This window comes from Buttiauxella cochleicola (genome assembly GCF_021282405.1).
Lineage (GTDB): Bacteria > Pseudomonadota > Gammaproteobacteria > Enterobacterales > Enterobacteriaceae > Buttiauxella > Buttiauxella massiliensis.
This window is the reverse complement of sequence record NZ_JAJSOU010000020.1, coordinates 1-57,671: the sequence shown is the minus strand read 5'-3', so window position 1 is coordinate 57,671 and position 57,671 is coordinate 1. Positions and strand designations below refer to the sequence as shown.

The window sequence follows — 57,671 nt, the reverse complement described above, 5'->3', positions numbered from 1 at the left end:
CTGTTCTGCTTCACAACCGTCAGAGAGCGTGTTCGCCCGGCTGTACCCAGCAATGACGATCTCAAAGCAGACCTGAAAGATGTCTGGAAAAACGACCAGTGGGTGCGCATTCTTCTGCTGACACTGTGCAACGTCTGCCCTGGGTTCATCCGTATGGCGGCAACCATGTACTACGTCACCTGGGTGATGGGCCAAAGCACCAGCTTCGCGACATTATTTATTAGCCTCGGCGTAGTCGGCATGATGGGCGGCAGTATGCTGGCTAAAGTGTTAACCGACCGTATCTGCAAACTGAAAGTGTTCTTCTGGACCAACATTGTATTGGCCATTTTCTCCAGCGGTTTCTACTTCCTCGACCCGCACGCCACGACACTGATTGTCGTGATGTATTTCCTGCTGAACATTCTTCACCAGATCCCGTCGCCGCTGCACTGGTCACTGATGGCTGACGTTGACGATTACGGCGAGTGGAAAACAGGTAAACGCATCACCGGCATCAGCTTCTCCGGTAACTTGTTCTTTCTGAAGCTGGGGCTTGCGATTGCAGGCGCAATGGTTGGTTTCCTGCTTTCCTGGTACGGCTACGATGCCGGTGCCAAACAGCAAAGCCCTGAGTCAATTAACGGTATTGTGATGCTGTTTACCATCATCCCTGGCGTTGGCTACCTGATTACCGCAGGCGTTGTGCGCTTGTTGAAAGTTGACCGTGAATTAATGCAGCGCATTCAGGCAGACCTTGAAAAGCGCCGCATCAACTATCGCGAACTGAATGAATATCACGACAGCAAACCTGTTGAAGCCAAACTGTAAGGAAAGCCCTATGAATCAGGAGCAATGGCCTAATCCATTTATTGAGCAGCGCGCCGATCCTTTTATTTTGCTGCATGAAGATTGCTACTACTTTATTGCGTCAGTACCAGAGTACGACAGGCTGGAGATCCGCCGCGCGGACACAATAAGCGAGCTGCCAGAAGCGAAACCTACCGTAGTATGGCGCAAACCCAATCATGGCCCAATGAGCGAGCTTATCTGGGCACCAGAGCTGCATCATATCGACGGTAAGTGGTACATCTATTTCGCTGCCACCCACACACAGGCACTGGATCAGTTAAATATGTTCCAGCACCGCATGTTTGCACTGGAGTGTGCGGATGCAGACCCGCTCACCGGGAAATGGGTTGAAAAAGGCCAGGTAAAAACGCAATTCGACAGCTTCTGTCTTGATGCGACAACCTTCAGTCATCAGGGCAAGCAGTGGTATTTATGGGCGCAGAAGGATCCTGATATTGCAGGTAACTCCAATATCTATCTTGCCGAGCTGGAAACACCCTGGGCCATCAAAGGCACACCGGTGATGTTAAGCAAGCCGGAGCTGGACTGGGAATGCAGAGGTTTTCTGGTTAACGAAGGGCCAGCGGTCGTGGTTCACGGCGATAAGCTGTTTGTCAGCTATTCCGCCAGCGCCACCGATGAAAACTACTGCATCGGCTTGTTGTGGATCGACCTGAATGCTGACCCAACTAACCCTGCTAACTGGCATAAATCGCCACAGCCTGTGTTTGCCACCAGCTACGAGAACAAGCAGTTTGGGCCGGGCCACAACAGTTTTACCAAAACTACAGATGGGAAAGATGTGCTGGTTTATCACGCGCGCAATTACACCGAAATTGAAGGCGATCCGCTGTATGACCCGAATCGCCATACGCGCCTGAAAACGCTCGAATGGGATGAAAACGGTATGCCGGTGTTCGGCATACCGTCTGCAGATAATCGCTAATACTCAGGCGAGCCTATTCCACCAGGCGTTATTGTTGCAGATAGTTTGGACCTGGACTGCGCGGAAAAACCGGAGCGTACACGTAGTACGTGAGGATTTTGAGCACAGCCCAGGTTCAAACTAGCAAATAAAATAGCCTGATGGATTAGGCTTAAACCAGAGTGCCGTAAATCGTCAACAACGCGACAACGACTAAAACAACTAATGATGTTTTCTTCGCCATCGAAACCGCCGCCTTCGGCGTTTTGATTTTATCGAGATGTGGCTCTCGGGCTAGCGAATACTGAGCCAGCCTGGTCAATACCTGATACTGCGAGGTATGGCGATCGGCTAACGACGCAAACCACGCAGGAAGCGCCCTTTCTCCATGTCCCAGTAGTGCATATGCCACACCAAACAGACGCACAGGCACCCAGTCCAGCACATGTAAAATGGTATCAATACCGGAATGCAAACGCTCTTGCGGAGAATGATGGCGCGCAAGCCACGTCTGCCACGCACGCAAAAAAGCGTAACCCGCTAGTGTTACCGGCCCCCAAACACCGCCGACGATAAACCAGAAAAGCGGTGCGAGATAAAAACGAAAGTTAATCCACAACAGCGCATTTTGCAGCTCTTTCAGATACTCACGCTCGTCACAATCGGGTGGAACACCGTGAATCAGCGTCAGTTCACTCGCCATCGCATCTCGCGCGTGACTATCGCCATGGCTCACTGCCTGCAAATACGCATGGTAATGCAGTCGAACCTGCCCTGCGCCAATACACAACACGCCGAGTGCAATCCAGAAAATGAGCAGCGGTACGTTGAAGAACAAACCTTGCAACGCGCGAATACAGAGGAAAACCACCAACATACATAGGGCGGTCATCAGAATGGTACGTAATAACGAAAAGTTTTTTACTCGCCGGAAAAGCACTTCAAGGCGGTGATCTAGCTGCCAGTGTTCGCCCAGCTTAAATAACCGTTCCCAAATCATCACCAGCAGTAATGTAAACAGCGTCATTCCATCTCCTTATTCGGCGTTACCTCTACCGAGTGGCGAAAACGCGACCAGTCGAATGCAGGACCTGGGTCGGTTTTACGCTCCGGTGCAATATCGCAATGTCCCGTCATATGGTCAGCAATTGCCGGATAAACGTTCACCAGCACATCTGTAATCGCAGCAAGCTGTTGATATTGCTCGTCAGTATAGGGCAGTGTATCTGTCCCCTCCAACTCAATACCAATCGAAAAATCGTTACAGCGTTCACGCCCCTGATACAAAGAAACCCCTGCGTGCCAGGCGCGTTTATCAAAAGCTACATATTGAACGATTTCGCCATCACGACGAATAAGACAATGTGCTGAAACTCGTAAATGTGCGATACCCGCGAAGTACGGATGAGCTTGCGAATCAAGTGTTCCGGTAAACAACGCATCAATCCACGGCCCACCAAATTCGCCTGGCGGTAAACTGATGTTATGCACCACCAACAAGGAAGGTGTTTCATTCTCTGGTCGGCAATCGAAATGTGGGGATGGGACATGTTTAACACCCACCAGCCAGCCGTCTTTTAGCTGCATCCACGGTCTCCTTAGAGTGGTACTTGAGGTCGCATCAATGTAGCATGTTTCGACATTAACTAAGCCATTTCGGAGTTTTATCATGCCTCCTCGCCGTTATAACCCAGACCGCCGACGTGACGAGCTTCTCGACCGTATTAACCTTGATATTCCAGAAGCTGTTTCTCAGGCTTTGCGTGAAGATCTTGGTGGTGACGTCAACCCCAATAACGATATCACTGCGCAGCTCCTGGATGCCGATCACCGTTCACATGCCGTAATCATCACCCGTGAAGATGGCGTGTTCTGTGGTAAACGTTGGGTCGAAGAGGTTTTCATCCAGCTTGGTGGAGATGTCAAAGTGACCTGGCATGTTGAAGATGGCGATCTCGTTGCCGCTGACCAGCCACTTTTCGAATTAACTGGATTATCACGCGTGCTATTAACAGGTGAGCGTACCGCGCTTAACTTTGTGCAAACTCTGTCTGGAGTTGCAAGCGAAGTGCGCACCTATGTTGATTTGCTGGCAGGCACAAACACCCAATTGCTAGATACCCGTAAAACTCTGCCGGGTCTACGTACCGCGTTGAAATACGCAGTACTGTGTGGCGGTGGTAGCAACCACCGTTTAGGTCTGTCCGACGCATTTTTGATTAAAGAGAACCACATCATCTCCTCAGGTTCCATTCGCCAGGCGATAGAAAAAGCCTTCTGGTTCCATCCGGATGTACCTGTTGAGGTTGAAGTCGAGTCTCTTGATGAACTGGAACAGGCACTGCATGCCGGGGCTGACATTGTCATGCTCGATAACTTCAACGTTGAAGATATGCGTAAAGCTGTCGCTATCACCAATGGTAAAGCACGTCTGGAAGTTTCAGGAAATGTAACCAAAGAAACTATCCGTGAATTTGCTGAAACAGGTGTCGATTTTATCTCTGTTGGCGCACTGACTAAACATGTCCGCGCGCTCGATCTCTCCATGCGTTTCCGCTAATTTCTGCCAGGCAGATGAGCTAAAACTCATCTGCCTATTTCTTCCCGTTACGGTATCGCTCGCATTTTTATTGCCGTCTCTGCAAATACCTAAAATATTTTGGAAGACAACATCCTGATGTTTACACTCGCACTCGCCTGAAGAATTTAAACGACGCAAAGTGCCGCTATCTCAAACAGGAGCGGCATATGAACAAACAACAAGGATTCACACTTATTGAGCTGATGGTAGTCATCGGTATTATTGCGATTCTTAGCGCCATCGGTATTCCCACCTATCAAAACTACCTGCGTAAAGCGGCTCTGACCGACGTGTTGCAAACCTTCCTGCCCTACCGTACCGCCATTGAACTTTGCGCGATTGAAAGGGGCGGAGTTAGCGAATGTGACGCGGGGAGTAATAGTATCCCTTCACCGAAAACCACCCGCTATGTAAGCAGCATGAGCATCGAACAAGGTGCTGTTACGCTTGCGGGGCAAGAAAGTCTCAACGGGCTGACCATTTCCCTGTCTCCACGCTGGAGTGATGTAGAAGGAATCGAAGGTTGGTCACGAACCTGTAGCGCTACCAGTAATAATTCTCTTCAACAAACCTGCGAAGAAGTCTTCCGTTTTGATAATAAACAAGCGGGAAATTAAACCATGGCAAATCAGCAGATTCTCGCACTGTGTAACCAATATCAGGCGATATTGCTTTCTGAAGCTCCATTGCTGCATATCGCTATTGCACCAAACCCTCCCGTACAGTTTTTTGAAGCATTGCGTTTTATCTGTGATAAGCCTGCCAATGTTGAATACTGGCCAGTTGAGCAGTTGGAAAAAGCAAGGCACTCACGGCCGTCTGTTAGCGCAGAGGAACCTCTTGAGAATACGGCTCCAGTGGTTCAACTGTTGCAAGATACACTCCACAAAGCCCTGCAACTCAGGGCATCAGACATTCACTTCGAACCGGTAGAGCAAGGGTATCAAATTCGTTTTCGCGTTGATGGCGTGCTGCAACTGCAACCCCTGCTGCCAGCGCATCTGGCTGCACCGCTAACCGCACGACTTAAGGTATTGGGAAATCTGGATATAGCAGAACGCCGCCTTCCTCAGGATGGGCAAATGGAGATCGAAATTGAACATCGCAAATGTTCATTTCGCATAGCGACCCTGCCGGTGTATCACGGTGAAAAAGTTGTCTTACGTTTGATGGCACAAACAGAGCAAACCTTTGAACTATCAGAGTTAGGCATGTCACCAGAGGATAGCTCTCGCTTTCAAAGCGCTTTAGCCAATCCGCAGGGCATGATTCTCGTCACTGGCCCCACTGGGAGTGGGAAAACAATCACGCTTTACAGTGCATTAAAGATACTCAACCAAGTCTCAACCAATCTATGTAGCGTTGAAGACCCAATAGAAATCCCTATGCAAGGTCTTAATCAAACGCAAATTAACACTAAAGCGGGGCTTAATTTTCAAAGTGTTTTACGCGCATTACTACGCCAGGATCCGGATATCATCATGGTGGGCGAAATTCGAGATGGCGATACAGCAGAAATAGCCATTAAAGCCGCGCAAACAGGGCATCTGGTACTTTCAACACTGCATACTAATTCCACGACTGAGACTGTCGTTCGTCTCGAACAAATGGGAGTCGAGCGATGGATGTTAGCATCTGCACTGAATATGGTCGTTGCACAGCGCCTGGTACGTAAACTCTGCCCACACTGTAAAGAACAACTCCCCGAAGACATCATCCTACCCACATCGCTTTGGGCAACTGCTTTGCCTCGTTGGCAAGCAACTGGCTGTGAACGCTGTTATGGAGGGTTCTACGGACGAAGTGCATTATTTGAAATTTTGCTTATCGATACAGCACTTCAATCAGCAATTATTGCCGGCATGCCTGCCTATGAAATCGAAACGCTGGCAAGACAACAAGGCATGATGACGCTATTTGAAAGTGGCTGCCAGGCTGTTGAACAAGGGCTAACCACTCTCGAAGAACTATATCGGGTGCTTGGTGTTCCTCATGACTAAGTTTGTACTCTGGCACTGGAAAGCAGTCGATCAACACGGGCAAATTCAACAAGGGGATGTGCTTGCGGATGATGCGGAATCTGTCAGCGAACAGTTAATCACTTCGGACCTCCAGCTTTTACAATTGCGGAAAATATCGCACACCCGCCGAGGTTGCTGGCATATTAAGCAAAAAATACAGGTATTCCGCCAGTTGGCGACGTTGCTTCAGGCGGGAATATCCTTGTCTGACGGACTAATACTTATTGCGCAGCAACACCCTTTTGGTGAATGGCGGGCATTACTTAAGGACATCGGGCATCGCGTTTCTAATGGCATCTCTTTTTCTGCCGCCTTACAACAATGGCCTGGGATTTTCCCGCCGTTGTTCATCGCTCTGATTCATATTGGTGAGCTAACCGGAAAGCTAGACGAGTGCTGCCAAAAGCTGGCAGCTCAACAAGAAAAACTGTACCAGCTGCGTAAAAAGGTCATGAAAGCCCTGCGTTATCCACTGTTTATCGTAGCGATAGCACTACTGGTGACTATCGGGATGATGAGTTTTGTACTGCCTGAATTTGCCAATATTTATCGTTCATTTAATGCCCCCTTACCCGCTATTACAGTGGCGGTAATGGCAGTATCAAACTGGGTAACAACACAGGGAGCATGGTGGCTGTTAGCCACTCTTATACTCACGGCCTTTGGCTATTATTTGCGAACAAAGAAACCTCACTGGCAAGAGTACGAACAACGTCTGATGCTGCAAACCCCACTGCTCGCTCCGCTATGGCGTGGGCAAATCCTTAGCCAAATCTATACCACGCTATCCCTTTCCCAGCAGGCAGGAATTCCCTTGCTACAAGGGCTTAAAGCTGTAGAAACCACTTTGCCGCAACTACTGTGGAAGAAGGTTATTGTGCAAATAAACCACCAAGTGACTCAAGGAATCCCCCTGTGGCAAACACTCTCACAAAGCGAGCGCTTCACACCATTGTGTTGCCAATTGATACGAATAGGAGAAGAGTCAGGCGCCCTGGATTTAATGCTCGAGAAGCTAGCGAGTTGGCATCATAACCATACCGAGGAACTGGCAGACAATCTTGCCGCCGCTCTGGAGCCAGTAATGATGTTAGTTGTGGGGATTATCATTGGGACGCTGGTCATCGCGATGTATCTGCCTATTTTTCAGTTAGGCGATGCAATGAGTGCGGGATGACGGCGTAGCGAAAATGCCACGCCGTATGTCGCTGATAGCTTAGAGGCTATTGAAAACGCGGTTTTCCTGCTCATTCACACGAATGAACGTAGTACGCTTGGTCAACTCTTTCAGGCGAGAAGCACCAACGTAAGTACATGCAGAGCGCAGGCCACCCATAATATCGCGGGCAGTATTTTCAACAGGGCCACGCAATGGCAACTTAACGGTTTTGCCTTCTGCTGCACGGTACTGTGCAACCCCACCAACATGGCGGGTCATCGCAGATTCGGAGCTCATACCGTAGAACAGCATGAATTTCTCGCCGTTTTCTTCAACGATTGTGCCACCACTTTCGTCATGACCAGCCAGCATACCGCCCAGCATCACGAAATCTGCACCACCGCCAAATGCTTTAGCAACATCGCCCGGCATAGTACAACCGCCGTCACTGACAATCTGGCCACCGAGGCCATGAGCAGCATCAGCACATTCAATAACAGCAGAAAGTTGCGGGTAACCAACACCTGTTTTCACACGAGTAGTACATACAGAACCAGGGCCGATACCGACTTTAACGATGTCCGCACCGGAAAGGATAAGCTCTTCGCACATTTCGCCAGTAACAACGTTACCTGCACAGATAACTTTATCCGGCCATGCTTCACGCGCTTTAGAAACGAACTGAGTGAAGTGTTCGGAGTAGCCATTAGCCACATCGATACAGATAAATTTCAGCGCTGGGTTCAAAGAAAGAATCTGTTTGGTCTTCTGGAAATCAGCGTCGGATGTACCGGTTGAAACCATCACGAACTTCAGGATGTCGTCTGAAGCAGACTTAACGAAGTTGCTCCACTCTTCAACAGAGTAGTGCTTATGCACGGCGGTGAGGATATCAAACGAGGCCAATGCTTGAGCCATGCCGAATGTACCAACGGTGTCCATGTTAGCAGCAATGATCGGAACACCTGACCATGCAATACCGGAGTGTTTGAAAGTGAACTGGCGCTCGAGCTCTACATCAGAGCGGCTTTTCAGTGTGGAACGTTTCGGGCGGATAAGAACGTCTTTAAAACCTAACTTCAAATCTTCTTCAATACGCATGTTGCAGATTCCTGGGTCGAATGGCGAAGGACGCGTGAACGCAATCAGCAATCTATATCCTGAATAATTCAAGTTGCAGAAAGGCGCAAGGGAGCAAATCCCCGGGAGCTTACTTGAGTAAGTAACTGGGGTTTGTGAGTGCGGCCAACACATCTGCGGCTTGAAGTATGGCGGGTATAACTACCAATTCCAGTGACGCTATCATACGCACTATTAATGCAGCCGCAAGACTGCGAAAACAGTCTTTTTTACGCTACAATCGTTAAAATTTACCTTAGAAATATAAAATCGCTTCAGGGTCCGACTCTTATGGTTTATACGGTTGCATTAACGGGTGGCATTGGCAGTGGTAAGAGTACTATCGCCGATAACTTTTCCCGCTTAGGTATTACCGTTGTTGATGCTGATGTGATTGCGCGTCAGGTCGTAGAGCCAGGTCAGCCCGCTCTTCGCATTATTTCTGACCATTTTGGTGATGAGATCCTCCTTCCGGATGGCACTCTCAACCGTCGAGCTCTTCGCGCAAAGATCTTTTCTTCAGCTGAACAGAAAAAATGGCTCAACGCGCTGCTACACCCACTTATCCATCAGCGAACCCAAGATGAAATCAACCAGGCTCTTTCACCCTACGTTTTGTGGGTTGTTCCGTTGTTAATTGAGAATAACCTACAACAAAAGGCCGATCGTGTTCTGGTTGTTGATGTCTCGCCAGAAGTGCAAATCGCACGTACTATTGCGCGCGATAAAGTTAGTCGCGAACATGTGCTGCAAATCCTTGCAGCACAGGCGACACGCGAGGCACGCTTAAGCGCCGCCGATGATGTAATTAATAATGATGGTGGCACTGCACAAGTGGCCGCACATGTTGACCGTCTGCACCGCCAGTATCTGGAACTGGCAGCCCAGGCCGCACAGCAGGATAACGAATAATGAGCACCCAGATTCTTTTTGAGCACCCACTTAATGAAAAAATGCGTACCTGGTTGCGTATCGAGTTCTTAATCCAACAACTCGAAAGTTCATTACCAGTAGACGAAACGGCCAAAGCACTTCATTTTTTCCGCAATATCGGTGACCTGCTTGATGTCTTTGAGCGCGGTGAGATTCGCACAGATATTCTTAAAGAACTGGAACGCCAGCAGCGTAAGTTATTGAACTGGTCTGAAGTTCCGGGTGTAGATATGCAGCGAATTGATTCACTGCGTAGCCAACTCAAAGAACGCGGCGGTGTTTTAATGGCAGCTCCTCGCCTGGGGCAGGCATTACGTGAAGACCGTTTGATTGCCCTGGTTCGCCAGCGTCTGAGTATTCCTGGCGGGTGCTGTAGCTTTGATTTGCCAACATTGCACATCTGGCTGTATTCACCTCAAGATCAACGCGATGCACAAATTAATAGCTGGCTTGCGACGTTGCAGCCATTAAAGCAATCGCTGGATCTGGTACTCGATATTATTCGTAATTCTGCACCCTTCCGTAAACAAACCAGCCTGAATGGTTTTTATCAGGATAACGGGGATGATGCCGATTTACTGCGTTTACAGCTGGACCTTTCGTCGCAACTTTATCCGCAGGTTTCTGGTCATAAGAGCCGTTTTGCGATCCGTTTCTTACCGCTGGATAGCGAAAATGGGCTCATCCCTGAACGTCTCGATTTTGAGCTGGCGTGCTGTTAAGGAGCTAATATGACTGAAGCAATAAAAGTGAATTGCCCGGGCTGCGGTAAAGTTGTCATCTGGGATGAAACCAGCCCATATCGTCCATTTTGCTGCAAACGCTGCCAGTTGATTGACCTAGGTGAATGGGCCGCCGAGGAAAAACGAATTCCTAGCAGCGGCGATTTATCAGAAAGCGACGACTGGAGTGAAGAAGATCTGCGTTAACCTTGCTGTAATTTGCTAATTACCGGTTCATTAGCTGGTGGAAAATCTGACGCCACCAGCGCATTTTGCGCAATCCATTGACCCGGTTGCCCTTCTTTTCCCCACGGCTCGCCTTCCCAGTTTTCCACCATGAAAAACCACAGTGTGATATGCCTGTCCGGGAACTGGTAAGCCAGTTTATCAAACAGTGTGAAATTGGTGGCTGTAATACCTGTTTCTTCCTGAAGTTCACGGACTAATGCTTGTTCAGGCGTTTCATCGGCTTCAATCTTCCCACCGGGAAACTCAAGCTTGTTGGCCATATGTGCATCAACCGCTCTTTGAGTAATGAAAATTTCACCCGTTTTATTGCGGATGATACCGACGGCGATTTGTAGTTGTTTCATTTTTGTACAGGCACTCCATAGAAAAAAGGCGCAGCAAGCTGCGCCTTTATCGACAATTACGTGTTTAGCTTAAACGGCCATGACACTGTTTGAATTTCTTACCAGAACCGCATGGGCACGGATCATTACGACCCACTTTGCGCTCACCGGTTTCTGCTGCCAGTGATTCTGCAGCCAGTGTGTCGTCATCCTGGTGGCTCAGCTGTTGCATCTGTGCCAGGCGCTCAGCTTCTTCACGGCGCTGCTGTTCCATTGCCTCAACTTCTTCTGGCATACGAACCTGCACTTTGCTCAGCGTGCTGATCACTTCATATTTCAGCGCTTCAAGCATGGAAGCAAACATCGCAAAGGATTCACGCTTATATTCTTGCTTAGGATCTTTTTGCGCATAGCCACGCAAGTGGATACCCTGGCGCAGGTAATCCATCGCTGCAAGGTGCTCTTTCCACAGTGAATCCAGAGTCTGCAACATGACGCCTTTTTCGAAGTGACGCATCATTTCAATGCCAACCACTTCTTCTTTACGTTGATACACTTCAATAGCGTTTTGCAAGATACGCTCACGCAGTGTTTCTTCATGCAGCTCCGGCTCTTTATCCAGCCACTCTTTAATTGGCAGCTCGAGATCAAAGTCGTTTTTCAGGCGCTCTTCCAGACCTTCAACATCCCACATTTCTTCCAGTGATTGCGGTGGAATGTGTGCGTCGATAGTCACTTTAAAGACGTCTTCGCGGATGCTGTTGATGGTTTCGCTAACGTCGCTCACATCCAGCAATTCGTTACGCTGGCTGTAGATCGCGCGACGCTGATCGTTGGCCACATCATCATATTCCAGAAGCTGTTTACGGATATCGAAGTTACGGCTTTCAACTTTACGCTGGGCGTTAGCAATTGCCTTAGTAACCCATGGGTGTTCAATCGCTTCGCCCGGTTTCATACCGAGTTTACGCATCATGCCTGAAACACGATCCGATGCGAAAATACGCATCAGTGAATCTTCCATGGACAGGTAGAAACGAGATGAACCCGCATCACCCTGGCGACCGGAACGGCCACGGAGCTGGTTATCGATACGGCGAGATTCGTGACGCTCAGTACCAATGATGTGCAAACCACCCGATGCCAGAACTGCATCATGACGAATCTGCCACTCAGCTTTAATCTGCGCGATTTGTTCAGGAGTTGGGTCTTCAAGCTCAGCAACTTCTGCTTGCCAGCTACCACCCAACACGATATCCGTACCACGGCCTGCCATGTTGGTTGCGATGGTCACGGCGGCTGGATAACCGGCCTGAGCAACAATACCCGCTTCGTTAGCGTGGAACTTGGCGTTCAGAACGTTGTGTTTGATTCCAGCTTTGGTCAATTCAGCAGAAACCACTTCGGATTTCTCGATTGAAATAGTACCGACCAGCACAGGCTGACCGTTGGTAGTACGCTCTTTAATATCTTCAATGATTGCCACAATCTTGTCTGCTTCAGTCATATAGACCAAATCAGGCATGTCTTTACGAATCATTGGGCGGTTAGTTGGCACAACGATGGTATCGAGCTTGTAGATAGAGCTGAATTCGAACGCTTCGGTATCCGCAGTACCCGTCATACCCGCCAGTTTTTCATACAGACGGAAGTAGTTCTGGAAGGTAATGGATGCCAACGTCTGGTTTTCGTTCTGAATGTCCACGCCTTCTTTGGCTTCAACAGCCTGGTGCAGGCCATCAGACCAGCGGCGACCTTGCATGGTACGACCGGTGTGTTCATCAACGATGATAACTTCGCCATCTTTAACGATGTAGTCAACGTCACGGGTGAACAGCACATGCGCACGCAGTGCAGCAGTCACGTGGTGCATTAGCATAATGTTAGTTGGGGAGTACAAAGACTCGCCTTCTTCCATAATGCCTTCCTGAACCAGCAACTCTTCAACCAGTACCAGACCACGTTCAGTAATGTTTACCTGACGAGATTTTTCGTCCACCGAGAAGTGGCCTTCGCCCTGGAAAGTATCAGAATCTTCTTTTTCCTGACGGATCAGGCTCGGGATGATTTTGTTTACTTTACGGTACATCTCGGAGCTGTCTTCAGCTGGACCAGAGATGATAAGCGGCGTACGCGCTTCATCGATAAGAATTGAGTCAACCTCATCCACCAATGCATAGTGCAGTTTGCGCTGAACGCGTTCTTCAGGGCTGAATGCCATGTTGTCGCGCAGGTAGTCAAAGCCGTATTCGTTGTTGGTGCCGTAAGTGATGTCTGCTGCATAAGCTTCACGCTTTGCTGGTGCAGGCATGTTTGGCAAGTTGATGCCAACGCTCAAGCCCAGGTATTCGAACAGCGGACGGTTGTTTTCAGCATCACGCTGAGCCAGATAGTCGTTCACGGTAACAACGTGAACACCACGGCCACTTAAGGCGTTCAGGTATGCAGGCAGAGTAGCCGTCAGTGTTTTACCTTCACCAGTACGCATCTCTGCGATACAACGTTCGTTCAGAACCATACCGCCGAGCAACTGCACGTCGAAGTGGCGCATGCCGAATACACGTTTACTCGCCTCGCGAACAACAGCAAAAGCTTCTGGGATCAGATTCTCCAGCACTTCACCTTTCTCAAGGCGCGCACGGAATTCGCCCGTTTTTGCTTTTAATTCATCATCGGAAAGTTTTTCAATTTCCGGTTCCATGCTGTTAATCAGGGTGACAACTTTACGCATACGACGCAGGGTGCGGTCGTTACGGCTACCGAAAACTTTAGTTAATAATTTGATTAGCATAATTAATTCTCAAACGCCTACCGTCAGGGCAGAGCTAAAAATAACGTTATAATTAAAGGAAATGGAGTTAGCTGAGGCGTTGTGGGCCAGCGCGGATACCCTGTACCTGGCTTATCCAAATGGCAAGACTAAAAGTCTCGACAGCTGGGGATTGCCAAAGTGCAGTGTGGCGCACAATAACTGGGGGTTTGCTTTCCTGAGTGAGCAGCGCACTGAGCGTGTCCAGTAAAGCGAGTTTATGTGCCTGAAGTGGCAAACTCTCTTGTGCTGCTGGCTGCGTTTGCGGTGCCATTGCAAAAGAAAGGTGACGAATTACAGTTCGAATTGCATGCTGATGCCAGTAATCGACACTAAATGATGGTCGGCGGGTACTTTCCTGCAATAATGCCAGACTATTGAAGCTGACCTTGTTGAGGTAATCGTGGCTACTGGTGGATGTTTCAGCAGGGGCTGTTGGCTCGGTATTTTGGCTGAGCGCAGGCATACCAAAACTCGCCGCGACCATCCCTAATAAGAGATGCGGCCAGAAATAACGTCTGCCAAACTGTCGCCAACAATTTAGAATACCAATCACTTTATCCGCCGGAGCATTATGTATGCGTGATAGTCGCCCACAATCTTTAGATCATTTGTTCGATGATGCTGGAGCCGAAAGCGTGTTGCAAAACGTGCAACAACGCGCAACTGCACTACTTAGGCTCAACAGGGCTGTGAAAGGGATATTACCCGCTCAACTACATCCCTGGTGCCGGGTAGCAAATTTCCGACAAGGCATTCTCGTACTTGAAACTGCAAATGCTAGCTGGTTGATGCGTTTACGCTATGAACAAGCCACGCTACTGAGTGCATTACGTGCACAAATATTACCATCATTGACATCAATCGACATCAGGATTAATCCATCACTGGCTGCAATTGGGCAAGAATCAGTACAAGAAAACAGCATTCAAACAGTGAAGGGGAAAACTGAAGGGGTTAACAGAGTTCTGAGTCAGCAAAGTGCAGAGGCATTAAGAATGGTGGCTGAACGTAGCCCTGAGAAACTGAAGGCAATAATAGAACGACTGGCATCATTGGCCGGAGAGAGTACCAATGAAACCAGTCGCAATAAATAATTCTGGTGTTATGCCAGAACCATTTTTGGTGCTTTGAACGCTAGCGGGAGCTCAGCATCGTCTTCGAAGGTTGCCCATTCCCAGGCTTCCTGCTTCGCCAGAACCGCTTGAAGCAATTTGTTATTCAGCGCATGACCAGATTTATAGGCGGTAAACGCGCCGATAATGTTGTGGCCGCACATGAACAAGTCACCAATTGCATCGAGCATTTTGTGACGAACGAATTCATCTTCAAAACGCAAGCCGTCTTCGTTCAGTACGCGATAATCGTCAACAACGATGGCACAATCGAAGCTACCGCCCAGGCACAAACCACGGGACTGCAGATATTCGATATCACGCATGAAACCGAAGGTACGAGCACGACTAATCTGGCGCATAAACGCGTCAGCAGAGAAGTTCATGCTGTAGCGTTGGGTGCTGGCATCAATCGCCGGATGGTTAAAGTCGATGGTAAAATCCAACGAGAAACCATTATACGGCTTGAATTCAGCCCATTTGTCGCCGTCTTCAACGCGCACTGTTTCTTTAACGCGTACAAATTTCTTCGCACAGTTTAATTCGTCAATCCCGGCATCAAGCAGCAGGTAGACGAATGGCGCTGCACTACCGTCCATAATTGGGATTTCAGGGGCATTGACTTCAATAATGATGTTATCAATACCTAATCCCGCAAGGGCGGCATTCAAATGCTCAACGGTAGAAATCCGCACATCGTGCTCGTTCACCAGGCAAGTACAGAGCATGGTATCACGCACAGATTTGGCATCTGCCGGAAAATCTACCGGAGGATTCAAGTCAGTGCGACGATAGATGACCCCGGTATTTGCCGGCGCAGGGCGTAACGTCAGCATGACTTTCTTGCCGGTATGTAAACCGACACCAGTCGCCTGAACGATACGTTTAAGAGTCCTTTGTTTGATCATCGTATAATCTCGCCAAATTAACTATCCAACCGAAGTGTATATCACAATCGGTGGGCCAGTTTAGCACAAAGAGCGCAGTTCCCCAAATTCCGGTTTATTCTTAATCAGCTTGCTTGCGCAAAAACGCTGGAATATCCAGATAATCAGGCTCTTTCGTCGTTTGTGGCGTATTGTCATTAACTACCTTGGCAACAGGTTTCTGCTCTTGCTGAAGCGGAGCCATACCGTGTTGTTGGTAGCGATCCATAACTGGCTGCTGAGTCTGCTTGTTAGTAACCAGGGTAATTTCTGGACGTTTGTCCATGCCAATACCGGTTGCAACAACAGTTACACGCAGTTCGTCGTTCATCTCTGGATCCAGAGAAGTACCGATAACCACAGTCGCGTTATCAGATGCGAACGCACGAATGGTGTTACCCACAGTTTCGAACTCATCCAGACGCAGGTCGAAGCCAGCGGTGATGTTGACCAGAACGCCACGAGCGCCGGACAGATCGATGTCTTCCAACAGTGGGCTGGAAATCGCCATTTCTGCCGCTTCTTCAGCACGGTCTTCGCCACTTGCAACACCAGAGCCCATCATGGCATAACCCATTTCGGACATTACGGTGCGCACGTCAGCAAAGTCGACGTTCATCAGGCCCGGACGAGTAATCAGTTCTGCGATACCCTGCACTGCGCCTTTGAGCACATCGTTTGCTGCGCCAAAAGCGTCAAGCAAAGAAATACCACGGCCCAGCACTTTCAACAATTTGTCGTTAGGGATGGTGATCAAGGAGTCGACGTGCTTAGAGAGCTCAGCAATACCCTGCTCCGCGAATGCCATGCGCTTCTTGCCTTCGAAATTGAATGGCTTAGTCACAACAGCAACGGTCAGAATGCCCAGATCTTTAGCAACCTCTGCAACTACAGGTGCAGCACCTGTACCTGTACCACCGCCCATACCTGCAGCGATAAATACCATGTCTGCGCCTTCAAGGGCCGCACGTAACGCGTCACGGTCTTCTTCCGCAGCGGTACGACCCACTTCAGGATTCGCTCCAGCTCCCAGACCTTTGGTAATACCATTACCAATCTGGATAGTCTGGCCTACAGCAGTTTTACGTAACGCTTGAGCATCAGTATTCACTGCAAAGAATTCAACACCTTCGATGCGTTCACGCACCATGTGTTCAACGGCATTACCGCCGCCACCACCGACGCCGATGACTTTAATCACCGCGTCGTTGGTCAGTTCCATAGGTTCAAACATAGTTTCTCTCCGTTTTGTGCCTGTCGCCTGAGACCGCTAATTTTGTCTGGTCTCTTATAAAATTTAAAACTCTTTTCTCAGCCAGCTGTTGATTCGTTTAATCCATGAGCCGACAGAGGTTCGTTTTTCCACTTCTGCTTCACCACTGAGATGTGTTTCTTTCCCGTAGTGCAGCAAGCCGACTGCTGTGGAGTAATAAGACTCCTGGGCATAATCAGTCAGGCCTGTAATATTAAGCGGTTGCCCGATACGTACTTGCGTATGGAACACCCGTTGTGCACAGGCAGCCAGCCCTTCGATTTGCGCGGCACCACCTGTCAGAACAATCCCAGCGGCCAGGTGGTGCTTCACACCTTGCTGGCGAAGTTGTTCTTGTAACTGCAAAATCTCTTCGTTTACCAGGTTCAATAATTCGGTATAACGAGGCTCGATAACTTCTGCGAGCGTCTGGCGTTGTAGGCTACGCGGTGGACGTCCACCTACGCTTGGCACTTCAACGTTTTCGTCTTTACCTACTATCGAACCCAGCGCGCAGCCATGGCGCACTTTAATGGCTTCAGCATCACTCGGTGGAGTGCCGAAAGCATATGCGATATCACTGGTCACCACATTCCCGGCATAAGGGATAACTTTGGTGTGGCGTAATGCGCCGCCAGTGTAAACCGCGATGTCCATAGTACCACCACCGACATCGACTACGCAGACCCCTAATTCACGTTCATCTTCGGTCAATACTGCATAGCTCGCTGCAAGACCTGCAAAAATTAGTTGGTCAACTTTGAGGCCACATCGTTCAACAGCTTTGACGATGTTTTTAGCCATATCGTTGTGGCAAGTAATCAAGTGCACTTTAGCCTGCATACGTACACCCGATAAACCTACAGGATTTTTGATGCCTTCCTGGTAGTCAATCGCGTATTCTTGCGGGATTACATGCAAAACACGATGTTCGTCACGTACACGCACCGACTTTGCGGTGTGAACAACGTTCTCAACGTCTTCCTGCGTCACTTCTTCTTCAGAGATTGGCACCATACCAATCTCGTTTTGACAGCTAATATGCTTACCTGACAGCGCAAGGTAGACCGAAGATATCTGGCAATCAGCCATCAACTCGGCTTGGTCTATCGCACGTTGAACGCATTTAACGACTGACTCAAGATCGTTTACGCCACCTTTGTCCATACCACGCGATGGGCAACTGCCCACGCCAATAATATTGACCATACCGTCAGGCAGAACTTCCCCTACTAAAGCGGCAACCTTTGCGGTACCGATCTCCAGTCCTACTACCAGTTTTCTGTCCGTCGCCTTGATCATTGTTATTCTGCCTGTGCCTGATTCTGTTGCTGATTAGGATTAGGTTGTTCTGTTACGGGAGCAGGCTGCCAGCCTACTGCCGCGCCTGAGTCATAACGCAAGTCGACATAACTAATCCTTTTGTTGTCGGCTTGCTCTTGCTGCTGCAGAACAGGGTAAAGTTCCACAAAGCGACTCAAGCGTTTCATCGTATCGCCCCGGCCCAAGTTGAGCTTAATGCCATTATTCAACGTCAATTGCCAGGAACGACGAGCGGTCATCGCCGCTTCTTTCAACGTAAATTTATCCTTTGCCAGCACTGCGCCCATGTCGCGGAAGCCTTCCAACACTTCACCTTCACTGCCTTCTGGCCCGGATAACATAGGTAAAGTCTGCTTTGCAGAACGTTCTGCAGGAACACTAAACGAATTTCCTTGCGCATCAATCATATGCTGATCATTCCAGCGCGCGATGGGCACATATTCAACCAGATGAATCTTCAATTCGTCGGGCCACTGCTTTCTTACACTCGCCTGCTTAATCCATGGCAAGCGTTCAATTTGCTGCTGGATGATATTCACATCCTGGGTCATAAAGGTGCCAGGGGGCCCAAGTGCCAGAATTGACTGACGAATATCATCGTTACGGGTGTAATGCCGTTCACCAGTAACCACCAACTTCGATAGCGGCAGGCGCTGAGCATCTTCCATCCAGCCGACCACAATCCAGCCGCCGATAAATACCGTAAACAGTACTGCGCTCAGGAAAATTATCCCGGCCAGTCGCCCACCATTACTGCGACGAGAACTGGTTTCTTCTTCTTCCTGGCGATTACGCGTATTCAGAGCTGCTTGCGACATATCAGTCTGCCAACTCCAGAATACGCACTACCAGTTGAGAGAACGTCATACCTGCCTGACGTGCTGCCATTGGCACAAGACTATGGCTGGTCATACCCGGAGAGGTGTTAACCTCAAGCAGATAAAACTGACCGTCGCTATCTAGCATGACGTCTACGCGCCCCCAGCCACTGCAGCCCAAAACTTGCCAGGCTTGCAGCACTAAAGCCTGCAATTCTTGTTCGCGCTGCTCAATTAAACCGCTCGGGCAGAAATATTGTGTCTCATCAGAGAGATACTTCGCCTCATAATCATAGAAAATTCCAGCGGGTTGGATACGAATTGACGGTAATATTTCTTCGCCAAGAATCGCAACCGTGTACTCAGGGCCACTTAACCATTTCTCAATGAGCACTTCTTCGTCATGTTCGAAGGCTAATTCAAGCGCTGCAGGCAGTGCTGCAACGTTATCAACCTTAGACATACCAACGCTTGAGCCTTCACGGCTTGGCTTAACGATGACAGGCAGCCCTAAGCTTGCGATGCGTTCAACTGTAGTTGCACTAATGCCCGCTTCAACATCACGACGAGTTAACGCAACCCACGGAGCAACCGGTAAATCTGCACCTTTCCACAGCAATTTGGTACGCAATTTATCCATAGTGACAGCAGAAGCCATCACGCTGCTACCGGTGTACGGCAACTTTAAGAATTCCAGCAATCCTTGCAGCGTTCCGTCTTCCCCGCCACGACCATGTAAGGCAATAAAAACTTTGTCAAAACCCAGCGCTTTTAGCTCGGTCACTGGCGTGTTTTTAGGATCGACTTCGTGTGCATCAATTCCTGCTTCTCGAAGACCTGCAAGCACTGCAGCTCCTGATTGCAATGACACCTCACGTTCAGCGGAAGTACCGCCCAGCAGGACAGCGATTTTATCAGCCATGTTGGTCTCCTTCCTTAGTGTGGGGCTGCAATTTGAATTCAGCCAGGTTTCTGGCAACTTTTCCAACATTTCCCGCACCTTGCACCAGGATCAAGTCATTTCCCGACAAAACGGGTGCTAAAACGTCAGCGATCTGACTGGCATCAGGCACCAGAATCGGGTCCACTTTTCCGCGGCCACGAATGGTGCGGCAAAGTGAACGACTATCAGCACCGGGAATTGCAGCTTCGCCAGCAGAATAAACGTCCAGCATCAGCAATGAATCCACTTGCGACAATACGTTAGCAAAGTCATCGTACAAATCACGGGTACGAGTGAAACGGTGTGGCTGGAAAATCATGACCAGGTTTTTATCCGGCCAGCCCGCGCGCGCCGCCTTAATGGTTGCATCGACCTCTGTCGGATGGTGACCGTAGTCATCCACCAGCATTGCAGTACCTTCTTTGCCATTCACTTGCGCGAGTGGATACTCACCGAGGAAATCAAAGCGGCGGCCTGTCCCCTGGAAGCTTTCCAGGGCACGCAGAATATCGGCATCATCAATACCTTCTTCTGTGGCAACAGACACCGCAGCAGCCGCATTTAATGCATTGTGGCGGCCAGGTGCATTCAGGGTAACGTGCAACGCAGGTTTATCCTGACGCGAAATAGTGAAGTGGCCCTGAGCCCCTTTCTGCAGATAACTTTCAATGCGCACATCCGCATCTTCGCTAAAACCGTATGTAGTGATTTTGCGACCTACGCGCGGCAACAACTCGCGGATCACCGGATCATCGACACACATTACAGCTAAGCCGTAGAACGGTAAGTTGTGCAGGAAGTTAATAAACGTCTGCTTTAAGTTCTCGAAGTCACCCTGGTAAGTGTCCATGTGGTCAGCTTCGATATTCGTGACCACAGAAACCATTGGTTGCAGGTGTAGGAATGACGCATCACTCTCATCTGCTTCTGCAATCAGGTAACGGCTGTGACCTAAACGCGCATGTGTTCCTGCCGCTTTAACCAGGCCGCCATTCACAAAAGTAGGATCGAGGCCTGCTTCTGCATAAATACTAGAAATCATCGCCGTAGTGGTCGTTTTACCGTGCGTACCGGCAATCGCGATGCCATGGCGGAAACGCATCAGCTCGGCCAGCATTTCGGCACGACGAATAACGGGAATACGTGCTTCATGAGCTGCAACAATTTCCGGGTTATCCATAGAGATAGCTGTGGAAACCACCACAACGCTCGCATCAAGCACGTTTTCCGGGCGATGGTTGAAATAAATCGTGGCGCCCAGCGCCGACAACTGCTGAGTGACCGGGTTCGGAGCCAGATCAGACCCACTAATCTGGTAACCTTCGTTAGCTAAAACTTCGGCAATACCGCCCATACCAGCGCCGCCGATGCCAACAAAGTGAATGTGCCGGACGCGACGCATCTCGGGCACGATAGAACGCAGTTTCGCCAGTTGTTGTGTATTCATTCTCTAACCTGCAGCGTCAAACGCCATTACTTCAAATATTCATGGGCAACATAGCCACCCACAATGATTACGCCAGTGCTGCGGCGCTCACTTCTTTTGCTACCCGCTCTGTGGCATCAGGAATGGATACAGCACGCGCACGCTCGGCCATTGCCAATAACGTTGCTCTGTCCCACCCGGCGAGAGTTTGGGTAACGGCATCCACGGTAAACTGCGGTTGCTCCAGTATTTTTGCCGCTCCAGCTTTTTCCAACGGCAGCGCATTCCAGTATTGCTGCCGGTCTTTGTGCTGGAAGGGAACAAACAGTGCAGGTAACCCTGCGGCCGCGACTTCACTAACGGTTAATGCACCGGAGCGACAGACCACGACATCGGCCCACGCGTAAGCGGCGGCCATATCATCAATAAATTCGGTTACTTTATGCTGAGGCTGTCCTGCGTCGGCATAACCTTGCTTAACAAACTCTTCGCCACCTTTGCCACTCTGGTGCCAAATGGTGATGGCATCGCCCAGGCGACCTGCAACCTGCGGGATGGTCTGGTTCAGCACACGTGCGCCCTGAGAACCACCAACAACTAATACCCGCACAGGGCCTTCGCGCCCGGAAAAACGTTCTTGTGGCAATGGTAAAGCCAGCACATCCGTACGTACCGGGTTGCCCACTACGTCAGCATTTGGGAATGCGCCCGGAAATGCCTGCATCACTTTTTTAGCGATCCTGGACAGCCATTTGTTGGTCAACCCGGCAATACCGTTTTGCTCATGCAACACCACCGGAATACCCAGAGACCATGCCGCCAGACCACCTGGACCAGACACATAACCGCCCATGCCCAGAACCACATCCGGACGATAGGCCTTCATGATGGCCCGCGCTTGGCGCCAGGCATTGAAAATACGAACCGGCGCCAGCAACATTGCTTTCAGGCCTTTGCCACGCAAGCCAGAAATACGAATAAAATCGATCTCAATTCCATGCTTCGGAACTAAGTCAGCTTCCATACGATCGGGGGTTCCGAGCCAGCGTACTTGCCAGCCCTGAGCCATCAAGTGATGAGCAACTGCAAGACCCGGGAACACATGCCCGCCGGTCCCGCCTGCCATCACCATTAACCGCCGGGTTTGATTACTCATCGCACACCCTTCGTAAACGCCTGCGCTTTGGCCAGACGTGTTTCATGATCGATACGCAGCAACATCATGATTGCTGTAGACATAATTAATAGACTCGAACCACCGTAACTGATCAGTGGTAATGTCAGGCCTTTCGTTGGCAGCATACCCGCTGCTGCACCCACGTTTACCAGTGCCTGGAAACTAAACCAGACTCCAATTGAGCAACCTAAGAAGCCCGCAAAACGCTGGTCCATTTCTAATGCACGTTTGCCGATGGACATCGCACGAAAAGCCACGAAGAATACCATCAATAAAGCCAGTACCACACCGATATATCCCAGCTCTTCAGCGATAATCGAGAAGATGAAGTCGGTATGTGCTTCTGGTAAATACTCGAGTTTTTGAACTGAGTTACCTAAACCCTGCCCCCACAATTCGCCGCGTCCAAATGCCATCAGAGACTGTGTTAGCTGGTAACCACTACCAAACGGGTCATCCCATGGGTTCCAGAATGACGTTACGCGGCGGATACGATACGGTTCAGCCAGGATCAGCAGAATAACGGCTGAGATACCCATACCGATAATGGCCAGGAACTGCCAGAGTTTGGCTCCCGCAAGGAACAGCATCGCAAGCGTGGTAACAAACAGCACAACCACCGTACCAAGGTCAGGCTGCGCCAGCAGTAGCACGGCTAATACCAGAATAACGCCCATCGGCTTGAGGAAGCCGCGCAGGTTATTACGCACCTCATCAACCTTACGAACCAGATAGTTGGCGAGATAACAGAACAACGACAGTTTAGTGAATTCAGCTGGCTGAATACGCAACGGGCCGAAAGCAATCCAACGTGATGCACCGTTAACCGAGCTACCGACAACCAGTACAATCAAAAGCATAGCGATAGAGAGCAACAGCATTGCGGTACTGTGACGCTGCCAGAAATCCATCGGCAGGCGCAGTGTCACCATTGCCAGAGCAAACGCCAGAATGATGTATAACCCGTCGCGTTTCGCAAACAGGAAGGGATCATTGGCCAGGCGCTGCCCTACTGGCATAGATGCAGATGTCACCATAATGAAACCGACAGCTGCTAACCCGAAGGTCAGCCATAACAACGTGCGGTCATACATCACGATGTTATTGGAATCTGCTTCCTTGGTGCCCATCACCCAGCCTTTAAGCGCCGACCCCAGCCAGGCCAGGATGGCAAATCCAGGCACGCGAGGCATACGCAGGCGAGGGAGAGATAAGCGCATCAGCCAAGCTCCTTCGCAAGTAAGGTGAATTGGTCACCACGTTGCTCAAAGTTTTTGAACTGATCGAGGCTTGCACAAGCAGGGGAAAGCAGAACCATATCACCTGCCTTGATACGAGAAGCGATTAATTTCATCGCCTCTTCCATCGTTTCAGTTTGCTCAGCAACATCCGGACGCAATGCAGCAAGTTCAGCACCATCGCGGCCAAAACAGTAAAGACGAATTGCAGAGCCCTGCAGATATTGAGCAAGTGCAGAGAAATCAGCAGATTTGCCGTCGCCACCTAACAACAGATGTAGCGTACCCTCAACTTTCAAGCCATTTAGCGCCGCTTCAGTACTGCCAACATTGGTTGCCTTCGAATCGTTAATCCAGCGCACGCCGTTACGTTCCCAGGCAAGCTGGAAGCGATGAGCAAGGCCGGTAAATGTTGTAAGTGCTTTCAGGCTACTGGAACGCGGAAGTTTCACCGCATCGGCCAGCGCCAGCGCAGCAAGCGCGTTGGTGTAGTTATGACGACCAACCACTTTCATTTCTTTAGTGTTCAGTATTTTCTCGCCTTTCACCCGCAGCCAGGTATCGCCTTGCTGGTGGTTGAGATGATAGTCACCTACGTCGACGCCAAAGCTGATGCAGCGTTCATCTGCACCACGCACAGGCATCGTCAACGCATCATCGGCGTTGACTACACAAACAGCGGCGTTTTCATAAACACGTAATTTGGCTGCACGATACTGCTGCAAACCAAACGGATACCTGTCCATATGGTCTTCAGTGACGTTAAGAATCGTCGCTGCAGCAGCTTTCAGGCTAAAGGTGGTTTCCAACTGAAAGCTTGATAACTCAAGCACGTAAAGCTCACGATTTGGCTCCAGCAGCATTAACGCGGGTAGGCCGATATTTCCGCCGACACCCACATTCACACCAGCCGCTTTAGCCATTTCACCGACTAAAGTGGTGACGGTGCTTTTACCATTCGAGCCAGTAATCGCCACAATCGGCGCTTGTGCTTCACGGCAAAAGAGTTCGATATCACCCACAATCTCAACACCGGCATCAGCCGCACGGCTCAAAGCAGGATGGGCAATTGCGATACCAGGGCTGGCAACAATCAAGTCAGCCGCTAACAACCAGTCTTCGTTGAGTGAGCCAGTGTGTCGCTCCACCGCTTCGGGCAGTTTATCCAGACCCGGCGGTGAAATGCGGGTGTCCATCACACGTGGCGTAACACCACGCGCAAGGAAAAAGTCCACGCAAGACAGGCCCGTGAGGCCCAATCCGATAATGACGACATTTTTACCCTGGTAATCAGTCATAGTTAACGCACCTTCAGGGTAGCCAGGCCAATCAGGACCAGCATCAGCGAAATAATCCAGAAGCGCACAATAACTCGCGGCTCAGGCCAGCCTTTCAATTCGTAGTGGTGATGAATCGGAGCCATGCGGAAAATACGCTGTCCGCGCAATTTGAAGGAGCCAACCTGCAAGATGACCGACAGTGTTTCAACCACAAACACGCCACCCATAATCACTAACAAGAATTCCTGACGCAGCAACACAGCGATAGTTCCGAGTGCGCCACCAAGCGCCAGAGAACCTACGTCACCCATAAAGACTTGCGCCGGGTAGGTGTTGAACCACAAGAAGCCAAGCCCTGCACCGACAATCGCCGTACAGACGATGACCAGTTCCCCGGCATGGCGCAGGTATGGAATATGCAGATATTCAGCAAACTTAATGTTACCAGTCGCCCAGGCAACCAGCGCAAAACCTGATGCCACCAGCACAGTTGGCATAATTGCCAGCCCATCAAGGCCGTCTGTCAGGTTTACTGCGTTGCCAGTACCGACGATAACGAAGTACGCCAGTAGCACATAGAAAAGACCAAGCTGCGGCATTACGTCTTTAAAGAACGGCACAACCAGCTCGGTGGCTGGCGTTCCTTTTCCTACGCTGTACATCGTGAAAGCTACAGCCAGCGCGATAACCGACATCCAGAAGTATTTCCAGCGTGCAATCAGACCTTTAGTATCTTTACGCACCACTTTGCGGTAGTCATCGATAAAGCCAATCACCCCGTAACCAATCAGCACGAACAACACACACCAGACATAAGGATTTGATGGATATGCCCACATCAACACGGAGATAACGATAGAAGTGAGGATCATAATCCCGCCCATCGTTGGTGTACCGCGTTTGCTGAAGTGAGATTCCGGGCCGTCGTTACGCACAACCTGGCCGAAGGAGAGTTGCTGCAAACGAGCAATCATACGCGGCCCCATCCATAACGAGATGAACAGAGCAGTCAGCAGGCTGACAATGGCGCGAAACGTCAGATAGGAAAAGACGTTAAAGCCGGAATAATATTTGACCAAGTGTTCGGCCAGCCAAACTAACATGTTCCATTCTCCTGTAATGCGTGTACTACCTGTTCCATGGCGGCACTACGTGAACCCTTCACTAAAATGGTAATCATTGAATGCTCAGCGAGTAGCGCCCTCAGGCGCACAATTAAAGAAGGCTTATCGGTAAAATGTTCGCCAACTTCAGAGGCAGTACTGATTGTTTCGCTCAGTGTGCCCACGCTTAGTACGCAATCGATGCCTGACGCTTTTGCTGCTTCACCCACCTGACGATGGCACTCAATAGCCTCTGCACCCAACTCACCCATATCACCGACCACCATCACGCGATAACCCGGCATTTCAGACAGCACCTGTGCTGCAGCGGTCATCGACCCCACATTGGCGTTGTAACTGTCGTCGAGGAGCAGTTGGTTTTCAGAAAGTTGAATCGGGAACAGACGCCCAGGAACGGCTTTAAGGCCCGCCAGACCGGTTTTAACTGCTTCCAGAGAAGCCCCCACCGACATCGCAAGTGAGGCCGCAGCCAGCGCATTAGCAATGTTATGGCGACCAGGAAGTGGCAGCGTAACATCAACATCACCCGCTGGTGTTTTGATGGTGAAATCGGTGCCATGCGCGGTGATGTGCACATTGGTTGCAGTAAAATCACTACCTGTGGCATTAGGTGAAAAACGCCATACTTTGCGCTCACCAATCACTTCCTGCCAGTTCAGCCAATCATTGTTATCTGCGTTGAGAATAGCGATGCCGTTCTCAGGCAAACCAGTGAAGATTTCACCTTTTGCTTTCGCAACACCGGCAAGCGACCCAAACCCTTCCAGGTGTGCAGCTGCCAGGTTATTGACCAATGCAGCTTCCGGGCGTGTGAGATTCACAGTCCAGGCGATTTCACCCTGGTGATTCGCACCGAGCTCAATGACTGCATATTCATGTTCTGGCGTCATGCGTAACAACGTCATCGGCACGCCAATATCGTTATTCAAATTGCCAGCTGTATATAATGTGTTACCGCACTCACGCAAAATAGCGGCGGTCATCTCTTTTACAGAGGTTTTGCCGGAAGAACCGGTCAGCGCGACAATACGGGTTGGAACTTGCTGGCGCACCCAGGCTGCGAGTTCGCCAAATGCCTGATGCGTATCGGCGACTACAAGCTGTGGAACATTGATAGCTAACTTGCGGCTAACCAATAACGCTCCTGCCCCACCCTTCACGGCATCTTGCGCAAAGTCATGAGCATCAAAACGCTCACCTTTCAGTGCGACGAACAGACAGCCCGGCGTTAATTTGCGCGTGTCGGTAGTGACATCAATGATATCGGCGTCAGCACCATGCAACTCTCCCTTCAGGACAGTGGCAAGTTGGCTCAAGGAAACGCGGATCATGCCACAACCCCCAACAGACGGGCGACAGTGACACGGTCGGAGTAGTCCAGACGGCGCACACCCACAATTTGATAATCCTCATGACCCTTGCCGGCAACCAGAACCACATCGTTTTCTTTGGCTTGCATAATCGCGTTGGTCACAGCTTCGGCGCGGCCTGAAACCACATGCGCGCGGCCTGCATCCAACATGCCCACCAGGATATCGGCAACAATCGCTTTTGGCTCTTCAGTGCGAGGGTTGTCATCGGTAACAACAACAACATCGGCATACTGTTCAGCGATACCACCCATAATTGGGCGCTTACCTTTATCGCGATCGCCGCCGCAACCGAACACGCACCACAGCTTGCCGCTACAATGTAAACGCGCGGCTTGCAGGGCTTTTTCCAGCGCGTCCGGCGTATGGGCGTAATCCACCACAACCGTCGGCTTACCAGGAGCTGCGAAAACTTCCATGCGACCGCAAACCGGTTGCAGGCTCGGAGCCGTTTTCAGCAGTTCTTCGAGTGGGTAATCCAGCACTAACAGAGTGGCCAGCGCCAGCAGCAAGTTGCTAACGTTAAACGCGCCCATCAGGCGGCTTTCAATTTCGCCATCGCCCCATGAAGAGCTGAACTGGATAGTTGCTCCGCCATCGTGATAATGCACGTTGGTTGCTTTCAACCACCGTCCACGACAGCCGGGCTGCAAATTGTTTTCCATCGTAACGGCAACAGCGTCAGGCAAGCGCGCTAACCAATTGCGTCCGATTTCATCATCAGCATTAATGATTGCATTGCCGTAATCATGTTCGGAGAACAGCAACCATTTCGCAGCTTCATAGCCTGCCATATCACCATGGTAATCCAGGTGATCTCGGCTGAGATTGGTGAACACGCTGGCAGCGAATTTCAATGCGGAAACACGATGCTGAACCAGCCCGTGTGAGGAAACTTCCATCGCTGCAAAGCTCGCCCCTTCATCAGCCAGGGTCGCCAGTACGTGCTGCACGTCAACGGCAGAACCCGTGGTGTTTTCGGTCGGTTTCACATTGCCGAGTAAACCGTTGCCCACAGTACCCATAACGGCACTGGTTTCGCCTAATAACTGGCTCCACTGTGCTAGCAACTGAGCGGTAGTCGTTTTGCCATTTGTGCCCGTCACGCCAACCAGGCGTAATGCACTTGAGGGTTCGTTGTAAAAACGCCCTGCCAAAGCAGAAAGTCGTTGATGCAACTGGCTCAGATAAATAACCGGCACACCGTGCATTTCACGGATTTCACCATCTACTGCTTCGCCTTCAGCTTCAGCAACGATAGCGGCTACACCTTGCGCTATTGCCTGCGGGATATATCGACGCCCGTCCGCCTGATGACCGACTATAGCTACAAAAAGGTCGCCCGATGCCGCCACGCGGCTATCGAGTGTCATTTCTCGCAGAGCTCTCTCCGGCGCTTGTGGCACCCACGGAGCAAGAAGGTCGCGCAAATTACGATCTGCCACCTGATCCCTCATTTTGATTAATTACAAATTCACTTTTTTCACCTGTCGCCAGAGCATCCGGTTCGATATTCATGGTGCGCAGAACGCCGCCCATAATGGCACCGAACACAGGTGCAGAGACGGCACCACCGTAATACTTCCCTGCTTGTGGGTCGTTAATCACCACAACCAGCGCAAATCGAGGGTTACTTGCTGGCGCTACGCCCGCGGTGTAAGCAATGTATTTGTTGACGTATTTTCCGTCCGGCCCGACTTTTTTCGCCGTACCGGTCTTAATTGCAATGCGGTAGCCTTTGATGGCCGCTTTAACGCCACCACCACCAGGCAATGCCACACTTTCCATCATATGAACGACGGTACGAACCAACTGTTCAGGGAAGATACGTTCACCTGGAACAGGGGGATCAACCTTCGTAATTGACAGTGGGCGATACACACCGTAGCTGCCAATCGTTGCGTAGACTCGCGCTAACTGTAACGGGGTTACCATTAGCCCGTAGCCGAAAGAGAAGGTGGCCCTCTCTATGTCAGACCACCGTTGTTTTTGCGGATATAAGCCACTGCGTTCTCCGACCAGCCCCAAGTTGGTCGCTTTTCCCAATCCAAAACGTGAGTAAGTATCTACCAACGCTGAGGAGGGCATCGCTAACGCCAGTTTAGAAACCCCGACGTTACTCGACTTCTGTAGCACCCCGGTAAGGGTCAATTCGCTGTAGCGCGCCACATCTTTGATCTCATGACCATTAATGCGGTACGGCACGGTATTCAGAACGGTATTTTCACGTACCACGCCACGTTGCAGCGCAGTCATGACCACCATCGGTTTCACTGTAGAACCCGGCTCGAAAACGTCCGTAATGGTACGGTTACGCATCACGTCTTTCGGGGTTCCACTTAAATTATTTGGGTTATAGGATGGGCTGTTTGCCATCGCTAAAACTTCGCCAGTGCTCACATCAACCAGCACCGCACTGCCCGATTCCGCTTTGTTGAAGGCCACAGCATTGTTTAGCTCGCGATAAACCAACGCCTGTAAGCGCTCATCAATACTCAACGCGAGGTTATGAGCGGCCTGACTATCGGTTGAAGAAATATCTTCAATGACGCGCCCGAAACGGTCTTTACGCACGACGCGCTCGCCCGGTTGGCCGGTCAGCCATTTGTCGAAGCTTTTTTCAACGCCCTCGATACCCTGGCTATCCACGTTAGTGAAGCCAATAAGGTGAGCGGTTACTTCGCCTGAAGGGTAGTAACGGCGAGATTCCTGGCGTAAATGAATACCGGGAAGTTTCAGTTTTTTGATGTAATCGCCAATATCAGGGTTAACCTGACGGGCGAGATAAATAAATCGGCCTTTCGGGTTGCTGTTAACACGGGAAGCCAGTTGATCAAGAGGGATTTTCAGAGCATCCGCCAGCGCTTTCCAGCGGTTATCCAGCGTAATACCACCTGCATCATGCAGCTCTTTCGGATCGGCCCAAATCGCATTCACCGGCACGCTTACTGCCAATGGGCGACCAGCGCGATCGCTAATCATGCCACGAGAAGTAGAGACTTCCTGCACACGCAAAGAGCGCATGTCTCCCTGGCGAACCAGCATATCTGGCGCAATGATTTGCAGCCAGGCAACGCGCCCCAGCAAGAAAACCAGCGCCAGCAAAATGCAACCGCAAAGCAACGCAAAACGCCAACTTACAAAGTTGGCCTGTTCTTCCTGGCGTTTCGGTTTAAGCGTTTTTGCCGCTGCTCTCATCTGCCACGCGATTCCTTATTGCTGAACTACAATGTTTTCCTGCGATGGGTCAACATGCTGCAATTGCAGCTTTTCCGTTGCGACCCGCTCCACCCGGCTATGATCGCCCAGTGCATTTTCTTCCAAAATCAGATTTCGCCATTCGATATCCAGCGCATCACGTTCCACAACCATTTGCTCACGCTGAGCGGTGAGCAGTCGGGTGTGGTGAGCGGTAGTCACAACAAAAATGGCGGTAACGATAATGGCGGTGAACAAGATCAGCGGTAGTTTCCCATGACGCAACAAATCACCACCAATCACTGTTGGTAGAGCATGCCGCTCGCCACTGCTCAACTGGCCAGTAACTTTATTCAGGGCTTCTGCCACTCTGCTGATCATGCGTTCGTCCTTTCAGCGATGCGCAGAACCGAACTACGCGCACGCGGGTTTTCCGCCACTTCTTCATCGCCTGGCATCATTTTGCCAATTGATTTTAAATATCTGCCACCAAGCTTATTCAACTGGGCTTCAGTCATTGGGATACCGGCCGGAACCTGTGGTCCACGGGTGTTTTCACGCATAAAGCGCTTAACAATTCGGTCTTCCAGAGAGTGGAAACTGATAATTGACAGGCGGCCACCCGTTGCGAGCGTTTCAATCGAGCCTTTCAGTGCCTTTTCGATCTCATCAAGTTCGCTGTTGATCCAGATACGAATAGCCTGGAAAGTACGCGTGGCCGGGTGTTTGAATTTGTCTTTAACCGGCATTGCTGCAGCTACAACCGTCGCAAGTTCTTTAGTGCGTGTCATTGGCTGTTCGCGGTTGCGCTCGATAATGGCACGCGCAATACGTTTGCCAAACTTTTCTTCACCGAAGGTTTTAATCACCCAGGCGATATCTGCTTCTTCAGCACTGAGCAACCATTCCGCAGCTGACTGGCCACGAGTCGGGTCCATACGCATATCCAACGGGCCATCACGCATAAACGAGAAGCCGCGTTCTGCATCATCAAGTTGCGGTGAAGAGACGCCAAGATCCAACAGGATGCCGTCAATTTTGCCCAGCAAGTCGCGTTCGCGTGCGTATTCAGCTAATTCAGAGAAAGGCCCATGAATGATAGAGAAGCGCGGATCATCAATTGCCCTGGCAGCCTCAATCGCTTGAGGATCTCGGTCGATTGCCAGCAGGCGCCCTTCTGGTCCCAGTTGGGAAAGAATCAGGCGAGAGTGACCACCGCGGCCAAACGTGCCATCAATGTAGATGCCATCCTGACGAATGTTGAGACCATTCACGGCCTCATCAAGCAGGACTGAAGTATGTTTAAAATTTTCCATCATTATTTATAGTGACAAGTCCTGCAGACGGTCCGACAAGGTGGTTGTCGTAGCCTGCTCAGCGTCGATGTCTTCCTTGACCTGTTGATGCCAGGTCGTTTCATCCCACAGTTCAAACTTATTGAACTGCCCAACCAGCATCACTTCTTTGGTTAGCCCGGCGTATTGGCGTAAAACAGGTGCTAGCAATAATCGCCCGGCGCTATCCATCTGACATTCACTGGCATGCCCCAGTAATAATCGCTGCACGCGACGTTCAACAGGGTTCATGCTCGACAGACGAGCTAGCTTTTGTTCAATAATTTCCCACTCGGGAAGGGTATAAAGCAGCAGGCATGGGTGATGGATGTCGATGGTACAAACCATCTGACCTTCAGAGGTTTCGACAAGCGCATCCCGGTAACGGGTAGGTACGGCAAGCCGCCCTTTGCTGTCGAGATTGACTAATGTTGCCCCACGGAACATGCCAGCCTCACCCTTAAATTCCCCTTTCCACCACTTTGACCCACAAAATCCCACCTAAAGGAGTTTACGGAGCGGAGGAAAACCTTGTCAAGCAAGCTACAACGCTGATGGAAATAATTTTCATCTCCTAAGCGATTGATAAATGACTGGCGTGAAAAGGCGCTACATCCACGATGCAAAATTAACGTTATGAATATTTGAAAGAAAAAAGATCAATAAGCATAAATATCGTTAAATCGACTGAAAACCTGCAAGGTAAAATATGAAGTGTTCAGTTTGCGACGCGGTCGGCATTTTAAGGTATTTCTCTGCAGGATAACAGCGCCAGATGCAGGCGAAACGCGGGCTGCGGGTTAGTTTGAAGGGGCACTGAGAACTATTGTTTAATTATCGGGCACTTTTACACACTGCTATGTAACAAAATAATTCAGAAGAAGGAATTATATCGATTCTGGAATTAAGAGAAGTGTCTATTATCAATGAAAAATAATTACCTGAATAACTAAGGTAAATAAAACGAGATTATTCTTAATTAAGAATGGCAGCCGTAACTGCCATCTCTTGTTAGTGCCGACTTAAACTGCCACGGCGATATAGATTACGACGAATACGTGTTAATCCAGGCTTAGGTTTACGTGGCTCATCGAGGCTTGCCAATACCAATTCCAGTACTCGTTCCGCTACATCACGGTGGCGCTGCGCAACAGCCAATACTGGACATTGCAGGAAATCAAGCAACTCATTGTCACCGAAAGTCGCAATTGCTAACTCTGACGGCAAATGCCCTTCACGGCGCAATGTTACATCCATAACACCTTGTAATAATGCAAAAGACGTCGTGTATAGAGCCTGCGGCATTGGGTGAGTTTCCAACCACTTGTCAAAAAGCTGCGCTGCGGCTTCACGCTCATAACTGTTGGCATATAAGAAGTGTACTTCACGTGGATCATCTTTCCACGCGGTGCGGAAACCTTGTTCGCGCAAGTAGCTAACTGATAGCTCCGGCAATGCGCCAAGATAAAGAACCGTTTCAGCAGGGAAAGTACGCAGCTCACTGGCCAGCATTTCCGCATCTTCCTGGTCTGCACCGACTACGCTAATGAAATTTTCGCGATCTAATGCACGATCGAGCGCGATGATTGGAAAAGGGTCGTTCGCCCAGCGTTGATAGAATGGATGTTCAGGCTGCAGTGACGTTGAAACAATGATCGCATCAACCTGACGTTGTAGCAGGTGCTCAATACAACGCATTTCATTATCAGGCTGGTCTTCCGAGCACGCGATAAGCAACTGATATCCACGCTGACGAGCCTGGCGCTCCAGATAGTTGGCGATACGGGTGTAGCTTGTGTTCTCAAGGTCTGGAATAACTAATCCGATAGAACGCGTGCGCCCGGCACGCAATCCTGCAGCCACAGCATTCGGGTGGTAGTTATGTTCGCGTACAACTGCCATGACTTTCTCAACGGTCTTATCGCTAACGCGATACTGTTTTGCCTTACCGTTGATGACGTAGCTCGCCGTAGTGCGCGAAACTCCAGCCAGGCGCGCGATTTCATCCAATTTCACAGTAGCCCCTTATTTAGGATTTCCATAACCATACCCTGGTCATGGTTTCATTTTTATCATCTAAGCGCAGAATAATACCTCGGGCAACCGCTTTTGCTGGCAGTTGCTGCGCTATTTGCAAAAAAAAACCCGGTACGTGTTTTACCGGGTTTTTTATTTAGCCGCCATTACAGGCTAGCGCATAATCTTATCGCCACGCGATACGCCCACAATACCTGAGCGTGCGACTTCCACAATCTTAGCCACTTCACGAATGGTATTCAGGAATGCGTCCAGTTTGTCGCTAGTCCCTGCCAGTTGAACCGTGTAGAGCGTTGGTGTGACATCAATGATTTGCCCACGAAAGATTTCCGCGTTGCGTTTCACTTCTTCACGCCCGTAACCACTCGCCTGCACTTTTACCAGCATGATTTCACGCTCGACATGCGCCCCTTGCACCAGTTCGCTGACACGCAGGACATCCACCAGTTTATGCAGCTGCTTTTCAATCTGCTCCAGCACTTTCGCATCACCAACCGTTTGGATAGTCATGCGAGACAGTGTGGGATCGTCAGTTGGAGCCACGGTCAGACTTTCAATGTTGTAACCGCGCTGAGCAAATAAGCCTATTACACGGGACAGCGCCCCGGACTCATTTTCGAGTAATACAGATAATATCCGGCGCATAATCAGGTTCTCTCCGTTTTGCTTAACCACATCTCATCCATACCACCGCCACGGATCTGCATCGGGTACACATGCTCAGTGCCATCAACTGCGACGTCGACAAATACCAGACGCTGGTTACGCACGGCCTCCAGCGCTTCGATCAACTTGCTTTCCAGCTCATGCGGCTCGTTAATGTTGATCCCTACATGCCCATAAGCTTCCGCAACGCGCACAAAATCAGGTAAAGACTCCATATAGGATTGAGAATGGCGGCCAGAGTAAATCATGTCCTGCCACTGTTTCACCATACCGAGATAACGGTTGTTGAGGTTAAGCACCAATACCGGCAAACCATATTGCAGCGCGGTAGAGAGTTCCTGGATATTCATTTGAATACTGCCATCACCCGTAACGCAAACCACGGTCTCGTCTGGCAATGCCAGCTTCACACCCAGTGCGGCTGGCAAACCAAAGCCCATAGTGCCGAGACCGCCAGAGTTAATCCAACGGCGAGGTTTATCAAAGGTGTAATAAAGTGCAGCAAACATTTGGTGCTGACCGACATCAGAGGTGACGTAAGCCTCACCTTTGGTCAGACGATAGATAGTTTCAATAACCGCCTGTGGCTTAATCTTATCGCTTGTTCTGTCAAACTCCAGGCACTGGCGTGCACGCCATTGCTCAATCTGTTGCCACCAGTCACGGATATCATCGCAGGACTGCGACGTATCTTCCTGCGCCATCAACTCCAACATTTGCTGTAAAACCTGACGCGCATCGCCAACAATAGGAATATCCGCACCGACAGTTTTAGAAATAGAAGTTGGGTCGATATCAATGTGCAGCACTGTCGCATTCGGGCAGTACTTCGCGAGATTGTTGGTGGTGCGGTCATCAAAGCGCACACCAACTCCGAAAATCACGTCAGAGTTGTGCATCACCATGTTAGCTTCATAAGTTCCGTGCATCCCCAGCATGCCTAATGCCTGGCGATGAGTCCCTGGAAACACGCCAAGACCCATTAACGAGGAGACGACCGGAATATTCAGCTTCTGGGCTAGTTCAAGCAGTTCATCATGACAGGCAGAAGTGATCGCACCGCCACCGACATACATGACCGGCTTTTTCGCCGCCAGCAAGGTTTGCAATGCGCGCTTAATCTGCCCTTTGTGACCTTGAGTGGTCGGGTTATAAGAACGCATACTGACTGTTTCGGGGTAGCTGTAAGGGAACTTATTTGCCGGACTCATGATGTCTTTTGGCAAATCGACCACAACCGGTCCTGGGCGGCCACTTGCTGCAAGCCAGAAGGCTTTTTTGATGATGCCAGGAATGTCTTCTGCTTGTTTGACTAAAAAGCTGTGTTTCACGACCGGGCGCGAAATCCCCACCATGTCGCATTCCTGGAATGCATCATAGCCAATCAGCGATGTTGCAACCTGACCAGAAAGCACCACCATTGGAATGGAATCCATGTAAGCCGTAGCAATGCCGGTGATTGCGTTTGTAGCACCTGGACCGGATGTCACCAGCACGACCCCCACTTCACCGGTTGCACGCGCCAGGCCATCAGCCATATGCACTGCCGCTTGTTCATGGCGTACCAGTACGTGATCAATGCCACCAATAGTATGAAGCGCATCATAGATATCGAGTACTGCGCCTCCTGGGTAACCGAATACATGTTTAACGCCCTGATCGATAAGCGATCGGACGACCATCTCGGCTCCTGACAACATCTCCATGGTTTGCCTCCAGGCTTACGTGTTTGACCGACCACCGAAATCATTTCGGCTAAGTCGTTGAGGCAGGTTGTTGCGCCCTGCATATGTCTTTTTATTATTGATAGTTGCCTAACATAACCGTTGAAAATCTGGCAATCAATTGCCAATCTTCAAGCCTCAAACAAGGATTTTTTTACGAACACTACAAAACCCTCGAGTGACAGAGTTAAGCTCTGACCATAAGCAGAAATTATGAATGAAAATACCATGGATGGTGGCTTTGCAGGATAAATCTAATTAGCGCACGATTTATCATATGTTCTGGAGAGAAAGCACAAAAACAACTAAAGAAGAAAAAACTATAAAGGCTAATAATAGAAGGATAACCGGATAGTTCTAACCATCCGGATTACTCAGACAAGGATTCTAAATCTACTTACTGCACACTGTAGTCAGTAATTTTTCCATCCATTGATGCCCTTTATCGCGCCCTGCTGCTTCATGCCACGATAAATAACAAGTAGCGGTATTTTCTTTAAGCGGCAGTGTGAATGTTTGTAAATTCAGCGAGTCAGAAAACTCCTCAGCTAACCAGCGTGGTGCTATCGCAACCAGTTGAGTCTGCGACACAATATTTAAAACGCTGATCATTGCCATCCCTTGATAAGCAATACAGGCCAGTTTATCTGCTGTTTGATACCATGGTGCACTGAATGATGCAAAGCGATCCAGAGAAACAACCGCATGTTTTTCGTTATAAACGTCTTCTTCAGTTAATGGTTTAACTAAGCGTGGATTTTTCTTACTCGCCACCAGAACCATTTCATCTTCAAATAGTGGAATACATGTGAACTCAGGTCGACGAAATTCAGAATAGCTAATAACAAACTCTGTTTCCTGATAACGTAATTGGTGTTCAATATCTTTATTTAAAGACGATTTAAAGAGCAACTGAATACCTGGCGCAAAGCGTTTCACATTATTAAAGATAACAGAGGTTAAAAAATTATCTAAAGGGCTGCTAACACAAATGTTAAACACCCTTTCACTGCTGCTCGGGTCGAAACCTGCTCCTGGTAACTCATTCTGTACCAGCTGCAATGCCTGGCGAATGGAGCCAAACAGTTGGAAGGCGCGAGCCGTAGGCTGAATGCCTCGGCCATAACGTACGAATAGCTCATCATTGAACATTATTTTCAACCGGGCTACCGCATTACTCACTGCGGGCTGAGACATCCCCAGGGTTTGAGCAGCACGGGTAATATTCTGCACTTGCATAACAGCATCAAATACAGTTAATAAATTTAAATCAACAGAACGTAGTTGAGGTTTAAACCCATCATGAACTGTTGGTTGTTCTACATAATTATCAGACATGGCAAACTCCACTAAGATGGTTCGTCCTTTTTCACAGATTAACTCTGTGGGCTATCCCTATTATCACTTGCTAAGCAGAACATGCTGATCAATACAATTGAAAACATTATTTAAAAATAAAAATAAAATTTTTAATTCACGTTTCCTGACACGCCAACACGGCTTCAGCTACTGACAAGTCTGGTATAACTATAAAGATGTATATAACTTTTTTGTGTCAGTTGATTTCCTGAACATGCTAATGAAATCACAAAATGACTTATCGCACAATGATTCACCTAATGAATTATATATCAACCATGGATGACATCGCTGGTCGGAAACAATAGTTCTACTGAGAATCGAGTGATAAGGAAAGGAGATAAATTCCTAAAATAGGATTCTTGCCTTGATTAACCCTCGTAAATCATAATCATGATGAATAACACTGGTAATAAACACATTTATTTTTAATTGTTTCTGACGATTTCATTTTTACATAAAACGGTAAACAGTCCTTTTCCATACCTTTTATAAATATTATGAAAAATTGATATACCAGCACAAATAACTGACCGTCACACCCACCTTACTATCGCCAAAACTGTGCCTGAGAGAATCGATTGTTGACACAGCAGGGCAGATCAAGTACCAATAAATGCATAACGAATTCACTTGGGGCTTGAAAACATGATTCGCACCATTCGCCTACTAGGTCTACTACTAAACGCAACTTCTTTGCGCGGTAGGCTGGTGGGCGAAATCGAGCGTTGATTCAAGCCATCAGACAGAAAAAACCCGCGCCACTGCGCGGGTTTTTTTATGCTCGTAGCAAGGGCCCCTAAGACGAGAAAGGACCACAACATGAGCCAACAAGTCATTATTTTCGATACCACTTTGCGTGATGGTGAGCAGGCATTACAGGCAAGTCTGAGTGTAAAAGAGAAGCTGCAAATTGCGATGGCACTGGAACGTATGGGTGTTGACGTAATGGAAGTCGGTTTCCCTGTTTCCTCTCCTGGTGACTTCGAATCCGTACAAACCATCGCCCGCAACATCAAAAATAGCCGTGTGTGTGGCCTCGCTCGTTGTGTAGATAAAGATATCGATGTTGCCGCCGAGGCGCTGAGGATTGCCGAAGCATTCCGTATTCATGTGTTTCTGGCCACGTCCACCATGCACATCGAAACCAAATTACGAAGTACCTTCGATGATGTTTTAGCTCGTGCAGTCAATTCTGTTAAACGCGCCCGTAACTACACCGACGACGTAGAGTTCTCATGTGAAGATGCTGGCCGTACTCCAATCGATAACCTGTGCCGTATAGTAGAAGCAGCCATTGGCGCAGGCGCTACAACTATCAACATTCCAGACACTGTGGGCTACACCACTCCAGTCCAGTTCGGCGGTATTATTCAGACTTTGTATAACCGCGTCCCTAACATTGATAAAGCGATTATCTCTGTCCACTGCCACGACGATTTGGGCATGGCAACAGGCAACTCTATCGCAGCAATTCAGGCCGGTGCCCGTCAGGTTGAAGGCACACTGAACGGTATAGGCGAACGTGCCGGTAACACTGCGCTGGAAGAAGTCATCATGGCGATTAAAGTACGCGGCCAAATGTTGGGTGTGCATACCAATATCAATCACCATGAAATCTATCGCACCAGCCAGATTGTCAGCCAGCTGTGCAACATGCCAATCCCGTCGAACAAAGCAGTTGTCGGTTCAAACGCATTCGCCCACTCCTCCGGTATTCACCAGGATGGCGTGCTGAAAAACCGCGAAAACTACGAAATCATGACGCCGGAAACCATCGGCTTGAACCAGGTGCAATTGAACCTGACCTCCCGCTCGGGCCGCGCCGCAGTGAAACACCGTATGGAAGAGATGGGCTATAAAGAAGCCGACTACAATCTGGACTCTTTGTACGACGCGTTCCTGAAGCTGGCCGACAAAAAAGGCCAGGTCTTTGACTACGATTTGGAAGCATTGGCCTTCATCGGCAAGCAGCAGGAAGAACCAGAACATTTCCGCATGGAATATTTCAACGTGCAGTCGGGTTCAAGCGTGATCTCCACCGCTTCAGTTCAATTGCAGTGTGGCGAAGAAACACATTCAGAAGCCGCTACCGGCAACGGGCCGGTTGATGCCGTCTACCAGGCGATTAATCGCATCACAAATTACGACGTTGAACTGGTGAAATACCAGTTGTCGGCGAAGGGCCAGGGCAAAGACGCTTTGGGCCAGGTTGATATCGTTGTGACCCACAAAGGCCGCCGTTTCCATGGCGTAGGTCTGGCGACCGACATCGTTGAATCTTCGGCGAAAGCGATGATTAACGTGCTGAATAACATCTGGCGTGCTGGCATCGTCGAAAAAGAATTGCAACGCAAAGCTCATAATAAAGAAAATAATCAGGAAACCGTGTGACATGTCAAAAACTCATCATATAGCAATATTGCCGGGTGACGGCATTGGCCCAGAAGTTATGGCTCAGGCGCTGAAAGTGCTGGATGCAGTTCGTAAGCGCTTCGATATGCGGATTACCACCAGTCAATATGACGTAGGTGGCATTGCTATCGACCGCCACGGCAACCCGCTGCCACCCGTTACCGTTGAAGGCTGCGAGCAAGCAGACGCAATTCTTTTCGGCTCCGTGGGCGGCCCTAAGTGGGAACACCTGCCTCCGGCCGAGCAGCCAGAGCGTGGCGCATTATTGCCGCTGCGTAAGCACTTTAAGTTGTTCAGTAACCTGCGCCCTGCTCGCCTGTACCAGGGTCTGGAAGAGTTTTGCCCACTGCGTGCTGACATCGCCGCGAACGGCTTTGACATTCTGTGTGTGCGTGAACTGACTGGCGGGATCTACTTCGGCCAGCCGAAAGGCCGTGAAGGCTCCGGCATGCACGAGAAAGCATTTGATACCGAAGTGTATTACCGCTTTGAGATCGAGCGTATTGCACGCATCGCTTTCGAGTCGGCCCGTAAACGTCGCAGCATCGTCACCTCAATTGATAAAGCGAACGTGCTGCAATCGTCGGTGATGTGGCGCGAAATCGTCGGCGAAATCGCGAAAGAATACCCGGACGTTGAGTTGGCACACATGTACATCGACAACGCCACCATGCAGCTGATTAAAGACCCGTCGCAGTTTGACGTGCTGCTGTGCTCCAACCTGTTTGGCGACATTCTGTCTGACGAATGCGCGATGATCACCGGCTCCATGGGCATGCTGCCATCGGCAAGCCTGAACGAGCAAGGTTTCGGCCTGTACGAACCTGCGGGCGGTTCCGCGCCTGATATCGCAGGTAAAAATATTGCTAACCCAATTGCGCAGATCCTGTCTCTGGCTCTGTTACTGCGCTACAGCCTGGATGCTGAAGAGGCCGCTTTGGCCATCGAAAACGCTATCAACCTTGCGCTGGAAGAAGGTTTCCGTACCGGCGACCTGGCTCGTGATGGCAACGCAATCAGCACCGACGAAATGGGCGATACCATTGCTCGCTTCGTGGCAGAGGGGAAATAATCATGGCGAAGACGTTATATCAAAAATTGTACGATGCTCATGTCGTTTACGAAGCCGTGGATGAAACGCCACTGCTGTATATCGACCGTCATCTGGTGCACGAAGTGACCTCCCCGCAGGCGTTTGATGGCCTGCGGGCCCATAAGCGCCCGGTGCGTCAGCCAGGCAAAACTTTTGCCACCATGGACCACAACGTTTCTACGCAGACTAAAGACATCAACGCTTCCGGCGAAATGGCCCGTATTCAGATGCAGGAATTGATGAAAAACTGCAAAGAATTCGGCGTTGAATTATATGACCTGAACCACCCGTTCCAGGGCATCGTTCACGTGATGGGGCCGGAGCAAGGCATTACGTTGCCGGGCATGACCATCGTGTGTGGTGACTCCCACACCGCGACCCACGGCGCATTTGGCGCGCTGGCGTTTGGTATCGGCACTTCCGAAGTTGAACATGTGCTGGCGACGCAAACCCTGAAACAGGGCCGCGCCAAAACCATGAAGATTGAAGTGACCGGCACAGCGGCACCTGGCATCACCGCGAAAGACATCGTGCTGGCGATTATTGGCAAAACCGGTAGCGCTGGCGGCACCGGGCACGTGGTGGAATTCTGCGGTAGCGCGATTCAGGCGCTGTCGATGGAAGGCCGTATGACGCTGTGTAACATGGCTATCGAAATGGGTGCCAAAGCAGGCATCGTGGCACCAGACGAAATCACCTTTAACTATGTGAAAGGCCGTCTGCATGCCCCGAAAGCCGCCGACTGGGACGACGCCGTGGCTTACTGGAAAACCTTCAGCACTGACGAAGGCGCGAAATTCGACACCATCGTCACACTGGACGCCGCAGAAATCGCTCCGCAAGTCACCTGGGGGACCAACCCAGGCCAGGTGATTTCCGTTACCGAAAACATCCCGAATCCAGAATCGTTCGCTGACCCGGTAGAACGCGCTTCTGCCGAGAAAGCGCTGGCGTACATGGGCCTGAAACCCGGCATTCCATTAACCGAAGTCGCTATCGACAAAGTGTTTATTGGTTCATGCACCAACTCACGTATCGAAGATTTGCGTGCCGCAGCCGAAATCGCCAAAGGTCGAAAAGTCGCACCAGGCGTGCAGGCGTTAGTGGTTCCAGGTTCTGGCCCGGTAAAAGCACAGGCGGAAGCGGAAGGTCTGGATAAGATTTTCATCGAAGCCGGTTTTGAATGGCGCTTGCCAGGCTGCTCGATGTGCCTGGCGATGAACAACGACCGCCTGGAACCGGGCGAGCGTTGTGCTTCTACCAGCAACCGTAACTTTGAAGGCCGCCAGGGCCGCGGTGGCCGCACTCATTTGGTTAGCCCGGCAATGGCCGCCGCAGCCGCTGTATCCGGTCACTTTGCTGACATCCGCACGTTGAAATAAAGGAAAACACCATGGCAGAGAAATTTATCCAACATACCGGCCTGGTCGTTCCGCTGGATGCCGCAAACGTTGATACCGACGCAATCATTCCTAAGCAATTTTTGCAGAAGGTGACCCGCACTGGTTTTGGTGCTCACTTGTTTAACGACTGGCGTTTTCTGGATGATGCAGGCCAAAAGCCTAATCCAGAATTCGTGCTGAACTTCCCGGAGTTTAAGGGCGCTTCTATTTTGCTGGCGCGAGAAAACTTCGGCTGCGGTTCTTCCCGTGAACACGCGCCGTGGGCGTTGACTGATTACGGTTTCAAAGTGGTTATCGCGCCAAGTTTTGCGGATATTTTCTACGGCAACTCATTCAACAACCAGTTACTGCCGGTGACGTTGAGCGAAGCAGAAGTCGATGAGTTGTTCAAACTGGTCGCGGCCAATCCAGGTATAAAATTCGTTGTCGACCTGGAAGCGCAGACGGTGATTGCGGGTGAGAAAAGCTATTCATTTAATATCGATACTTTCCGCCGCCACTGCATGTTAGAAGGGCTGGATAGTATTGGCCTGACGTTGCAGCACGAAGGTTCAATTTCTGCTTACGAGCAGAAACAACCGGTGTTTATGCGTTAACAGACTCCAATTCTTATACCCAAAATAATTCGAGCTGCATCGAGGCGGCAAGTGTTCGAGGCCCAGGGAGCTTACATAAGTAAGTGACCTGGGCGAGGACACGCAGCCAACAAAGAGGCAGCTTGAAGTATGAAGGGTATTACTTCAGCGTTTCGACCAACCCCTTCCGCTGCCCTTCCAGCGTCACCACTTTGCTACACACATCGCGGCCAAACTGCTCGAAATCTTTTTCCTGATTCTTCCACTCGTTTTGAATAGAAGTCTGTAAGCCACCGAGGCTACCCAGCACGCCTTGCAGCGGATTGCCGCCACCTTTCAAAACGGCTTTCGCACCCATCTCGTTGATGCTGTCCTGCAAGATGCCGCCCATCGCCTGATTCACCAGTTGTTGCCCTTCGGAGCGCACTTGATCAATCGCTTTATAGTGGAAGGTTAAACCATCCGGGCGAGTCTCGATGATTCGGTTCATCTGCTGCTTGAGTTGCGCGTCGAGCTTCGTCAGACGGCCACGCATATTGCTGCTTTCACCCACTTCTTTAGCGATGATCTTATCGAGCGCAACGCGCCCTTTTTCAACGCGAGCCAACGCGCCGTTGTTGATCCATGGGAGATCGGTGCGCAACGCTTTCTGGTAATCCAGAGCCAACTGGCGCTGCGTTGCGTTTAATGTGTGTGGCTTGCCGTTAAATTGCAGGCTGCCATCCGGGGCAATAACCAGATTGCCATTTTCACCCACAACCTGAACGGACTGCGGGTTAATAACCACGTCATCGCGAGGCGTGACGCTGCATTTATAATCGGCCTGCGCCTGCATCGCGGTTAGCAGCAGAACGCCCATCAGAGCCTTACGAATCATAGTTACTCCTGAAAAAAAGGGCCGGTTCTCACCAGCCCATTTGTTCTATTTCAATCAATCCCACCAGACATCAAACAGATCGCTGGTGCGAACGTCTTCAGCCTTGTGATCTTCAAGCCATTTGCGCACCAGAGCCTGATGCTCTTCGGTGCATTTGCCGATTTCCTGCAGGCAAATTAAGCCTTCCCAGGAAAGGTGGCCGCCGCCATCAAAAGCCAGACCATTTTTATCGATCACTTCATCGATGAATTCATCAACGATTTTATCGATTTGTTCTTCGGAGGTGCCTTCCGGGAAACGCCATGCAACAGAGAACCCCACTTCCTGGAATTCGTCGATGTGCATTTTCTTACGCAAACGACGGCTACGATTAATTGCCATTACTTTACCCTCTCGAACATTAAGTCCCATACGCCGTGACCAAGACGATGGCCACGTTGTTCAAATTTGGTCACCGGACGTGAATCCGGGCGTGGTACGTAGTCGTTAGTCTCTGACTGGTTTTGATAACCGTCGACAGAGGACATCACTTCGAGCATGTGTTCAGCATAAGGTTCCCAATCGGTCGCCATATGGAACACACCTCCCAGTTTCAGTTTGCTTTTCACAAACTCGGCAAACGGCACCTGAACGATACGGCGCTTATTATGACGCGCTTTGTGCCACGGATCAGGGAAAAAGAGCTGAACCATGGATAAAGAATTGTCAGGAACCATTTTTTGCAGCACTTCCACCGCGTCGTGACACATCACGCGCAGGTTCTCAACGCCCTCTTCATGAGCGGTCGCAAGGCATGCGCCCACGCCCGGCGAGTGCACTTCAATGCCTAAAAAGTTCTGCTGTGGATTAGCCTTCGCCATTGCCACCAGCGACGTGCCCATGCCAAAACCGATTTCCAGCGTGACTGGCGCTTCGCGGCCAAACAGCTCGGCAAAATCAACAGGCGCGTCTTGATATTCAACGCCCATCACCGGCCAATAGTTTTCCAGTGCGAATTCCTGGCCCTTAGTCAGGCGGCCCTGGCGGCGCACAAAACTACGAATCCGGCGCATTGCGCGGCCTTCTTCATTAAATTCCGGTGAGATGACGTCATTTTTCATGGTGTTCAGGCTTTCGTTAGTGTTCGGGAAACGGGCATTATCCAAAGTTAATGATGAGAAGCAAGCACCAGAAAGTTCCGGTTTACAGCACGGAGTCGTCTGTGCTGGAATCAGCCCCCTAATTTATATTCTTATCGGATGCCAGGTAACAATGACACATGCGCCGCAATTCTCCCACCAGGTTCTCGACTGGTATCAAAAATACGGCCGCAAAACACTGCCATGGCAACTCGAAAAAACGCCTTATAAAGTATGGCTGTCTGAGGTGATGTTGCAACAAACCCAGGTTGCGACCGTCATTCCTTACTTTGAGCGCTTTATGGAGCGCTTCCCGACGGTCACCGATCTCGCCAATGCCCCGCTCGACGAAGTACTGCATCTGTGGACGGGTCTGGGTTATTACGCCCGCGCCAGAAACCTGCATAAAGCGGCGCAAATGGTGGCGAACCAGCATGGCGGCATTTTTCCGGAAACCTTTGAAGAAGTGTCTGCACTGCCAGGCGTTGGGCGCTCGACTGCGGGTGCGATTCTTTCTCTGTCGCTCGGTAAACACTTCCCGATTCTCGATGGCAACGTAAAACGCGTGCTTGCACGTTGTTATGCCATTGGAGGCTGGCCGGGTAAAAAAGATGTTGAGAAGAAACTTTGGGATATCAGTGAGCAAGTCACGCCCGCGCAAGGTGTGAGCCAGTTTAACCAGGCAATGATGGATCTTGGGGCGATAGTTTGTACCCGCTCGAAACCAAAATGCGAACTTTGCCCGGTGAATAATATCTGTGTGGCCTGGGCCAATAACAGTTGGGCCAGTTATCCAGGTAAGAAGCCTAAAGTCACAATACCGGAACGCACAGGGTATTTACTGATGATGCAGCACCAGGACAGCGTACTGCTTGCCCAGCGTCCACCGGTTGGTCTGTGGGGTGGCTTGTACTGTTTCCCACAATTCGAAACCGAAAATGAACTGCGCGACTGGCTGGCACAACACCAGATTCCAGCAGATAATCTCACGCAATTAACCGCCTTCCGCCATACATTCAGCCACTTTCATTTGGACATCGTCCCAATGTGGCTCCCAGTGCCTTCATTTAGTGGGTGCATGGATGAAGGAACAGCTCTCTGGTATAACTTAGCGCAGCCACCGTCCGTAGGACTGGCGGCCCCTGTAGAACGTTTATTACAGCAATTGCACGCCGAGCCGGTAGTCGTAAAAGCGGCCCGAGCCGTTGAAGAGGAATAATGATGAGCAGAACTATTTTTTGTACTTACCTACAACGTGACGCAGAAGGCCAGGATTTCCAACTTTATCCAGGCGAACTTGGCAAACGTATTTATAACGAAATTTCTAAAGAAGCGTGGGCGTTATGGCAGGCAAAGCAAACCATGCTGATTAACGAACGTAAAATGAGCATGATGAATCCAGAGCATCGCAAAGAGCTGGAAGCTGAAATGGTCAATTTCCTGTTCGAAGGCAAAGAAGTGCACATCGAAGGCTACACGCCGCCAGAAAAATAAAAATACGAGGGCCATCGGCCCTTATGCAAACCAACAAGCACAAGCATACGTATACACGGAACGATGAAAAAATTTCTCGCGCTAGCTCTGGTTGTCCCGTTGCTCATCTCCTGTTCGAGCAAAAAAGATGATTCCTATAACGAAGCTTTTGTTAAGGATACTAATGGTTTCGATATTTTGATGGGGCAATTTGCTCACAACATTGAAAATATCTGGGGTATGAAGGAAGTATTGATTGCGGGTCCAAAAGACTACGTAAAATATACTGACCAATACCTGACACGTAGCCACATCAACTTTGATGACGGTACGATTACCATTGAAACCATTGCTGGCACCGATCCTGCGGCGCACCTGCGCCAGGCGATCATCACTACTTTGCTGATGGGTGACGACCCTGGTTCTATCGATCTTTATTCCGATGCCAACGATGTGTTGATCTCCAAACAACCATTCCTGTATGGCCAGGTTGTTGATAACACCGGTCAGGCAATTCGCTGGGAAGGCCGCGCTGCCAAATTTGCTGACTATCTGCTGCAAACTCGCCTGAAAAGCCGTAGTACCGGGCTTAAAATTGTTTATAGCGTGACTATCAATCTGGTACCAAACCACCTTGATAAACGTGCACATAAATATATCGGCATGGTGCGTAAAGCATCGAAGAAATACGGTGTCGATGAATCGTTGATTCTGGCCATTATGCAGACTGAATCAAGCTTCAACCCATACGCAGTAAGCCACGCAGACGCGCTCGGTTTGATGCAAGTTGTACAGCACAGCGCAGGGGTTGATGTATTTAAATCTCAGGGGAAATGGGGCAAGCCAAGCCGCAGCTACTTGTTTGATCCTGAAAGCAATATCGATACGGGTACTGCTTATCTGGCCATTTTGCAAAATAGCTACCTGAGTGGAATTGATAACCCAACATCACGTCGCTACGCTGTGATAACTGCTTATAACGGCGGTGCGGGTAGTGTTCTGCGCGTGTTCAACAACGACAAGAACCGTGCCTACAACATTATCAACAGTATGGATCCGGGCGATGTGTATCAGACTCTTACTACACGCCACCCTTCAGCGGAATCACGCAACTATCTATACAAAGTGAATACCGCACAGAAGAGTTACCGCCGACGCTAATTTCTGATGCTTGTCCTATCTCCCACCAGCCGTTTCTACGGTGGGAGATATCACTCTCCCTCCGGTTTATCGCCTGATTGCGCAAAAAGTGTAACCTAAATCACTATTCTCGAATGCAATTCGAAGATGTTTTCATTTATTTGCTGAATGTACCAAAAATTACTTCACGGCACTGCTAATGTTACTTTCACAACATATTTCATGTCATATGTTAGAAATGAAACATTCAACACCAAAATCCTGTGAGGAAATTTACATGAACCTTAAGCTGCAGCTAAAAATACTTTCGTTTCTGCAGTTCTGCCTGTGGGGGAGTTGGCTCACTACGCTCGGCTCCTATATGTTCGTCACCCTCAAGTTCGATGGCGCAGCTATCGGCGCGGTGTACAGTTCGTTAGGTATTGCGGCGGTATTCATGCCGACGTTACTCGGCATTATCGCGGACAAATGGGTTAGTGCGCGCTGGCTCTACGCGGCTTGCCATATTGTCGGTGCCATCACCTTGTATTTCGCCGCACAGGTCACAACGCCAAGCGCGATGTTCATCGTCATTCTGCTGAACTCGCTGGCCTATATGCCAACGCTTGGGCTGGTGAACACGATTTCTTACTATCGCCTGCAATCAGCGGGAATGGACATCGTCAGTGACTTCCCGCCGATCCGTATCTGGGGAACCATTGGCTTTATCTTCGCCATGTGGGGCGTGAGCTTCTCAGGCTTTGAACTCAGCCACATGCAGCTTTATATCGGTGCAATCTTATCTGTGGTGCTGGCGTTGTTCACTCTGACGCTGCCGCATATTCCGGTTGCCAACGCGCAGAAAAACCAGAGCTGGAGCTCAATGTTAGGGCTGGATGCCTTTGCGCTATTCAAAAACAAACGCATGGCGATTTTCTTCATCTTCTCCATGCTGTTAGGCGCCGAGCTGCAAATTACCAATATGTTCGGCAACACCTTCCTGCACAGCTTTGACCAGAACCCACTGTTCGCCAGCAGCTTTATTGTCGAACATGCGTCGGTGCTGATGTCTATTTCGCAGATTTCTGAAACCGTATTTATCCTGACGATTCCGTTCTTCCTGATTCGTTACGGCATTAAAAACGTGATGCTTATCAGTATCGTGGCGTGGATGCTGCGCTTTGGTCTGTTTGCCTTTGGCGACCCATCACCAATGGGTACTGTGTTGCTGGTGATGTCGATGATCGTCTACGGCTGTGCCTTCGACTTCTTCAACATTTCCGGTTCAGTATTCGTTGAAAAAGAGGTGAGACCAGAAATCCGTGCCAGTGCACAGGGCATGTTCCTGATGATGACTAACGGTTTTGGTTGCATCCTGGGCGGGATTGTCAGCGGTAAAGTGGTGGAGAACTACACTACGGCGGGGATTACCGATTGGCAAAGCGTATGGCTGATTTTCGCCGGTTATTCACTGGTGCTGGCCTTCGCCTTCGTCGCCCTGTTCAAATATAAACATGTCAGGACGCCAGCGGCCATTCAGCCAGCAGTCTGATAGTTCAGGGATTGCTTCAATAACCTAAATAATTCGAGGTGCAGGCAGGCGACCAGACCGTTAGTCCCCAGGAGCATAGGTAACTATGTGACTGGGGTGCACGGGTGCAGTCAACACACCTGCAACTTGAAGTATGACGGTTATTTCATCATATATCCGTACAAACGCTTAATTCCGTCGGCATCCGTTTCGCTATACACGCCCTGCAACTCCGGCGAGAAGCCCGGCAACATATTCACGCCCTCTTCAAGCGCCAGGAAATAACGCAACGCGGCACTGCCCCAGACTTCGCCTGGCACCACACAAAGCACGCCCGGTGGGTACGGCAACGCTCCCTCCGCTGCAATACGCCCTTCTGACTGACTCAGGCGCACCAGTTCCACATTGCCGCGAATAAACTCGCTGTTGGCATCCTGTGGGTTCATGGCAACGGCAGGGAAACTGGCTTTACGGAACATCGCTTTTTGCAGATCCTTCACTTCAAAGCTGACGTAAAGATCGTGCATCTCCTGGCAAAGTTGACGCAGCGTGTAGCCTTTATAGCGTTGGGAATACTTCTGATAGATCGTCGGCAACACATCCACCAGCGGCGTATCATCTTCAATATGCTGTTCAAATTGCGCTAGCATCGCTACCAAATGCGCCATCTTCTCCGCACTTTCCGCAGGTGTCAGCAGGAAAAGAATTGAGTTGAGATCTGCTTTTTCGGGGACAATACCGTTTTCACGCAGGTAGTTTGCAAGAATCGCGGCAGGTACGCCGAAGTCTGTATATTGCCCAGTTTGGGGATCGATCCCCGGCGTAGTCAGCAGCAGCTTGCAAGGATCGACAAAGTATTCATCCTGCGCATAGCCTTCAAAACCATGCCACTTCTCACCCGGCTCAAAGCTAAAGAAACGACGTTCCTGGGCAATTGCTGTAGTTGGGTGATCCTGCCACGGTCTGTCCGCAACTACCGGTGGAATAAACGGTTTGATCATCTTGCAGTTAGCGATGATCGCTTTGCGCGCTTCAATACCCAGATCGACACACTCAGCCCACAGGCGGCGGCCGCTCTCCCCTTCGTGAATTTTCGCATTCACATCAAGAGCCGCAAACAGCGGGTAGAACGGACTGGTTGAAGCGTGAAGCATGAAAGCATTGTTCAGCCGCTTGTGTGGGCAAAAACGCGCTTGCCCGCGCAAATGGTTATCTTTCTTGTGGATCTGCGAAGTTTGCGAGAATCCAGCCTGCTGTTTATGCACCGATTGCGTAACAAAAATGCCTGGATCATTTTCGTTAAGATCCAACAGCAGTGGCGAGCAATCAGCCATCATCGGGATGAATTGCTCATAACCCACCCAGGCTGAATCAAACAGAATGTAATCGCAAAGATGGCCGATGTTATCCACTACCTGGCGTGCGTTATAAACCGTGCCGTCATAAGTACCGAGCTGGATAATTGCAAGACGGAACGGGCGTTTTTGCTGAGCACGTTCTGGTGCAACTTCTGCAATCAATTCACGCAAATACTTTTCATCAAAGCAGTGCGCGTCTATTCCACCGATAAAACCAAATGGGTTGCGAGACGCCTCCAGATAAACCGGCGTCGCCCCCGCCTGAATCAATGCACCGTGATGGTTTGATTTATGGTTATTGCGATCGAATAGGACCAAATCGCCACGGGTCAGCAACGCATTGGTCACGACTTTGTTTGCAGCCGAGGTGCCGTTTAAAACGAAGTAAGTTTTATCGGCATTAAATACTTTGGCGGCAAACTTCTGTGCATGTTTGGCCGACCCTTCATGGATCAGCAAATCCCCGAGTTTAACGTCGGCGTTGCACATATCAGCGCGGAATAGATTCTCACCGAAGAAATCATAGAACTGCCGCCCTGCCGGGTGCTTTTTGAAAAACTCACCATGTTGGTGGCCCGGGCAGGCAAAAGTGCTGTTTTCCATCGCGACATATTTCGTCAACGTATCGAAAAACGGAGGAAGCAAGCCTTCTTCATAATCTGTTGCGGCGGTTTCGAGCTCCAGATATTCCTGCGCTTTGCCGGTGATCAGTCCCGTAATACCTTCCTGCTCGCTTGACCAGGCATCAGCCGCTAGAAAAACGGGTATCGAAAAACCAGTCCGTTTTAGCAACGCAAGAATACCGCTGCGGCTATCGGCTACAGAAAGAACAACAGCGGCAATATCGGTGAAGTCTGTGCTATCAAGCGCAACCACTTCACGATGCGTGGACAGAGTTGCAACCACATCGTGGCTGGCGGCAATTTTTAAAGATTTCATATGCACAAATCCCAGAGGTCAAGGATGAGTGAGTGCCTTATGGCACAGCAAAGGGAGCATTCCCCGGCGAATGTGTCTTGATGGTCTGAAGGATAATACCCACTCCGACCGCCAGACATCAGTAAAAACAGGCATCGCCTGATTTTACTGATGTCCTACAGTGAAGGTGCGTTGCCCTCACCGCATGGTGAGCAAGGGTCTTCGGGATACGAACGAGAGGTGAACGAGCGCCATCGAGAGATGTCGGTAAACATTGACTATAAACATCAATAAGCGCCCCGTTGCAGATGTGTGAAAAACGGCGCAATCATGGCACCTTCTGACCTGTGGTTCAAGACAGCGCTGCTACCTGGAGCACATTATTCGTGCAAACGCACGGCTTATTAACACAAAACCGTTGACGCCAAACGGCCTTTACGGTTTAATGCGCCCCGTTGCCCGGATAGCTCAGTCGGTAGAGCAGGGGATTGAAAATCCCCGTGTCCTTGGTTCGATTCCGAGTCCGGGCACCACATTTAGAAGAACCCGCCTATGGCGGGTTTTTTGCTTTCTGGGATTCGGACTCTCCATCGAACTTCGTTCGATTACTCGTCGCATCCATGCGACTCGCCCTGCGGGCCAGCGCAAGCGCTGTTCAAAAACGTTCCCGACGTTTTTGTCCGAGTCCGGGCACCACTATTTAAAGAAACCAGCCTACGGGCTGGTTTTTTGCTTTATGGGATTCAGGAATTCAACTTTTCGCCGTATTCACCACTTGCCCGAACCCCTTCCCTTCAAGCTCTGCTTCTGGAGCCGCAAAAAAATCAATATTGAAATATGTGTCTTCGGTAAGCAGTTCAATACGGTGCCAATATTGCGGCGGGCTTACGCCAAAATGACCTTCCTCAATAATCACTTCTATCTCAGCAACGGTGTCATTTTCATTTTTGAAGCCGATATATTTGACCGCTCCTGCCATTACAGACAGACGCCCATAAACATTTTTTTTGGTGTTGTGATGGGTGAGCAAAGCTTTAGGAACCGAGTCTTTGTTCCAGAATGGAGTTGAACGAGTGTGTTTGTAATCTGCCGGGATACGAGCTGCCATAGTGTTCTCCAGAAATAAAAAGTATCTGGATGATAAAGAGCAACATGCATGCCACTTATTTATCACATTGTATTTAAAGGAATTATTAAAAAAAGCAATGACTAATAAAGTCATTATGACAATAAAAAAACGGTCAAAATGACTGCATTGAGTCATTTTGACTATTTCAGGTATTAGCGCACGTTACCCGTGGGTGGGCTATATATTTGAAAGATTCAGTTTTGGATTTCTCCTCATGATGCGGCTAACAATGATCCTGCTTGGTGTTGATTTCCTGCGCTCCCACTGGCGCGGGCTGCGCCGTTTCGGCTGGGTTACGCTAATTGCCGGCGTGGTGATATTCATTGATGCGCTGGATGGTACGCTGTTCTTCCCTATCGAACCTTTTGCCTGCTTAATGCTGGTCGAAGGATGTGCGACGCTGATGGTTGCTCATAGCGGTATGGGCGGGCAGCGTGTGCTGCGCTACGTAAAAGGTGGGGCATTTACTGTCGCTGCGCTGTTGATTCTGGCGGGTCACCATGACGGAAACTTCGTATTAGCAATGATCTTCGGCACGCTATTTATGTTTGATGGTGCGCTGCAAATTGCCTCTGCATTAGTGGTGCGCTATCGGCGCTGGCGGCCAGCTTTATGGGGCGGAATTGTCGAAATCGCACTGGCAATATTCTTTTTCCAGCCCTGGCCCTCGCACTATGCAGGTACGGCTCCTTACTGCCTCGGGCTGGGCCTGGCTTTTGCGGGCTGGAATATGTTTATCCTCGCTAACCGCGTTAAAAGCGCCGCTGCAAACCCTGGGCTTAAAGGTGCGGTCTTTATGGAAGAAGCTGATGTTCCGCCGCTTAAGGTCGTGGAATGGGACGGGCCACCGGGTGACGATGAAAAAGCACTGACAGTTCATGTCTGGACACCTGCTGGCTCAGCCCCGAGCGAGACAATTCCCCGCCCGGTGATTAGCCGTTATATCGCCGCAGTCGACCGCAACGGGGTTATCTCAACCGGCCATGCAGCCATTGAGTCCCCAGGTGGAATTTACATCAGCCTCTACCCTGCCGAGCTAATTGACCAGTCGCCCGACGAGTTCGCCCGCCTGTTGCGCGCAACCCCGGAAAACAACGTTGCAGGATTATTTCAGCCAGATTATGCGACTGAGGCCGCAAAGTGGTGCCCATCCACAAGAAAAGTGCGTATCCGCAATTACAACGAAGCAAAGCTGAAAGCATTCTGGGAGAGTTATCGCCAGAATGAGTCCTACAACCTGACGTACCGCAATTGTTCCAGCAGTGTAGCGCGAGCTTTAGAGGCCGCGCTCGAAGGGTCAGTTGGACGATTGTGGCACAAACGAGGGTTCTGGATGGCAATGGGGAAACTGATGTCTACCCCAGAGCTTTGGGTGGCGTTACAACTACGCAAACGAGCTGAAACCATGGCCTGGACACCGGGCCTGGTTCTGGATTACGCCCGTGCCCTGAGTATGCTTGCCGACCCACGACCAACAGGTTGGTTTAACACCACAAGCCGGGCGCTGAAAAAGATGTTTAACCGCCGTATTGCCTGGGGAAAAGGGAAAAGCGGCGAAGAGGCCGCTGAAGAGTAGCGCTAAACACCTGCCACTAATTTTGCCGCGGCACGGCGATGACGAGAAATCAGATCCGGCACATCAAGACCGATGATATTACCCTGTGTCACGCGCCACTTCCCGCCGACCATTACATGTTCAGCCTTTTCCGCGCCGCATAACAACAGCGCGGAGATGGCATCATGACTGCCGCTAAAACGCAGTTCATCCTGAGCAAACAAGGCTAAATCAGCCTGCTTCCCAACGGCAATTTCACCGATATCAGTGCGCCCGATGAGTTTCGCTGAACCTTGCGCCGCCCAACCCAGCACCCGCTGCGGAGTAATGGCTTCAGCGCCATAACGAAGGCGTTGTAGATAGAGTGCCTGCCGCGCTTCATACATTATGTTTGAAGCATCGTTAGATGCAGATCCATCCACGCCAAGCCCCACTGCGGCACCTGCATTTTCTAAATCCACTGTCGGACACATGCCTGATGCCAGGCGCATATTGGAAACCGGACAATGGCAAACGCCAACTCCCGCACGCCCAAGCCGTTGAATCTCACGCTCATCAAAGTGAATACCATGTGCAAGCCAGGTTCTGTCATTAAGCCAACCTACGCTTTCCAGATAATCCACAGTTCGTAGGCCGAAACGTTGCAGGCAGAAGTTCTCTTCATCCAGTGTTTCAGCCAAATGAGTATGCAAACGCACATCTTCTTTCTGAGCAAGTTGGGCGCTGTCGCGCATGATTTCGGTAGTTACGGAAAACGGTGAGCATGGCGCGAGGGCTATTTGTAGCCACGCTCCTTCCCCTCGCTGATGGTAGCGTTTAATCAACCGTTCGCTGTCGCGTAAAATTGTCTCCGCCTGCTGTACGGTGTGCCGTGGAGGCAAACCGCCTTCGTCTTCACCAAGGCTCATCGAGCCACGCGTTAACACCGCACGCATCCCCAGTGCGCCAACCACATCCACCTGCACATCAATCGCCTCTTCCATTCCCTGCGGAAAAAGATAGTGATGATCCGTGGTGGTGGTGCAGCCAGAAAGCAGCAGCTCTGCCATTGCGACTTTGCTGGCAAGAGCCAAGGCTTCAGCATCGAGACGAGCCCAAATGGGGTAAAGCTGCTTTAACCACGGGAATAGTGGCACGTTAACCACTGGAGCCCAGGCGCGCGTCAGAGTTTGGTAGAAATGATGATGTGTATTGATAAGGCCGGGCAGTAGCACGAGATCGCGGGCGTCGAACACCGCATCGCAAGGCACGGAAGGCTCGCCACCAGCAGGAATTAATTCACGGATAACCGCACCTTCAATCACCACGCCACCGGAGGCATCTTGTGTATTAGCGGTAAAAACTGCGTTGGGTTTTTTGATCCACAAACGTTGTGCAGTCATAACTGGCTCCTGAAAATGAAGATAAAGGGAAGCCAGCTCAGTTATGGCCTGTCTGCTGATCCAGGCATTGCTCAGGCAATTGACGCCATTCTACCCAGGAATTTTGAGCAGTATTATCGCATTTACTTATGGGGGGTTTTGACAGGAGCTCTTGGATGAATTGAAGCTTCGCTGAGTATCTCAACGAAGCTTTTTACTTACTGGGCTATTTTGCAGCCGGTCCACTCGCTTTAACGGCGAAATCTGGCAGTTTTGGGAATTCTAGTTTTGTAGTTTTAAGCTTCTGGGTCAGATCGGCACTGACATCCAGTTCTGGTGAAACTGACATCGCTACTTGTGTCGGTAAAATCACGCCAATTTTCTTGTCGTTACGGTAAGCATCGGTCGCACTCTTCAATGCAGCCATCACCACATTACGCGCAGCTTGTTGCTGCCCTTTCCATTGTTGTGTAAGAACATTTCTATCCGCTTTTCGCGCGGCATCAACTTTATTCGCAGGCATACTGATGTAATTCTTTTCAGCCAATTGCTGACCCTTGTGCAAACTTTCATTCACAGCTTTGAGGTGATCCTGCTCTTGCTTCAGCAAACCAGAATCTACTAAGACCATTTCTACATTTACAAATTTCACTGACGCTTCTCCTGCTTGTTTTGCATCACAACCTATGAGCATCGTACCCGCAACAAGGACCACCATTACTGCACCCGCCATACGGTGAATTAAATTTCTTTTCATTTAATAACAATCTCGTTGGAAATAAGAATATAAATCTCATGGACTTATATTCAAACCAAATACATTAATACGATCTCATTCATTGAATACATAAGTTAGAATGAATATTTCAAAAAGAATGGCCATAATAATGTTGGTGAAAGCAAAATAAAACCTCAGAAATATTATTTATATTCAGCCAATCATTTTTAAACGCCGAGCCGTTTCATAATGATCCATCCAGTAACGGTTAGCCAGTGTGGAAATGGTTACTCCCACGCTGCTTGAGGCATGGATAAACTGGTTATTACCGACATACACGCCAACATGGCGGGTGCCCGGAGAAGTTTGAAAAAAGACTAAATCGCCTGGTTTAAGCTTTTCTTTATTGACGTGCTCACCATTTTGAATTTGCTGAGTTGTGGTTCTTGGCAAAGACTTGTGGAAAGAATCACTAAAAATATGCTGCATGAGTGCAGAGCAATCCACACCTTTATGTGTGGTACCACCAAAACGATAGTGTGTACCTTTCCAATTGGAAAATTCAGCCAATATAGCGGACCTGATATTATTAGAAGTTGTTTTTCTATCATCCTTTATAAATGAGGCATGCTTAGAAAACACATCTTTATTAGAAAGGTTTTTAACCCCTAATGATGCAAATTCCTTTGGCATATTAAAAGCAAAGGAATTTGCACTAATAACTAAAGGGATAATTAAAAGTGAAGCGGTAATGATTTTTTTAAACAAATACATGAGTCATATCTTTTTTGAAGGCAAATACTGTATTACTGAATCTTCAGCAACGTGGCGAACAACTCCTTTTGGGTGAGCAAATAATAAACAGTGCTGAGTGTTAATCCAGCAGATAATCAGTCCATTTTTAGATTTGGCTTTTTTTAGAGACTGTAATTAAAATTGTGTATCTGCCTGTTTTTGATATGTTCACTCCAACAACGGAGACAGGCAAATTATGGACGAAAAGAAACTTAAAGCCCTTGCGGCTGAACTGGCTAAAGGTCTTAAAA

The 57,671-nt window shown here is 49.8% G+C and carries 53 protein-coding genes and 1 tRNA gene (1 of these 54 running past the window's edge); 20 read left to right on the top strand and 34 right to left on the bottom strand.

Features of this window, described 5'->3' with window-relative positions; translation table 11 throughout:
* Positions 1–810: the 3' portion of a glycoside-pentoside-hexuronide (GPH):cation symporter gene (locus LVQ79_RS20420; protein ID WP_232866413.1), read on the top strand. The gene continues 591 nt to the left of window position 1, outside the view; the window shows 810 of its 1,401 coding nt (coding positions 592–1,401); its start codon lies beyond the left edge, outside the window; its stop codon occupies positions 808–810.
* Between the two features lie 10 nt (positions 811–820).
* Positions 821–1,777 carry a glycoside hydrolase family 43 protein gene (locus LVQ79_RS20415; protein ID WP_232866410.1) on the top strand — a complete coding sequence of 319 codons (957 nt, stop codon included), beginning with the start codon at positions 821–823 and terminating at the stop codon, positions 1,775–1,777.
* A gap of 151 nt (positions 1,778–1,928) precedes the next feature.
* On the opposite strand, the gene ampE is transcribed toward LVQ79_RS20415, so the two are convergent.
* Together ampE and ampD are read right to left on the bottom strand one after the other, a co-directional pair.
* The gene (gene ampE, locus LVQ79_RS20410) at positions 1,929–2,783 is read right to left on the bottom strand and encodes a beta-lactamase regulator AmpE (protein WP_232866407.1); all 855 of its coding nucleotides are present in this window, start codon (positions 2,781–2,783) and stop codon (positions 1,929–1,931) included.
* Entirely contained in the window at positions 2,780–3,343 is a 564-nt protein-coding gene (gene ampD / locus LVQ79_RS20405; protein WP_232866405.1) for a 1,6-anhydro-N-acetylmuramyl-L-alanine amidase AmpD, read from the bottom strand. Before ampD ends, ampE begins: the two co-directional genes overlap by 4 nt.
* A gap of 82 nt (positions 3,344–3,425) precedes the next feature.
* On the opposite strand from ampD, the gene nadC reads away from it, so the two are divergent.
* The 4 genes from nadC (at position 3,426) to hofC (ending at position 7,535) form a co-directional block, all read left to right on the top strand.
* Entirely contained in the window at positions 3,426–4,316 is an 891-nt protein-coding gene (gene nadC / locus LVQ79_RS20400) for a carboxylating nicotinate-nucleotide diphosphorylase (protein WP_232866402.1), read from the top strand.
* Between the two features lie 188 nt (positions 4,317–4,504).
* Positions 4,505–4,954 (top strand): prepilin peptidase-dependent pilin, encoded by a 450-nt coding sequence (ppdD, locus tag LVQ79_RS20395; protein ID WP_232866399.1) that lies wholly within the window; start codon positions 4,505–4,507, stop codon positions 4,952–4,954.
* A 3-nt stretch (positions 4,955–4,957) separates the two neighbouring features.
* Positions 4,958–6,337, top strand: coding sequence for a type II secretion system protein GspE (gene gspE / locus LVQ79_RS20390; RefSeq protein ID WP_232866398.1), 1,380 nt, complete (start codon positions 4,958–4,960; stop codon positions 6,335–6,337).
* Positions 6,330–7,535 carry a protein transport protein HofC gene (hofC, locus tag LVQ79_RS20385; protein WP_232866396.1) on the top strand — a complete coding sequence of 402 codons (1,206 nt, stop codon included), beginning with the start codon at positions 6,330–6,332 and terminating at the stop codon, positions 7,533–7,535. The genes gspE and hofC overlap by 8 nt, the downstream gene beginning before the upstream one ends.
* A 39-nt stretch (positions 7,536–7,574) precedes the next feature.
* On the opposite strand, the gene LVQ79_RS20380 is transcribed toward hofC, so the two are convergent.
* Positions 7,575–8,618: a GMP reductase gene (locus LVQ79_RS20380; RefSeq protein ID WP_064516213.1), complete on the bottom strand. Its 1,044-nt coding sequence runs from the start codon at positions 8,616–8,618 to the stop codon at positions 7,575–7,577.
* A gap of 309 nt (positions 8,619–8,927) precedes the next feature.
* On the opposite strand from LVQ79_RS20380, the gene coaE reads away from it, so the two are divergent.
* Genes coaE through yacG form a run of 3 tightly spaced genes read left to right on the top strand, consistent with a single transcriptional unit; the run spans position 8,928 to position 10,498 of the window.
* Positions 8,928–9,548 (top strand): dephospho-CoA kinase, encoded by a 621-nt coding sequence (coaE, locus tag LVQ79_RS20375; protein ID WP_232866394.1) that lies wholly within the window; start codon positions 8,928–8,930, stop codon positions 9,546–9,548.
* Positions 9,548–10,291 (top strand): cell division protein ZapD, encoded by a 744-nt coding sequence (gene zapD / locus LVQ79_RS20370; protein WP_232866393.1) that lies wholly within the window; start codon positions 9,548–9,550, stop codon positions 10,289–10,291. The genes coaE and zapD overlap by 1 nt, the downstream gene beginning before the upstream one ends.
* A gap of 9 nt (positions 10,292–10,300) precedes the next feature.
* Entirely contained in the window at positions 10,301–10,498 is a 198-nt protein-coding gene (yacG, locus tag LVQ79_RS20365) for a DNA gyrase inhibitor YacG (RefSeq protein ID WP_232866390.1), read from the top strand.
* Here the strand turns inward: yacG and mutT are convergent.
* The 3 genes from mutT to secM all read right to left on the bottom strand — a co-directional run bounded on the left by mutT (position 10,495) and on the right by secM (position 14,228).
* Entirely contained in the window at positions 10,495–10,884 is a 390-nt protein-coding gene (gene mutT, locus LVQ79_RS20360; RefSeq protein WP_232866389.1) for an 8-oxo-dGTP diphosphatase MutT, read from the bottom strand. The genes yacG and mutT overlap by 4 nt on opposite strands.
* Before the next feature lie 64 nt (positions 10,885–10,948).
* On the bottom strand, positions 10,949–13,654 hold the full coding sequence (gene secA / locus LVQ79_RS20355) for a preprotein translocase subunit SecA (RefSeq protein WP_232866386.1): 2,706 nt from the start codon (positions 13,652–13,654) through the stop codon (positions 10,949–10,951).
* A gap of 67 nt (positions 13,655–13,721) precedes the next feature.
* Positions 13,722–14,228, bottom strand: coding sequence for a secA translation cis-regulator SecM (gene secM / locus LVQ79_RS20350; protein ID WP_232866384.1), 507 nt, complete (start codon positions 14,226–14,228; stop codon positions 13,722–13,724).
* Positions 14,229–14,250: 22 nt separating this feature from the next.
* Here secM and LVQ79_RS20345 point away from each other — a divergent pair, with 22 nt between their 5' ends.
* The gene (locus tag LVQ79_RS20345; RefSeq protein WP_034460935.1) at positions 14,251–14,769 is read left to right on the top strand and encodes a DUF721 domain-containing protein; all 519 of its coding nucleotides are present in this window, start codon (positions 14,251–14,253) and stop codon (positions 14,767–14,769) included.
* Between the two features lie 8 nt (positions 14,770–14,777).
* On the opposite strand, the gene lpxC is transcribed toward LVQ79_RS20345, so the two are convergent.
* From lpxC to leuO, 20 genes are all read right to left on the bottom strand, one after another.
* Positions 14,778–15,695, bottom strand: a complete 918-nt coding sequence (lpxC, locus tag LVQ79_RS20340) for a UDP-3-O-acyl-N-acetylglucosamine deacetylase (RefSeq protein WP_034460936.1) — start codon at positions 15,693–15,695, stop codon at positions 14,778–14,780.
* Between the two features lie 100 nt (positions 15,696–15,795).
* Entirely contained in the window at positions 15,796–16,947 is a 1,152-nt protein-coding gene (gene ftsZ, locus LVQ79_RS20335; protein WP_064539921.1) for a cell division protein FtsZ, read from the bottom strand.
* A 63-nt stretch (positions 16,948–17,010) separates the two neighbouring features.
* The gene (gene ftsA, locus LVQ79_RS20330) at positions 17,011–18,267 is read right to left on the bottom strand and encodes a cell division protein FtsA (RefSeq protein WP_034460940.1); all 1,257 of its coding nucleotides are present in this window, start codon (positions 18,265–18,267) and stop codon (positions 17,011–17,013) included.
* 2 nt (positions 18,268–18,269) lie between these two features.
* Positions 18,270–19,106 carry a cell division protein FtsQ gene (ftsQ, locus tag LVQ79_RS20325; RefSeq protein ID WP_151994952.1) on the bottom strand — a complete coding sequence of 279 codons (837 nt, stop codon included), beginning with the start codon at positions 19,104–19,106 and terminating at the stop codon, positions 18,270–18,272.
* A 1-nt stretch (position 19,107) separates the two neighbouring features.
* The gene (locus LVQ79_RS20320; RefSeq protein ID WP_232866382.1) at positions 19,108–20,028 is read right to left on the bottom strand and encodes a D-alanine--D-alanine ligase; all 921 of its coding nucleotides are present in this window, start codon (positions 20,026–20,028) and stop codon (positions 19,108–19,110) included.
* Positions 20,021–21,496: a UDP-N-acetylmuramate--L-alanine ligase gene (gene murC, locus LVQ79_RS20315; RefSeq protein WP_232866381.1), complete on the bottom strand. Its 1,476-nt coding sequence runs from the start codon at positions 21,494–21,496 to the stop codon at positions 20,021–20,023. The genes LVQ79_RS20320 and murC overlap by 8 nt, the downstream gene beginning before the upstream one ends.
* 67 nt (positions 21,497–21,563) lie before the next feature.
* Complete coding sequence (murG, locus tag LVQ79_RS20310; RefSeq protein WP_232866379.1) at positions 21,564–22,631, bottom strand: undecaprenyldiphospho-muramoylpentapeptide beta-N-acetylglucosaminyltransferase; 1,068 nt, start codon at positions 22,629–22,631, stop codon at positions 21,564–21,566.
* On the bottom strand, positions 22,628–23,872 hold the full coding sequence (gene ftsW / locus LVQ79_RS20305) for a cell division protein FtsW (protein WP_154151501.1): 1,245 nt from the start codon (positions 23,870–23,872) through the stop codon (positions 22,628–22,630). Before ftsW ends, murG begins: the two co-directional genes overlap by 4 nt.
* Positions 23,872–25,188, bottom strand: a complete 1,317-nt coding sequence (gene murD, locus LVQ79_RS20300) for a UDP-N-acetylmuramoyl-L-alanine--D-glutamate ligase (protein ID WP_232866377.1) — start codon at positions 25,186–25,188, stop codon at positions 23,872–23,874. Before murD ends, ftsW begins: the two co-directional genes overlap by 1 nt.
* 2 nt (positions 25,189–25,190) lie before the next feature.
* Entirely contained in the window at positions 25,191–26,273 is a 1,083-nt protein-coding gene (mraY, locus tag LVQ79_RS20295) for a phospho-N-acetylmuramoyl-pentapeptide-transferase (protein WP_034460947.1), read from the bottom strand.
* Positions 26,267–27,625 (bottom strand): UDP-N-acetylmuramoyl-tripeptide--D-alanyl-D-alanine ligase, encoded by a 1,359-nt coding sequence (gene murF, locus LVQ79_RS20290; protein ID WP_232866374.1) that lies wholly within the window; start codon positions 27,623–27,625, stop codon positions 26,267–26,269. The genes mraY and murF overlap by 7 nt, the downstream gene beginning before the upstream one ends.
* The gene (murE, locus tag LVQ79_RS20285) at positions 27,622–29,109 is read right to left on the bottom strand and encodes a UDP-N-acetylmuramoyl-L-alanyl-D-glutamate--2,6-diaminopimelate ligase (protein WP_232866372.1); all 1,488 of its coding nucleotides are present in this window, start codon (positions 29,107–29,109) and stop codon (positions 27,622–27,624) included. The genes murF and murE overlap by 4 nt, the downstream gene beginning before the upstream one ends.
* Positions 29,096–30,862: a peptidoglycan glycosyltransferase FtsI gene (locus LVQ79_RS20280; RefSeq protein ID WP_064516179.1), complete on the bottom strand. Its 1,767-nt coding sequence runs from the start codon at positions 30,860–30,862 to the stop codon at positions 29,096–29,098. The genes murE and LVQ79_RS20280 overlap by 14 nt, the downstream gene beginning before the upstream one ends.
* Positions 30,863–30,877: 15 nt before the next feature.
* Positions 30,878–31,243, bottom strand: a complete 366-nt coding sequence (ftsL, locus tag LVQ79_RS20275; protein ID WP_134187112.1) for a cell division protein FtsL — start codon at positions 31,241–31,243, stop codon at positions 30,878–30,880.
* Positions 31,240–32,181 (bottom strand): 16S rRNA (cytosine(1402)-N(4))-methyltransferase RsmH, encoded by a 942-nt coding sequence (rsmH, locus tag LVQ79_RS20270; RefSeq protein WP_064516175.1) that lies wholly within the window; start codon positions 32,179–32,181, stop codon positions 31,240–31,242. Before rsmH ends, ftsL begins: the two co-directional genes overlap by 4 nt.
* 3 nt (positions 32,182–32,184) lie before the next feature.
* A complete protein-coding gene (mraZ, locus tag LVQ79_RS20265) occupies positions 32,185–32,643 on the bottom strand; it encodes a division/cell wall cluster transcriptional repressor MraZ (RefSeq protein WP_064516173.1) in 459 nt (152 codons plus the stop codon).
* 564 nt (positions 32,644–33,207) lie between these two features.
* Entirely contained in the window at positions 33,208–34,212 is a 1,005-nt protein-coding gene (gene cra, locus LVQ79_RS20260) for a catabolite repressor/activator (RefSeq protein WP_232866370.1), read from the bottom strand.
* 174 nt (positions 34,213–34,386) lie between these two features.
* The gene (gene ilvN / locus LVQ79_RS20255) at positions 34,387–34,878 is read right to left on the bottom strand and encodes an acetolactate synthase small subunit (RefSeq protein ID WP_034460956.1); all 492 of its coding nucleotides are present in this window, start codon (positions 34,876–34,878) and stop codon (positions 34,387–34,389) included.
* A 2-nt stretch (positions 34,879–34,880) separates the two neighbouring features.
* Positions 34,881–36,605, bottom strand: coding sequence for an acetolactate synthase 3 large subunit (gene ilvI / locus LVQ79_RS20250; RefSeq protein WP_064516169.1), 1,725 nt, complete (start codon positions 36,603–36,605; stop codon positions 34,881–34,883).
* A 411-nt stretch (positions 36,606–37,016) separates the two neighbouring features.
* The gene (gene leuO, locus LVQ79_RS20245; RefSeq protein ID WP_151994942.1) at positions 37,017–37,961 is read right to left on the bottom strand and encodes a transcriptional regulator LeuO; all 945 of its coding nucleotides are present in this window, start codon (positions 37,959–37,961) and stop codon (positions 37,017–37,019) included.
* An 843-nt stretch (positions 37,962–38,804) separates the two neighbouring features.
* Here leuO and leuA point away from each other — a divergent pair.
* The 4 genes from leuA to leuD are packed head-to-tail and all read left to right on the top strand — an operon-like array spanning position 38,805 to position 43,489.
* Positions 38,805–40,376, top strand: coding sequence for a 2-isopropylmalate synthase (gene leuA / locus LVQ79_RS20240; RefSeq protein WP_232866367.1), 1,572 nt, complete (start codon positions 38,805–38,807; stop codon positions 40,374–40,376).
* A 1-nt stretch (position 40,377) separates the two neighbouring features.
* On the top strand, positions 40,378–41,469 hold the full coding sequence (gene leuB, locus LVQ79_RS20235; RefSeq protein ID WP_232866365.1) for a 3-isopropylmalate dehydrogenase: 1,092 nt from the start codon (positions 40,378–40,380) through the stop codon (positions 41,467–41,469).
* Between the two features lie 2 nt (positions 41,470–41,471).
* Positions 41,472–42,872, top strand: coding sequence for a 3-isopropylmalate dehydratase large subunit (gene leuC, locus LVQ79_RS20230; RefSeq protein ID WP_232866363.1), 1,401 nt, complete (start codon positions 41,472–41,474; stop codon positions 42,870–42,872).
* Between the two features lie 11 nt (positions 42,873–42,883).
* Positions 42,884–43,489 carry a 3-isopropylmalate dehydratase small subunit gene (leuD, locus tag LVQ79_RS20225; protein ID WP_232866361.1) on the top strand — a complete coding sequence of 202 codons (606 nt, stop codon included), beginning with the start codon at positions 42,884–42,886 and terminating at the stop codon, positions 43,487–43,489.
* A 139-nt stretch (positions 43,490–43,628) separates the two neighbouring features.
* Here the strand turns inward: leuD and LVQ79_RS20220 are convergent, their stop codons facing one another.
* The 3 genes from LVQ79_RS20220 to trmB are packed head-to-tail and all read right to left on the bottom strand — an operon-like array spanning position 43,629 to position 45,445.
* On the bottom strand, positions 43,629–44,345 hold the full coding sequence (locus LVQ79_RS20220; RefSeq protein WP_034493335.1) for a YggN family protein: 717 nt from the start codon (positions 44,343–44,345) through the stop codon (positions 43,629–43,631).
* Positions 44,346–44,399: 54 nt separating this feature from the next.
* The gene (locus LVQ79_RS20215; RefSeq protein ID WP_064516156.1) at positions 44,400–44,726 is read right to left on the bottom strand and encodes a YggL family protein; all 327 of its coding nucleotides are present in this window, start codon (positions 44,724–44,726) and stop codon (positions 44,400–44,402) included.
* Entirely contained in the window at positions 44,726–45,445 is a 720-nt protein-coding gene (trmB, locus tag LVQ79_RS20210; RefSeq protein ID WP_232866420.1) for a tRNA (guanosine(46)-N7)-methyltransferase TrmB, read from the bottom strand. Before trmB ends, LVQ79_RS20215 begins: the two co-directional genes overlap by 1 nt.
* A 151-nt stretch (positions 45,446–45,596) precedes the next feature.
* Between trmB and mutY the strand changes: the two genes are divergently transcribed.
* The 4 genes from mutY to LVQ79_RS20190 all read left to right on the top strand — a co-directional run bounded on the left by mutY (position 45,597) and on the right by LVQ79_RS20190 (position 49,607).
* Positions 45,597–46,682 carry an A/G-specific adenine glycosylase gene (gene mutY, locus LVQ79_RS20205; RefSeq protein ID WP_232866359.1) on the top strand — a complete coding sequence of 362 codons (1,086 nt, stop codon included), beginning with the start codon at positions 45,597–45,599 and terminating at the stop codon, positions 46,680–46,682.
* Positions 46,683–46,684: 2 nt separating this feature from the next.
* Positions 46,685–46,957 (top strand): oxidative damage protection protein, encoded by a 273-nt coding sequence (locus tag LVQ79_RS20200; RefSeq protein WP_034460971.1) that lies wholly within the window; start codon positions 46,685–46,687, stop codon positions 46,955–46,957.
* Positions 46,958–47,020: 63 nt separating this feature from the next.
* A complete protein-coding gene (gene mltC / locus LVQ79_RS20195; RefSeq protein WP_064516152.1) occupies positions 47,021–48,097 on the top strand; it encodes a membrane-bound lytic murein transglycosylase MltC in 1,077 nt (358 codons plus the stop codon).
* A gap of 256 nt (positions 48,098–48,353) precedes the next feature.
* The gene (locus tag LVQ79_RS20190) at positions 48,354–49,607 is read left to right on the top strand and encodes a nucleoside permease (RefSeq protein WP_232866357.1); all 1,254 of its coding nucleotides are present in this window, start codon (positions 48,354–48,356) and stop codon (positions 49,605–49,607) included.
* 140 nt (positions 49,608–49,747) lie between these two features.
* On the opposite strand, the gene LVQ79_RS20185 is transcribed toward LVQ79_RS20190, so the two are convergent.
* Positions 49,748–51,883: an ornithine decarboxylase gene (locus LVQ79_RS20185; RefSeq protein ID WP_232866356.1), complete on the bottom strand. Its 2,136-nt coding sequence runs from the start codon at positions 51,881–51,883 to the stop codon at positions 49,748–49,750.
* A 436-nt stretch (positions 51,884–52,319) separates the two neighbouring features.
* Between LVQ79_RS20185 and LVQ79_RS20180 the strand changes: the two genes are divergently transcribed.
* Positions 52,320–52,395 (top strand) — tRNA-Phe (locus LVQ79_RS20180).
* 218 nt (positions 52,396–52,613) lie between these two features.
* On the opposite strand, the gene LVQ79_RS20175 is transcribed toward LVQ79_RS20180, so the two are convergent.
* On the bottom strand, positions 52,614–52,970 hold the full coding sequence (locus LVQ79_RS20175; protein WP_232866354.1) for a TehB family protein: 357 nt from the start codon (positions 52,968–52,970) through the stop codon (positions 52,614–52,616).
* A 235-nt stretch (positions 52,971–53,205) separates the two neighbouring features.
* Here LVQ79_RS20175 and LVQ79_RS20170 point away from each other — a divergent pair, with 235 nt between their 5' ends.
* Positions 53,206–54,567 carry an HdeD family acid-resistance protein gene (locus LVQ79_RS20170; RefSeq protein WP_232866352.1) on the top strand — a complete coding sequence of 454 codons (1,362 nt, stop codon included), beginning with the start codon at positions 53,206–53,208 and terminating at the stop codon, positions 54,565–54,567.
* A gap of 2 nt (positions 54,568–54,569) precedes the next feature.
* On the opposite strand, the gene LVQ79_RS20165 is transcribed toward LVQ79_RS20170, so the two are convergent.
* The 3 genes from LVQ79_RS20165 to LVQ79_RS20155 form a co-directional block, all read right to left on the bottom strand.
* The gene (locus tag LVQ79_RS20165) at positions 54,570–55,928 is read right to left on the bottom strand and encodes an 8-oxoguanine deaminase (RefSeq protein ID WP_232866350.1); all 1,359 of its coding nucleotides are present in this window, start codon (positions 55,926–55,928) and stop codon (positions 54,570–54,572) included.
* Between the two features lie 205 nt (positions 55,929–56,133).
* Complete coding sequence (locus LVQ79_RS20160; protein WP_232866348.1) at positions 56,134–56,664, bottom strand: OmpH family outer membrane protein; 531 nt, start codon at positions 56,662–56,664, stop codon at positions 56,134–56,136.
* A 174-nt stretch (positions 56,665–56,838) separates the two neighbouring features.
* A complete protein-coding gene (locus tag LVQ79_RS20155; protein ID WP_232866346.1) occupies positions 56,839–57,399 on the bottom strand; it encodes an NlpC/P60 family protein in 561 nt (186 codons plus the stop codon).
* Between the last annotated feature and the right edge of the window lie 272 nt (positions 57,400–57,671).

Coding starts and splice junctions, on each gene's coding strand:
- mraZ (WP_064516173.1), bottom strand. CDS start 32,643: ATGTTCCGTGGGGCAACATTAGTCAATCTCGACAGCAAAGGGCGGCTT.
- ftsL (WP_134187112.1), bottom strand. CDS start 31,243: ATGATCAGCAGAGTGGCAGAAGCCCTGAATAAAGTTACTGGCCAGTTG.
- LVQ79_RS20320 (WP_232866382.1), bottom strand. CDS start 20,028: ATGGCTGATAAAATCGCTGTCCTGCTGGGCGGTACTTCCGCTGAACGT.
- LVQ79_RS20380 (WP_064516213.1), bottom strand. CDS start 8,618: ATGCGTATTGAAGAAGATTTGAAGTTAGGTTTTAAAGACGTTCTTATC.
- leuO (WP_151994942.1), bottom strand. CDS start 37,961: ATGTCTGATAATTATGTAGAACAACCAACAGTTCATGATGGGTTTAAA.
- LVQ79_RS20220 (WP_034493335.1), bottom strand. CDS start 44,345: ATGATTCGTAAGGCTCTGATGGGCGTTCTGCTGCTAACCGCGATGCAG.
- coaE (WP_232866394.1), top strand. CDS start 8,928: ATGGTTTATACGGTTGCATTAACGGGTGGCATTGGCAGTGGTAAGAGT.
- ilvI (WP_064516169.1), bottom strand. CDS start 36,605: ATGGAGATGTTGTCAGGAGCCGAGATGGTCGTCCGATCGCTTATCGAT.
- LVQ79_RS20155 (WP_232866346.1), bottom strand. CDS start 57,399: ATGTATTTGTTTAAAAAAATCATTACCGCTTCACTTTTAATTATCCCT.
- LVQ79_RS20280 (WP_064516179.1), bottom strand. CDS start 30,862: ATGAGAGCAGCGGCAAAAACGCTTAAACCGAAACGCCAGGAAGAACAG.
- ftsZ (WP_064539921.1), bottom strand. CDS start 16,947: ATGTTTGAACCTATGGAACTGACCAACGACGCGGTGATTAAAGTCATC.
- leuD (WP_232866361.1), top strand. CDS start 42,884: ATGGCAGAGAAATTTATCCAACATACCGGCCTGGTCGTTCCGCTGGAT.
- mltC (WP_064516152.1), top strand. CDS start 47,021: ATGAAAAAATTTCTCGCGCTAGCTCTGGTTGTCCCGTTGCTCATCTCC.
- murG (WP_232866379.1), bottom strand. CDS start 22,631: ATGAGTAATCAAACCCGGCGGTTAATGGTGATGGCAGGCGGGACCGGC.
- leuB (WP_232866365.1), top strand. CDS start 40,378: ATGTCAAAAACTCATCATATAGCAATATTGCCGGGTGACGGCATTGGC.
- LVQ79_RS20170 (WP_232866352.1), top strand. CDS start 53,206: ATGATGCGGCTAACAATGATCCTGCTTGGTGTTGATTTCCTGCGCTCC.
- gspE (WP_232866398.1), top strand. CDS start 4,958: ATGGCAAATCAGCAGATTCTCGCACTGTGTAACCAATATCAGGCGATA.
- nadC (WP_232866402.1), top strand. CDS start 3,426: ATGCCTCCTCGCCGTTATAACCCAGACCGCCGACGTGACGAGCTTCTC.
- rsmH (WP_064516175.1), bottom strand. CDS start 32,181: ATGATGGAAAATTTTAAACATACTTCAGTCCTGCTTGATGAGGCCGTG.
- leuA (WP_232866367.1), top strand. CDS start 38,805: ATGAGCCAACAAGTCATTATTTTCGATACCACTTTGCGTGATGGTGAG.
- trmB (WP_232866420.1), bottom strand. CDS start 45,445: ATGAAAAATGACGTCATCTCACCGGAATTTAATGAAGAAGGCCGCGCA.
- mutY (WP_232866359.1), top strand. CDS start 45,597: ATGACACATGCGCCGCAATTCTCCCACCAGGTTCTCGACTGGTATCAA.
- murF (WP_232866374.1), bottom strand. CDS start 27,625: ATGATCCGCGTTTCCTTGAGCCAACTTGCCACTGTCCTGAAGGGAGAG.
- ftsQ (WP_151994952.1), bottom strand. CDS start 19,106: ATGTCGCAAGCAGCTCTGAATACGCGTAATCGCCAGGAAGAAGAAGAA.
- LVQ79_RS20215 (WP_064516156.1), bottom strand. CDS start 44,726: ATGGCAATTAATCGTAGCCGTCGTTTGCGTAAGAAAATGCACATCGAC.
- LVQ79_RS20415 (WP_232866410.1), top strand. CDS start 821: ATGAATCAGGAGCAATGGCCTAATCCATTTATTGAGCAGCGCGCCGAT.
- LVQ79_RS20200 (WP_034460971.1), top strand. CDS start 46,685: ATGAGCAGAACTATTTTTTGTACTTACCTACAACGTGACGCAGAAGGC.
- zapD (WP_232866393.1), top strand. CDS start 9,548: ATGAGCACCCAGATTCTTTTTGAGCACCCACTTAATGAAAAAATGCGT.
- ppdD (WP_232866399.1), top strand. CDS start 4,505: ATGAACAAACAACAAGGATTCACACTTATTGAGCTGATGGTAGTCATC.
- secA (WP_232866386.1), bottom strand. CDS start 13,654: ATGCTAATCAAATTATTAACTAAAGTTTTCGGTAGCCGTAACGACCGC.
- ilvN (WP_034460956.1), bottom strand. CDS start 34,878: ATGCGCCGGATATTATCTGTATTACTCGAAAATGAGTCCGGGGCGCTG.
- ftsW (WP_154151501.1), bottom strand. CDS start 23,872: ATGCGCTTATCTCTCCCTCGCCTGCGTATGCCTCGCGTGCCTGGATTT.
- murD (WP_232866377.1), bottom strand. CDS start 25,188: ATGACTGATTACCAGGGTAAAAATGTCGTCATTATCGGATTGGGCCTC.
- hofC (WP_232866396.1), top strand. CDS start 6,330: ATGACTAAGTTTGTACTCTGGCACTGGAAAGCAGTCGATCAACACGGG.
- LVQ79_RS20175 (WP_232866354.1), bottom strand. CDS start 52,970: ATGGCAGCTCGTATCCCGGCAGATTACAAACACACTCGTTCAACTCCA.
- LVQ79_RS20345 (WP_034460935.1), top strand. CDS start 14,251: ATGCGTGATAGTCGCCCACAATCTTTAGATCATTTGTTCGATGATGCT.
- LVQ79_RS20185 (WP_232866356.1), bottom strand. CDS start 51,883: ATGAAATCTTTAAAAATTGCCGCCAGCCACGATGTGGTTGCAACTCTG.
- lpxC (WP_034460936.1), bottom strand. CDS start 15,695: ATGATCAAACAAAGGACTCTTAAACGTATCGTTCAGGCGACTGGTGTC.
- mutT (WP_232866389.1), bottom strand. CDS start 10,884: ATGAAACAACTACAAATCGCCGTCGGTATCATCCGCAATAAAACGGGT.
- LVQ79_RS20165 (WP_232866350.1), bottom strand. CDS start 55,928: ATGACTGCACAACGTTTGTGGATCAAAAAACCCAACGCAGTTTTTACC.
- murC (WP_232866381.1), bottom strand. CDS start 21,496: ATGAATACACAACAACTGGCGAAACTGCGTTCTATCGTGCCCGAGATG.
- mraY (WP_034460947.1), bottom strand. CDS start 26,273: ATGTTAGTTTGGCTGGCCGAACACTTGGTCAAATATTATTCCGGCTTT.
- LVQ79_RS20190 (WP_232866357.1), top strand. CDS start 48,354: ATGAACCTTAAGCTGCAGCTAAAAATACTTTCGTTTCTGCAGTTCTGC.
- ampE (WP_232866407.1), bottom strand. CDS start 2,783: ATGACGCTGTTTACATTACTGCTGGTGATGATTTGGGAACGGTTATTT.
- ampD (WP_232866405.1), bottom strand. CDS start 3,343: ATGCAGCTAAAAGACGGCTGGCTGGTGGGTGTTAAACATGTCCCATCC.
- ftsA (WP_034460940.1), bottom strand. CDS start 18,267: ATGATCAAGGCGACGGACAGAAAACTGGTAGTAGGACTGGAGATCGGT.
- leuC (WP_232866363.1), top strand. CDS start 41,472: ATGGCGAAGACGTTATATCAAAAATTGTACGATGCTCATGTCGTTTAC.
- yacG (WP_232866390.1), top strand. CDS start 10,301: ATGACTGAAGCAATAAAAGTGAATTGCCCGGGCTGCGGTAAAGTTGTC.
- LVQ79_RS20160 (WP_232866348.1), bottom strand. CDS start 56,664: ATGAAAAGAAATTTAATTCACCGTATGGCGGGTGCAGTAATGGTGGTC.